This is a genomic window from Nocardia sp. NPDC004415, from assembly GCF_053602435.1.
In genome coordinates this window covers 57672-111048 of sequence record NZ_JBSGDP010000014.1, presented here as the reverse complement: position 1 = coordinate 111048, position 53377 = coordinate 57672, and the positions used below count along the sequence as shown (strand labels likewise).

At 70.7% G+C, this 53377-nt stretch carries 51 protein-coding genes and 1 pseudogene (1 of these 52 running past the window's edge); 34 read left to right on the top strand and 18 right to left on the bottom strand.

Annotated elements, in window-relative coordinates:
- Window positions 1–74 precede the first annotated feature (74 nt).
- Window positions 75–569: a hypothetical protein gene (locus tag ACWEMY_RS09845; RefSeq protein ID WP_452389665.1), complete on the bottom strand. Its 495-nt coding sequence runs from the start codon at window positions 567–569 to the stop codon at window positions 75–77.
- 43 nt (window positions 570–612) lie between these two features.
- Window positions 613–1542 (bottom strand): KPN_02809 family neutral zinc metallopeptidase, encoded by a 930-nt coding sequence (ypfJ, locus tag ACWEMY_RS09840; RefSeq protein ID WP_452389664.1) that lies wholly within the window; start codon window positions 1540–1542, stop codon window positions 613–615.
- Window positions 1543–1741: 199 nt separating this feature from the next.
- Between ypfJ and aspS the strand changes: the two genes are divergently transcribed.
- Window positions 1742–3553, top strand: a complete 1812-nt coding sequence (gene aspS, locus ACWEMY_RS09835; RefSeq protein ID WP_375928805.1) for an aspartate--tRNA ligase — start codon at window positions 1742–1744, stop codon at window positions 3551–3553.
- 57 nt (window positions 3554–3610) lie between these two features.
- Window positions 3611–4579, top strand: coding sequence for a DUF389 domain-containing protein (locus ACWEMY_RS09830; protein WP_452389663.1), 969 nt, complete (start codon window positions 3611–3613; stop codon window positions 4577–4579).
- A 3-nt stretch (window positions 4580–4582) separates the two neighbouring features.
- On the opposite strand, the gene ACWEMY_RS09825 is transcribed toward ACWEMY_RS09830, so the two are convergent.
- Window positions 4583–5602, bottom strand: a complete 1020-nt coding sequence (locus ACWEMY_RS09825) for a hypothetical protein (RefSeq protein ID WP_375928801.1) — start codon at window positions 5600–5602, stop codon at window positions 4583–4585.
- A 193-nt stretch (window positions 5603–5795) separates the two neighbouring features.
- On the opposite strand from ACWEMY_RS09825, the gene ACWEMY_RS09820 reads away from it, so the two are divergent.
- Entirely contained in the window at window positions 5796–6965 is a 1170-nt protein-coding gene (locus ACWEMY_RS09820; RefSeq protein WP_375928799.1) for a phosphotransferase family protein, read from the top strand.
- Between the two features lie 70 nt (window positions 6966–7035).
- A complete protein-coding gene (locus ACWEMY_RS09815) occupies window positions 7036–7857 on the top strand; it encodes a siderophore-interacting protein (protein WP_452389662.1) in 822 nt (273 codons plus the stop codon).
- Between the two features lie 9 nt (window positions 7858–7866).
- On the opposite strand, the gene ACWEMY_RS09810 is transcribed toward ACWEMY_RS09815, so the two are convergent.
- The 3 genes from ACWEMY_RS09810 to ACWEMY_RS09800 all read right to left on the bottom strand — a co-directional run bounded on the left by ACWEMY_RS09810 (window position 7867) and on the right by ACWEMY_RS09800 (window position 11245).
- The gene (locus ACWEMY_RS09810) at window positions 7867–9114 is read right to left on the bottom strand and encodes an RNA polymerase sigma factor (protein ID WP_452389661.1); all 1248 of its coding nucleotides are present in this window, start codon (window positions 9112–9114) and stop codon (window positions 7867–7869) included.
- A gap of 2 nt (window positions 9115–9116) precedes the next feature.
- Complete coding sequence (locus ACWEMY_RS09805) at window positions 9117–9464, bottom strand: YciI family protein (protein ID WP_375928793.1); 348 nt, start codon at window positions 9462–9464, stop codon at window positions 9117–9119.
- A gap of 116 nt (window positions 9465–9580) precedes the next feature.
- Complete coding sequence (locus ACWEMY_RS09800) at window positions 9581–11245, bottom strand: alkaline phosphatase D family protein (protein WP_452389660.1); 1665 nt, start codon at window positions 11243–11245, stop codon at window positions 9581–9583.
- 205 nt (window positions 11246–11450) lie between these two features.
- Here ACWEMY_RS09800 and ACWEMY_RS09795 point away from each other — a divergent pair, with 205 nt between their 5' ends.
- From ACWEMY_RS09795 to ACWEMY_RS09770, 6 genes are all read left to right on the top strand, one after another.
- On the top strand, window positions 11451–12734 hold the full coding sequence (locus ACWEMY_RS09795; RefSeq protein ID WP_452389669.1) for a replication-associated recombination protein A: 1284 nt from the start codon (window positions 11451–11453) through the stop codon (window positions 12732–12734).
- 75 nt (window positions 12735–12809) lie between these two features.
- Complete coding sequence (alaS, locus tag ACWEMY_RS09790; RefSeq protein ID WP_452389659.1) at window positions 12810–15476, top strand: alanine--tRNA ligase; 2667 nt, start codon at window positions 12810–12812, stop codon at window positions 15474–15476.
- Window positions 15476–16024, top strand: coding sequence for a Holliday junction resolvase RuvX (ruvX, locus tag ACWEMY_RS09785; RefSeq protein ID WP_452389658.1), 549 nt, complete (start codon window positions 15476–15478; stop codon window positions 16022–16024). The genes alaS and ruvX overlap by 1 nt, the downstream gene beginning before the upstream one ends.
- Window positions 16021–17598: an endolytic transglycosylase MltG gene (mltG, locus tag ACWEMY_RS09780; protein ID WP_375928785.1), complete on the top strand. Its 1578-nt coding sequence runs from the start codon at window positions 16021–16023 to the stop codon at window positions 17596–17598. The genes ruvX and mltG overlap by 4 nt, the downstream gene beginning before the upstream one ends.
- Window positions 17591–18418, top strand: a complete 828-nt coding sequence (locus ACWEMY_RS09775) for a shikimate dehydrogenase (RefSeq protein ID WP_452389657.1) — start codon at window positions 17591–17593, stop codon at window positions 18416–18418. Before mltG ends, ACWEMY_RS09775 begins: the two co-directional genes overlap by 8 nt.
- 36 nt (window positions 18419–18454) lie before the next feature.
- Window positions 18455–18904: a B-4DMT family transporter gene (locus ACWEMY_RS09770; RefSeq protein WP_452389656.1), complete on the top strand. Its 450-nt coding sequence runs from the start codon at window positions 18455–18457 to the stop codon at window positions 18902–18904.
- Between the two features lie 133 nt (window positions 18905–19037).
- On the opposite strand, the gene aroB is transcribed toward ACWEMY_RS09770, so the two are convergent.
- The 4 genes and pseudogenes from aroB to ACWEMY_RS09750 form a co-directional block, all read right to left on the bottom strand.
- On the bottom strand, window positions 19038–20153 hold the full coding sequence (aroB, locus tag ACWEMY_RS09765) for a 3-dehydroquinate synthase (RefSeq protein ID WP_452389655.1): 1116 nt from the start codon (window positions 20151–20153) through the stop codon (window positions 19038–19040).
- Between the two features lie 551 nt (window positions 20154–20704).
- Window positions 20705–21187 (bottom strand): annotated as a pseudogene (locus tag ACWEMY_RS09760) (shikimate kinase); the annotation flags it as partial.
- A 107-nt stretch (window positions 21188–21294) separates the two neighbouring features.
- Window positions 21295–22503, bottom strand: coding sequence for a chorismate synthase (gene aroC / locus ACWEMY_RS09755; RefSeq protein ID WP_452389668.1), 1209 nt, complete (start codon window positions 22501–22503; stop codon window positions 21295–21297).
- Window positions 22504–22691: 188 nt separating this feature from the next.
- Window positions 22692–23165 (bottom strand): prepilin peptidase, encoded by a 474-nt coding sequence (locus ACWEMY_RS09750; protein ID WP_452389654.1) that lies wholly within the window; start codon window positions 23163–23165, stop codon window positions 22692–22694.
- Between the two features lie 172 nt (window positions 23166–23337).
- Here ACWEMY_RS09750 and ACWEMY_RS09745 point away from each other — a divergent pair, with 172 nt between their 5' ends.
- The 4 genes from ACWEMY_RS09745 to ACWEMY_RS09730 are packed head-to-tail and all read left to right on the top strand — an operon-like array spanning window position 23338 to window position 25854.
- Window positions 23338–24459 carry an aminopeptidase P family protein gene (locus ACWEMY_RS09745; protein WP_375928776.1) on the top strand — a complete coding sequence of 374 codons (1122 nt, stop codon included), beginning with the start codon at window positions 23338–23340 and terminating at the stop codon, window positions 24457–24459.
- Between the two features lie 50 nt (window positions 24460–24509).
- Complete coding sequence (gene efp / locus ACWEMY_RS09740) at window positions 24510–25073, top strand: elongation factor P (RefSeq protein WP_375928774.1); 564 nt, start codon at window positions 24510–24512, stop codon at window positions 25071–25073.
- Window positions 25074–25075: 2 nt separating this feature from the next.
- Window positions 25076–25585, top strand: a complete 510-nt coding sequence (gene nusB, locus ACWEMY_RS09735; protein ID WP_452389653.1) for a transcription antitermination factor NusB — start codon at window positions 25076–25078, stop codon at window positions 25583–25585.
- 2 nt (window positions 25586–25587) lie between these two features.
- Window positions 25588–25854 carry a YciI family protein gene (locus tag ACWEMY_RS09730; protein ID WP_452389652.1) on the top strand — a complete coding sequence of 89 codons (267 nt, stop codon included), beginning with the start codon at window positions 25588–25590 and terminating at the stop codon, window positions 25852–25854.
- 58 nt (window positions 25855–25912) lie between these two features.
- Here the strand turns inward: ACWEMY_RS09730 and ACWEMY_RS09725 are convergent, their stop codons facing one another.
- From ACWEMY_RS09725 to ACWEMY_RS09710, 4 genes are all read right to left on the bottom strand, one after another.
- The gene (locus tag ACWEMY_RS09725) at window positions 25913–26542 is read right to left on the bottom strand and encodes a hypothetical protein (RefSeq protein ID WP_452389651.1); all 630 of its coding nucleotides are present in this window, start codon (window positions 26540–26542) and stop codon (window positions 25913–25915) included.
- A 180-nt stretch (window positions 26543–26722) separates the two neighbouring features.
- Window positions 26723–30001 carry an NERD domain-containing protein gene (locus ACWEMY_RS09720; protein WP_452389650.1) on the bottom strand — a complete coding sequence of 1093 codons (3279 nt, stop codon included), beginning with the start codon at window positions 29999–30001 and terminating at the stop codon, window positions 26723–26725.
- A 111-nt stretch (window positions 30002–30112) separates the two neighbouring features.
- Window positions 30113–31303 (bottom strand): serpin family protein, encoded by a 1191-nt coding sequence (locus ACWEMY_RS09715; protein ID WP_452389649.1) that lies wholly within the window; start codon window positions 31301–31303, stop codon window positions 30113–30115.
- An 87-nt stretch (window positions 31304–31390) separates the two neighbouring features.
- Window positions 31391–32356: a quinone oxidoreductase family protein gene (locus ACWEMY_RS09710; RefSeq protein ID WP_452389648.1), complete on the bottom strand. Its 966-nt coding sequence runs from the start codon at window positions 32354–32356 to the stop codon at window positions 31391–31393.
- A 105-nt stretch (window positions 32357–32461) separates the two neighbouring features.
- Here ACWEMY_RS09710 and ACWEMY_RS09705 point away from each other — a divergent pair, with 105 nt between their 5' ends.
- Window positions 32462–33034 (top strand): TetR/AcrR family transcriptional regulator, encoded by a 573-nt coding sequence (locus ACWEMY_RS09705; protein WP_375928759.1) that lies wholly within the window; start codon window positions 32462–32464, stop codon window positions 33032–33034.
- 2 nt (window positions 33035–33036) lie between these two features.
- Here the strand turns inward: ACWEMY_RS09705 and ACWEMY_RS09700 are convergent, their stop codons facing one another.
- Window positions 33037–33660, bottom strand: a complete 624-nt coding sequence (locus tag ACWEMY_RS09700) for an alpha-ketoglutarate-dependent dioxygenase AlkB (protein WP_452389647.1) — start codon at window positions 33658–33660, stop codon at window positions 33037–33039.
- Between the two features lie 40 nt (window positions 33661–33700).
- Window positions 33701–34585, bottom strand: coding sequence for an RNA polymerase sigma-70 factor (locus ACWEMY_RS09695; protein ID WP_452389646.1), 885 nt, complete (start codon window positions 34583–34585; stop codon window positions 33701–33703).
- Between the two features lie 165 nt (window positions 34586–34750).
- Between ACWEMY_RS09695 and ACWEMY_RS09690 the strand changes: the two genes are divergently transcribed.
- The 10 genes from ACWEMY_RS09690 to pyrF all read left to right on the top strand — a co-directional run bounded on the left by ACWEMY_RS09690 (window position 34751) and on the right by pyrF (window position 45703).
- The gene (locus tag ACWEMY_RS09690; protein WP_452389645.1) at window positions 34751–35236 is read left to right on the top strand and encodes a carboxymuconolactone decarboxylase family protein; all 486 of its coding nucleotides are present in this window, start codon (window positions 34751–34753) and stop codon (window positions 35234–35236) included.
- A gap of 81 nt (window positions 35237–35317) precedes the next feature.
- A complete protein-coding gene (locus ACWEMY_RS09685; RefSeq protein ID WP_452389644.1) occupies window positions 35318–35815 on the top strand; it encodes a VOC family protein in 498 nt (165 codons plus the stop codon).
- A gap of 29 nt (window positions 35816–35844) precedes the next feature.
- Window positions 35845–36639, top strand: a complete 795-nt coding sequence (locus ACWEMY_RS09680; protein ID WP_452389643.1) for a MerR family transcriptional regulator — start codon at window positions 35845–35847, stop codon at window positions 36637–36639.
- A 342-nt stretch (window positions 36640–36981) separates the two neighbouring features.
- Complete coding sequence (pyrR, locus tag ACWEMY_RS09675; RefSeq protein WP_375928751.1) at window positions 36982–37614, top strand: bifunctional pyr operon transcriptional regulator/uracil phosphoribosyltransferase PyrR; 633 nt, start codon at window positions 36982–36984, stop codon at window positions 37612–37614.
- The gene (locus tag ACWEMY_RS09670; RefSeq protein ID WP_452389642.1) at window positions 37611–38564 is read left to right on the top strand and encodes an aspartate carbamoyltransferase catalytic subunit; all 954 of its coding nucleotides are present in this window, start codon (window positions 37611–37613) and stop codon (window positions 38562–38564) included. The genes pyrR and ACWEMY_RS09670 overlap by 4 nt, the downstream gene beginning before the upstream one ends.
- Window positions 38561–39877: a dihydroorotase gene (locus tag ACWEMY_RS09665; RefSeq protein ID WP_452389641.1), complete on the top strand. Its 1317-nt coding sequence runs from the start codon at window positions 38561–38563 to the stop codon at window positions 39875–39877. The genes ACWEMY_RS09670 and ACWEMY_RS09665 overlap by 4 nt, the downstream gene beginning before the upstream one ends.
- Entirely contained in the window at window positions 39870–40376 is a 507-nt protein-coding gene (locus ACWEMY_RS09660; protein WP_452389640.1) for a PH-like domain-containing protein, read from the top strand. The genes ACWEMY_RS09665 and ACWEMY_RS09660 overlap by 8 nt, the downstream gene beginning before the upstream one ends.
- Window positions 40373–41488: a glutamine-hydrolyzing carbamoyl-phosphate synthase small subunit gene (carA, locus tag ACWEMY_RS09655; RefSeq protein ID WP_452389639.1), complete on the top strand. Its 1116-nt coding sequence runs from the start codon at window positions 40373–40375 to the stop codon at window positions 41486–41488. The genes ACWEMY_RS09660 and carA overlap by 4 nt, the downstream gene beginning before the upstream one ends.
- On the top strand, window positions 41488–44850 hold the full coding sequence (gene carB, locus ACWEMY_RS09650) for a carbamoyl-phosphate synthase large subunit (RefSeq protein WP_452389638.1): 3363 nt from the start codon (window positions 41488–41490) through the stop codon (window positions 44848–44850). The genes carA and carB overlap by 1 nt, the downstream gene beginning before the upstream one ends.
- Before the next feature lie 28 nt (window positions 44851–44878).
- Complete coding sequence (pyrF, locus tag ACWEMY_RS09645) at window positions 44879–45703, top strand: orotidine-5'-phosphate decarboxylase (protein ID WP_452389637.1); 825 nt, start codon at window positions 44879–44881, stop codon at window positions 45701–45703.
- Between the two features lie 89 nt (window positions 45704–45792).
- On the opposite strand, the gene ACWEMY_RS09640 is transcribed toward pyrF, so the two are convergent.
- Window positions 45793–46896, bottom strand: coding sequence for a serine hydrolase domain-containing protein (locus tag ACWEMY_RS09640; RefSeq protein WP_452389636.1), 1104 nt, complete (start codon window positions 46894–46896; stop codon window positions 45793–45795).
- Window positions 46897–47051: 155 nt separating this feature from the next.
- Here ACWEMY_RS09640 and ACWEMY_RS09635 point away from each other — a divergent pair, with 155 nt between their 5' ends.
- The 3 genes from ACWEMY_RS09635 to ACWEMY_RS09625 are packed head-to-tail and all read left to right on the top strand — an operon-like array spanning window position 47052 to window position 49467.
- Window positions 47052–47705, top strand: a complete 654-nt coding sequence (locus ACWEMY_RS09635) for a DedA family protein (RefSeq protein ID WP_452389635.1) — start codon at window positions 47052–47054, stop codon at window positions 47703–47705.
- Window positions 47705–48829, top strand: a complete 1125-nt coding sequence (locus ACWEMY_RS09630) for a histidine kinase (protein WP_452389634.1) — start codon at window positions 47705–47707, stop codon at window positions 48827–48829. The genes ACWEMY_RS09635 and ACWEMY_RS09630 overlap by 1 nt, the downstream gene beginning before the upstream one ends.
- Window positions 48820–49467, top strand: a complete 648-nt coding sequence (locus ACWEMY_RS09625) for a response regulator transcription factor (RefSeq protein WP_452389633.1) — start codon at window positions 48820–48822, stop codon at window positions 49465–49467. The genes ACWEMY_RS09630 and ACWEMY_RS09625 overlap by 10 nt, the downstream gene beginning before the upstream one ends.
- A 6-nt stretch (window positions 49468–49473) precedes the next feature.
- On the opposite strand, the gene ACWEMY_RS09620 is transcribed toward ACWEMY_RS09625, so the two are convergent.
- Window positions 49474–49794, bottom strand: a complete 321-nt coding sequence (locus ACWEMY_RS09620; RefSeq protein ID WP_452389632.1) for a DUF6463 family protein — start codon at window positions 49792–49794, stop codon at window positions 49474–49476.
- A 62-nt stretch (window positions 49795–49856) separates the two neighbouring features.
- On the opposite strand from ACWEMY_RS09620, the gene ACWEMY_RS09615 reads away from it, so the two are divergent.
- The 6 genes from ACWEMY_RS09615 to metK form a co-directional block, all read left to right on the top strand.
- Window positions 49857–50195 carry a hypothetical protein gene (locus ACWEMY_RS09615; protein WP_452389631.1) on the top strand — a complete coding sequence of 113 codons (339 nt, stop codon included), beginning with the start codon at window positions 49857–49859 and terminating at the stop codon, window positions 50193–50195.
- Between the two features lie 348 nt (window positions 50196–50543).
- On the top strand, window positions 50544–50864 hold the full coding sequence (gene mihF, locus ACWEMY_RS09610) for an integration host factor, actinobacterial type (RefSeq protein WP_030203531.1): 321 nt from the start codon (window positions 50544–50546) through the stop codon (window positions 50862–50864).
- Between the two features lie 5 nt (window positions 50865–50869).
- Window positions 50870–51454, top strand: coding sequence for a guanylate kinase (gmk, locus tag ACWEMY_RS09605; protein ID WP_278264252.1), 585 nt, complete (start codon window positions 50870–50872; stop codon window positions 51452–51454).
- Between the two features lie 28 nt (window positions 51455–51482).
- Window positions 51483–51761 (top strand): DNA-directed RNA polymerase subunit omega, encoded by a 279-nt coding sequence (gene rpoZ / locus ACWEMY_RS09600; protein ID WP_067493623.1) that lies wholly within the window; start codon window positions 51483–51485, stop codon window positions 51759–51761.
- Window positions 51762–51789: 28 nt separating this feature from the next.
- Window positions 51790–53007: a bifunctional phosphopantothenoylcysteine decarboxylase/phosphopantothenate--cysteine ligase CoaBC gene (coaBC, locus tag ACWEMY_RS09595; RefSeq protein WP_278264253.1), complete on the top strand. Its 1218-nt coding sequence runs from the start codon at window positions 51790–51792 to the stop codon at window positions 53005–53007.
- Window positions 53008–53180: 173 nt separating this feature from the next.
- Window positions 53181–53377, top strand: partial view of a methionine adenosyltransferase gene (metK, locus tag ACWEMY_RS09590; protein ID WP_452389630.1) — the 5' portion only. It continues 1015 nt past the right edge of the window; 197 of the gene's 1212 nt are visible here — the first part of the coding sequence; its start codon is at window positions 53181–53183; the stop codon falls past the right edge of the window.

Below are 53377 nucleotides of genomic sequence, written 5' to 3'. Positions count from 1 at the left end.
CGCGCCCCCCCCACCAACACCGGTCCTGCCCTGCGGTGGCGCCGCTCGACACCGCCACCCGCGCCACCGCGCACTCAGCTCTTGAAGGCGTCGACCAGCTTCTTGTAGAGATCGGTGAAGCGCTTGCGCGCGGCCTGCTGCTCGCCGGTGAGCCCGTCGCCGGAGGCGGGGGAGTAGACCACCAGGTGGACCTCGCCGGCCGGGTCGTCGGGCATCAGGTCGATGATCTGGCTGCCCTTGCCGTCACCGGCCGGGACCCCGAAATCGATCTCGGCCAGCGCGGCGATCTCGTCCTGCGCCGCCGCGAGCACCTCGGCGCCGACCGTGCCGGTCACCATCTTCGCCGCCGTCTCGGGCTTGCGGTCCTTGCTCACCGCGTCCGGGCTGTGCACGGCCTTGCCGTCGGCGAACACCTGCAGCACCGGGCGCAGGTCGGTGCGCTGCGACCAGCCGTCGGGAATCGTGGTCAAGCTGACCAGCGGTAGCGGCGTCGGCTCCGCGTGGGCCGCGGCGCTCAGGCCGGGCAGTGCGAGTGCGCAGACGAGCAGTCCGGTCATGGTCAGGCGCATGGGTTCCCCTCGAAAGACGATGTGTCGGTGTCGCGTTCGGGGGTCAGCGTAGCCCGGGCGGGTTGTTCAGGTCACCCGCGGAATAGGTGTCGCACGAGGACACCGCCCCGGTGCGGTAACCGGCCAGGAACCACTTCTGGCGCTGCTCGGAGGAACCGTGCGTCCAGGACTCGGGATTGACCCCGCGCCCGGCCGCGCGCTGGATCCGGTCGTCACCGACGGCATTGGCGGCCGAGAGCGCGTCGCGGATGTCGTTGTCGGTCAACGGCTTCAGGAACGGCTGGGTGGCGCCCGGCGCGGGCTGCTTGTCGGCGAAGTGCGCCCAGATGCCCGCGTAGCAGTCGGCCTGCAGCTCGGTGCGGACCGCACCCGACTGCGCGCCCTTCGGGTCGCGCTGGGCCCGGCCGATGTCGCCGAGCTGGTTCTGGATGTGGTGGCCCACCTCGTGCGCCACCACGTACTCCTGGGCCAGCGGGCCGCCGCTGGCACCGAAGCGATCGGTGAGCTCCTGGAAGAAGCTGGTGTCGAAGTAGGCGGTCTGGTCGGCGGGGCAGTAGAACGGGCCCACGTCACTGGTGGCGTTGCCGCAGCCGGTGTTCACCGCGCCGGAGAACAGCACCAGCTTCGGCTCCACATATCGGGTGCCCGTCTGCTTCGGCAGTTCCTGCGACCACACACCGTCGAGGCTCTGGGTGGTGGCGACGATCCGGCAGTCGACGTACCTGTTGGCGTCGGCGCCGGTCTTGCAGTGCGCGGGCGTGCCCGCGGTGGCCCCCTGGCCCGCCTGCTGTTCGGTCTGCGCGCCGGTGAAGTTGCCCAGCACCGAACCGGGGTCCCCGCCGAGCAGCAGGGTGATCACCAGCAGGATCAGGCCGCCCGCGCCGCCGCCGATGGCGAGTTTGCCGCCCATTCCGGGTCCACCGCCCGAGGATGCCCGTCCCGGATCGATCTGCATACCTTCGTTGAAGGTCATCGACGTACTCGCCTTCGCTCGGTTGTCCAGCTGTCCAACAGCATGATTCACCGTCGGCGGGCGTGGCGGACGGCGGGCATGTGTCACAAGCTTGACACGGTGACCCGGATATCGGTTTTCACTCCACGAACGTGTCTCACTACGATGGCAGTGCACCTGGTCTCCTCCGCCGGTGCGACCAGTCGTCGAAAGGAATACCGTGCTGCGCACCCACTTGGCTGGTTCGCTGCGAAGCGAGCACGCCGGTCAGACCGTCACCCTCACCGGCTGGGTGGCCCGGCGTCGTGACCACGGTGGCGTGATCTTCATCGATCTGCGCGACGCCTCCGGGGTGGCGCAGGCCGTGTTCCGCGAGGGTGCGGCGGCCGAACAGGCCCACAAGCTGCGCGCGGAGTACGTCGTGCAGATCACCGGTGTGGTGGAGCAGCGTCCCGACGGTAACGAGAACCCGGAGCTGCCGACCGGCGCGATCGAGATCGACGTCAAGGAACTGGTGGTGCTCAACGAGAGCGCGCCGCTGCCGTTCCAGCTCGACGAGACCCCCGGCGACGAGGCCCGCCTCAAGTACCGCTACCTCGACCTGCGCCGCGAGGGCCCCGCGCACGCCATCCGGCTGCGCTCCAAGGTCAACGCCGCCGCCCGCGAGGTGCTCGCCCGCCACGAGTTCGTCGAGGTGGAGACCCCCACCCTCACCCGCTCCACCCCCGAGGGCGCCCGCGACTTCCTGGTCCCCGCGCGCCTGCAGCCGGGCAGCTTCTACGCGCTGCCGCAGAGCCCGCAGCTGTTCAAGCAGCTGCTCATGGTCGGTGGCATCGAGCGCTACTTCCAGATCGCGCGCTGCTACCGCGACGAGGACTTCCGCGCCGACCGTCAGCCCGAGTTCACCCAGCTCGACATCGAGATGAGCTTCGTGCGCCAGGAGGACGTGATCCTGCTGGCCGAGGACGTGCTCACCGCGCTGTGGAGCCTGGTCGGCTACGAGATCCAGACCCCGATCCCGCACATGACCTACGCCGAGGCCATGCGCCGCTTCGGCTCGGACAAGCCCGACCTGCGCTTCGGCGTCGAGATCACCGAGTGCACCGAGTTCTTCGCCCAGACCCCGTTCCGGGTGTTCCAGGCGGAGTACGTGGGCGCGGTCGTGATGCCCGGTGGCGCGAGCCAGCCGCGCCGTCAGCTCGACGCCTGGCAGGAATGGGCCAAGCAGCGCGGCGCCAAGGGCCTGGCCTACATCCTGATCAACGAGGACGGCACCCTGGGCGGCCCGGTCGCCAAGAACCTGTCCGACGCCGAGCGTGAGGGCCTGGCCAAGCACGTCGGCGCCGAGCCCGGTGACTGCGTGTTCTTCGCCGCGGGCCCGACCAAGGCCCAGCGCGCGCTGCTGGGTGCCGCGCGCGGCGAGATCGCGCGCAAGTGCGACCTCATCGACCCGAACGCCTGGGCCTTCGTCTGGATCGTCGACGCCCCCATGTTCGAGCCGACCGCCGACGCCACCGCCAGCGGTGACGTGGCCCTGGGCTACTCGGCCTGGACCGCGGTGCACCACGCCTTCACCTCGCCCAAGCCGGAGTCGATGGACACCTTCGACACCGATCCGGGTTCGGCGCTGGCCTACGCCTACGACATCGTCTGCAACGGCAACGAGATCGGTGGCGGTTCCATCCGTATCCACCGCCGCGACGTGCAGGAACGCGTGTTCAAGGTGATGGGCATCGGCCACGACGAGGCGCAGGAGAAGTTCGGCTTCCTGCTCGACGCCTTCTCCTACGGCGCCCCGCCGCACGGCGGCATCGCCTTCGGCTGGGACCGCATCACCGCGCTGCTGGCCGGTGAGGACTCGATCCGCGAGGTCATCGCCTTCCCGAAGACCGGCGGCGGCGTCGACCCGCTCACCGACGCGCCCGCGCCGATCACCGCGCAGCAGCGCAAGGAGGCCGGGATCGACGCCAAGCCCGAACCCAAGGGCGAGGCCAAGGCCGCCGACGCGCCGAAGGCCGCCGACGCGAAGTAGCGCCACCGCCGCGGTGAGCCGGTACCTTCTGGTCAGTCCGTCCGACCAGGAGGCCCGGTGCTGCACCTGCGCGTCATCAGTCCGCCCGAGTACACCGACGCGCTGGTGCGCATGCTCGAAGCCGATCCCGGCGTCACCCATCTGACGGTGGCGCCCGGGATCGCCCTCGAACCGGCCGGTGATCTGGTCCAGGCCGATGTCGCGCGCGAGGGCGCGAACAAGGTGATCGCCGACGTCAAGAGCCTGGGCATCGTCGAACACGGCGGCATCACCCTCGGACCGGTCACCACCGTGCTCTCCGACGCCGCCGACCGCGCCGAGCGTGCCACGCCGGGCGACCCGACCGACACCGTGGTCTGGGAGCAGTTGCTGAAGGAGACCCACGAGGAGTCCACCCTCAACGTCACCTTCCTCGCCTTCCTGACCATCGCGTGCCTGCTGGCCGCCATCGGGGTCTCGACCAACTCCCCGGTGACCGTGGTCGGCGCCATGGTGGTCGGCCCGGAATTCGGGCCGCTGGCGGCACTGTCGGTGGCGCTGGTGCGCCGCAACTGGCGGCTGGCGCGACGTTCGGTGATCGCGCTGGCGATCGCCTTCCCCCTGGCCATGACGATCACCCTGGCCGCGACGCTGGTGTGGGAGCGGTTCGGCTGGATCACCACCGAGCGCGTCATCGACGCGCACAATGTCGACTTCATCTACCAGGTGGGCCCGTTCTCCCTGGTCGTCGCGCTGCTGGCCGGAGCGGCGGGGATGCTCTCCCTGGTGACGGCGAAATCGGCGGCGCTGATCGGGGTGTTCATCTCGGTCACCACCGTGCCCGCCGCGGGCTACGCGGTGGTGGCCGCCGCCATCGGGCAGTGGCACCGGGCGTTCGAGTCGGCCGGTCAGCTCGCGGTGAACCTGCTCGGCATCGTGGTGGCCGGGGTGGTCGTGCTCGAACTGCGCCCGCGCGCGGGCGAGGAGAGCGGCCCGGTGGGCCGGTTCCAGCGCGCGATCGGGATGCGCACGCCGTTCGACCGCTGAGCCTCAGATACGGGCCACCGGGCCCGCGGTGAGCATCCGGTAGGCGTAGGTCACCGCCATGGCGCACACCGGCCCCGCGACGAAGAGCCCGAGCCCGCACAGCGCCAGGCCGACCATGGTCACCAGCGCGATCGTCAGCGCCAGCAGCAGCGCGGCCCACAGGTTGGCGATCACCAGCTGCGCGCTCGCCTTGATCGCCTCCACCGGACCGTAGTCCTGGTCGATGACGAAGTGCATCGAGAACATGCACAGGAACCCGACGACCAGGCCGGGCAGCAGGCACAGCGACGAGGCGATGAGCGTCGCCGCGAAGGCCAGCAGCGAGGTCAGCAGGACATTGCCCGCGTTGACGAATCGGAAGAACGAGCCGAATGCCGGTGGATAACCGTCGATTTCGTAGAGCGCGCCGCGCACCATCACCGCCTGCAGCAGCCACAGCCCCACCAGCACGACCAGGAACAGCAGCAGCAGGGTGAACAGCGAGGTCGGCTCGAAGATCTGGACGACGGCGAGGAACGCGAGATAGATCAGCACCCCGACCCCGGTCACCCCCAGCCACGGGCCGGGATTGACGCGGAAGCGTTCCCATCCGTAACTCAGCGAGCGGCCGACATCGAGGGCTTGTGCTCCCGAATGGTAGTAACCCGGCGGCTGCCCGCCCGGCACCCCCGACACGCCGGACGCGGGGGCGGTGGCGAAGGTGGCGCTGTCCGGTTTCGGCTGCGGTGCGGGGTAACCGGGACCGGTGCCCGCGGGGCCGTACTGCGGTGCGGGCGCGCCCGTGCCGGCAATCGGGGGAGCGGGCTCGACCGGTTCGTTGCCGTACTGCGCGGCGCCGGGGCCCTCGAATTGCGGATAGCCTGCGCCACCGGCCATTCCGTGCCTGCTGTGGCCCGCGCCGGTGCCGGGCGAACCGCCCGGGCCGGACGGGGAATTCGGTGGGCCGGCGAACTGTCCGCCACCGCCGGGACCGGGCGACCCACCGGGGGAATCGCTCGATGCGGCGTACGGTGTGTCGGTCACTGTGATAGACCTTTCGACTCAACCGGTTTGCGGTGTGGCGCACAGCAGTTGACGATGAGAAAACCCGACAACCGTCGAGTGTGTCAAGCGAACAGGCACACTCGCGCAACCTCGGCGCCAACACGCCGGGTGACGCGGAAAGGTTGTGCAACCGCTCGCTAGAAGTGACCAGGTACGAGTAGCTTGAGAGGCGATGACCGCACTATTGGCCGAACGCGCCGCCGACGTCGTGTCCGCAGCACAACAGTTGCTCACAAAGCGAATGGGTGCTCCGGTGAAGCTGAGCGATCCGATGGAGCTCAGTGGCAGTGGTAGGACGACAGTCCTACGCGTGCGTGTTGCGGAGAACGCATTCTCGTTGCCGCGCACGCTGATCGTGAAACAGGTGCGCGGTACCGCGACGCAGCGGCGCACCGGGGGCATGGCTCCCGGCGTCGCCAGCATCGACGCGGCCTTCCTCCGGGAGGCGGTGTCCTACCAGTTCACCACTGCCTTGAGCCGCGAGCAGCGGCCCGGCGCCTTCCTGATCGCGCACAGCGTGCCCGACCGGTTGCTGGTGCTGTCCGACCTCGGCGACAACGCGCTGCTCACCTCGGTGCTGCGGGCCAGGGTCGAACCCGGCACCCGCAACGCGCTGATGGCCTTCGCGCAGGCGCTGGGCCGGATGCACGCCGCGACCGTCGGCCGCGAACCCGATTTCGTCGCGCTGATGCGCCGGGTCGATTCGGTGCACCGGGTCGACGGGATCGCCCAGCAGGCCCAGGCCGCCATCGCCGATGTCCCCGGGCTGCTGCGCGCCGAGCTCGGCATCGAGGTGCCCGGGGAGATCGCCGAGCGCATCGTGCACGGCAACCGCCTGTTCACCGGTGGCCGGCACCGCGCGTTCAGCCCGTCGGACCTGTGCCCGGACAACGTGATCATGAACGACGAGGGCGCGCGGTTCCTCGACTACGAGTGGGGCGGTTTCCGCGACGCCACCCTCGACATCGCCTACGCGCTGGTCTCCTTCCCCGGGTGCCTGTGCGATTTCGAGCTCTCGCGCAGCCGCGCCAAGGAGATGGTCGAGGCGTGGCGGTCGGCCGTGGTCGGAGTGTGGCCCTCGCTGGCCGACGACGCGGTGCTCGCCGAGCGGATCCTCGAGGCCCGGCTGATCTGGGTGTGGCTGTCGACCTACTGGTTCCTGCCCGCCGACCACACCCGCATCGCGACCGCCCGCGAGCACGGCCTGTCGGTGCCGCGCTCGGAAGCGCTGATCAACCGCTGGTCGGCGCTGGCCGAGGACGCGCGCGTCACCGGTGACGACGCCGTCGGCGACTTCGCCGAGCAGGTCTCGGCCATGCTCGAGGAGCGCTGGGCGGAATAGGAGCACCCCACTTTCCGGCGCGACGGGAGTAGCGTCGGAGGTCGGATCATCCGAGGAATGGGGAGCAGCTGTGCCGAAACCGGTCAGTGTCACCGTCGTCCGTAAGCAGTCGTTGACCCCGCACCTGGTCCGGGTGGTCGGCGTGGTGGAAGACGGGTTCACACCCAACGAATTCACCGACGCCTACGTGAAATTGATCTTCCCGGTGCCGGGCGTGGTGTATCCGGAACCGTTCGATCTGGACACCGTGCGGGCCACGCTGGGCCCGGAGAGTCAGCCGATCCTGCGCACCTACACCGTCCGGTCCTTCGACGCGGCGACCCGCGAGATCGCCATCGACTTCGTGGTGCACGGCGATGAGGGCGTCGCGGGGCCGTGGGCACGCGATGTCGAACCCGGGGAGCGGTTCCGGCTGTTCGGTCCGGGTGGGGCGTTCGCGCCCGATCCGGCGGCCGACTGGTACCTGTTCGCCGGTGACGAGTCCGCGCTGCCCGCCATCGCCGCCGGTGTCGCGGCCCTGCCCGCCGGCGCGCCCGCGCTGGTGTTCGTCGAGGTGGGCGGGCCCGAGGACGAGATCGCGCTGGACTCGCCCGCCGACCTGAGCGTGCGGTGGGTGCACCGCGGGGTGTCCTCGGATGCGGTGCCGAACGACCTCGCGGGGGCCAACGCGCCCCTGGTCGCCGCGGTGCGCGCGGCCGAATGGCTGCCGGGACAGGTGCACGCCTTCGTGCACGGCGAGGCCGAGGCCGTGATGCGCAATCTGCGTCCGTACCTGCGCAAGGAACGCGAGGTCGCGCCGGAGTGGCTGTCGATCTCGGGGTACTGGCGGCGCGGGCGCACCGAGGAGGGCTTCCGGGAGTGGAAGCGGGAACTGGCCGCCGAGGGCGCGTGAGGCCGGTCCTCAGCGTGTGAGCCCGGCCAGCTTGTCGGCCAGGTGCGCGCGTTCGACGGCGTTGTCGGTGAGCAGCAGCGCCGACTCGTAGGCGGCGATCGCCTCGTCGGTCCGGCCGAGTTCGGCGAGGAAGGCGGCGCGGGCGACGTCGAGGTAGCCGTAGGTCGCCAGCGCGGGTTCGGCACCGAGCGGCTCGAGCAGCGCCAGCGCCTGCCCGGGATTTCCGGACAGGCCCACCGCGACGGCGTGGTTCAGACGGGCGACCGGCGAGGGCGCCACGCGCAGCAGCAGCCGGTACAGCCCGATGATCTCGGGCCAGTCCGTCTGCGCCCAGGTGGGCGCCTCGTCGTGCACGGCGGCGATGGCCGCCTGCACGGTGTACCGATCCGTGTGTGGCAGGGCCTGTTTCACCAGTGCGATGCCCTCGGTGATCGCGGCGCGGTCCCAGCGGGTGCGGTCCTGGTGTTCGAGGGTGCACAGGGTGCCCGCGGCGTCCACGCGCGCGGCGCGGCGGGCGTCGGTGAGCAGGATCAGCGCCAGCAGGCCGGTGACCGACGGGTCGTCGGGGACCAGGGCACGCATCATCCTGGCCAGTTGCAGCGCCCGGTCGACCAGGTCGGCGCGGACCAGGACCTCACCGGCGGGAGCGGTGTGCCCCGTGGTGAACAGCAGGTGGATCACCGCGCAGATGGCGTCTAGCCGCTGCGGTAGCTCCCGCACCGACGGCACCCGGTACGGGATGCCTGCCACCGCGATCTTCTTCTTGGCGCGGGTGATCCGCGCGGCCATGGTCGCCTCGCTCACCAGGAACGCGCGGGCCACCTCGGCGGTGGTGACACCGCAGACCAGCCGCAGCGTCAGCGCCACCTGCGCCTGTGGGGCCAGCGCCGGGTGACAGCAGGTGCTGATCAGGCGCAGCCGGTCGTCGGGGATCGCCGGGCCGTCCAGCTCGGCCAGGGCGAGGTCGGCGGTGTCGTCGGCGGGCTCGTCGACGACGAGTTTCGGCAGCGCCCGCCGGAAGGTGCCCTCCCGGCGCAGCAGATCCAGGGCGCGGCGCCGGGCCACCGTGGTCAGCCAGGCGCCCGGCCGGGCGGGCGCGCCGTCGGCGGCCCAGGCGGTGAGCGCGGTGGCGTAGGCGTCCTGCACGCACTCCTCGGCCAGATCCAGATCGCGGGTCAGGCGCACCGTCGCGGCGAGCACGAATGCCCACTCGCGCCGGTGCGCCCGCTCGACGGCCGCGGCCGTATCGGTGACCATGCTCAGCGCGGGAAGACCTTGATCGGGCGCACTTCCACCCCACCGGTCGCGGGCACCTGCGCCGCCAGCGCGATGGCCGCGTCCAGATCGGGCGCCTCGAGCAGGTAGTAACCGCCAAGGGCCTCCTTGGCCTCGGCGAACGGGCCGTCGGTGATGACGGCGGTACCGTCGGCGTCGTGGCGGATCGTGGTGGCCGTCGCGGTCGGCTGCAAGGCGTTGCCGCCCAGGTTCGCGGCGCCCGCGATCTCCTGGAAGGCCCGGTGTTCGGCGAGCATGCCGCCGAGCTCGTCCGGCGACATGGCCGCGTGCACTGCTTCGTCGCCGTAGATCAGGACCAGGTACTGGCTCATGATGACGCTCCTTCGTGGACTCGGCGGCCCGCCGATCGGGCCGCTCTACTCCACCGACGAGCAGCCACCACCGAGATCGACAGCCGGTGCCGAGAATTCTCCTCCGCGCGGGCGCGTCAGGCGATCGGCGCACCGCGCTGTTCGAGACGTCCGCCGGCCGCGACGGCGAAGGACATGCCGTGGCGCACCCCGCTGCCCGGGTCGGTGACATCGAGGACGTAGAACCAGTCCATCTGCGTCTGCCCGGCCGTCACCTCCAGCACGCCGAAACCGTGCGAGTCCAGTTCGACGTAGCGCAGGTGGTGATTGGCCGCCCGGATGGCCTGCTCGGCGGGCACCGAGGCCGTGCGCGGCGGCATCTTCAGCAGATCGCCGACGCTGGACGAGGTCACCGACGGGACGACGAACTCCGTGCCCGCGGTCGGTCCGCCCGGATAGTTCGCGGCGTCCACCGGCAGGTCGGCGGCCCAGGAGGTGTGGATGTCGCCGGTGAGGAACACGACGTCGCTCACCTGGTTGCCGGTGATGGCCGAGAACAGGGTGTTGCGGTCGGCGGTGTAGCCGTCCCACTGGTCGCCGTTGACGGTGAGCCCGCCCTGCGGCAGCCCGAGCAGGGCGGTGACGGCTGCGGTGGTGGCCGGTTCCAGCGGCGGGAAGACCAGCGGCGCGATCATCACCGAGTTGCCCACCAGCTTCCAGCGGGTCGGCGAGGACACCAGGCCCGCGGTGAGCCACTGCATCTGGGTGCGGCCGGTGAGGGTGCGCGCCGGATCGTCGGCGACGCGCCAGCCCGCGCCCGGCCCGGCCTCCTCGTCGCGGTAGGTGCGCAGATCCAGCATGGACAGCTCGGCCAGGGTGCCGAAACGCAGCCGCCGGTAGATCTGTACCTGCCCGTCGGCGCGGGTCTCGCGCACCGGCATCCACTCCAGGTAGGCGCGGGTGGAGGCGGCCTTGCGGTCGGCCCAGGGTCCGGCGACGGCGGGGTCGTGGTTGTTCGAGCCCTCGCGCCAGGAGTTGTCGGCCGACTCGTGGTCGTCCCAGGTGCAGATGAACGGCAGCCGCGCGTGCAGGGCGGTCAGGTCGGGATCGGTCTTGTACTGGCCGTGCCGGATGCGGTAGTCGGCCAGGGTGAGGATCTCGTGGACCGGGTCGTGACCGCGCACCGCGCCGTCGCGGCCGGTGTACTCGCCGCGCGCGTACTCGTAGATGTAGTCGCCCAGGTGCACGATCGCGTCGAGGTCGGTGCGCGCGGCCAGGTGCCGGTAGGCGCCGAACCAGCCCGCTTCCCAGTTGGCGCAGGAGACCAGGCCCAGCCGCAACCGGTCGACCTCGCTGTCGGTGGCGGGCGCGGTGCGGGTGCGCCCGACCGGCGAGGTCCGGCCGAGGGCGGTGAAACGGTAGAAGTAGTCGGTACCCGCGCTCAGGCCGGTGGCGTCGACCTTGACGGTGTGGTCGGACCCGGCCGTCGCGGTGACGGTGCCCGAGGCGGCGATGCTGCCGAACTCGGCGTCGGTGGCGATCTCCCAGCGCACCCCGGTCGCCTCGCCGAGGCCGGACCCGGGGGTCGCGTCCTCGGCGACGGTCACCCGGGTCCACAAGACGACCGCGCCGGGCAGTGGGTCACCGGAGGCGACACCGTGGCGGAACACCGTGTCCGCCGCGTGCGCCGGGGCGGTGCCGAGGACCGCGACCGCCGCGACGGCCGTTCCGCCGGTGAACAGGGTGCGCCGGGCGAAGTGCCCGTGCGGCGCGGAAACGGCGGGAGATGTGTTGTCGGCCACGATCAGCGATCACAGCCGACCCGGCGCCCCGGCGCAAGTCGGCGGACCGAATATTGGTCAACTGTCCACTTCTGCGTCGTCCGCGCGTCGCGGCCGGGTCGGTCCGGCGGAGCTGTCCGACCCCGTCGGTACCCTGCTCGGTGTGAGCGAGAGTCTTTTCGACGTGCCCGGCGCGCACGCCGAGCCCGAGCCCGGCGCCGACGCGATGATCCGTCGCGATCCGGGCGCGCCGCTCGCCGTCCGCATGCGCCCGCGCACCCTCGACGAAGTGATCGGCCAGCAGCACCTGCTCGGCCCCGGCTCACCGCTGCGTCGCCTGGTGGAGGGTTCGGGCGCGGCCTCGGTGCTGCTCTACGGCCCGCCCGGCACCGGCAAGACCACCCTGGCCTCGCTGCTGTCGCAGGCCACCGGCCGCCGGTTCGAGGCGCTCTCGGCCCTCTCGGCGGGAGTCAAGGAGGTGCGCGGGGTGATCGACCTGGCGCGCAGGCGGCTCACGGCGGGCGAGCAGACCGTGCTGTTCATCGACGAGATCCACCGCTTCTCCAAGACCCAGCAGGACGCGCTGCTGGCCGCGGTGGAGAACCGGATCGTGCTGCTCGTCGGCGCGACCACCGAGAACCCGTCGTTCTCGGTGGTGGCCCCGCTGCTGTCGCGCTCGCTCATCCTGCAACTGCAATCGCTGACCCCCGACGACATCCGGGCCGTGCTGGAACGTGCCGTGGCCGACGAGCGGGGGCTGGCGGGGTCGGTCACCGTCACCGACGAGGCCTTCGACCACCTCGTGCGGATAGCGGGTGGCGACGCCCGCCGCGCACTGACCGCGCTGGAGGCCTCCGCCGAATCGGCCGCCGACGGCACGGTCGACCTGGAACTCGTCGAGGCCGCCGTCGACAAGGCCGCCGTGCGCTACGACCGCGCGGGCGACCAGCACTACGACGTGATCAGCGCGTTCATCAAATCCATCCGCGGCTCCGATGTCGACGCCGCCGTGCACTACCTGGCCCGCATGCTGGCGGCGGGGGAGGACCCGCGATTCATCGCTCGCCGCCTGATGATCCACGCCAGCGAGGACATCGGGATGGCCGATCCGACGGCCCTGCAGACCGCGACGGCCGCCGCCCAGGTGGTCCAGCAGGTCGGGCTGCCCGAGTGCAAACTCGCCCTGGCCCAGGCCACCATCCACCTGGCCACCGCGCCGAAATCCGGGGCGGTGACCTCGGCGATCGGCAAGGCGATGGCCGATATCACGGCGGGCAAAGCCGGCGCGGTACCGCCGTATCTGCGCGACGGGCACTACTCCGGCGCCGCCCGGCTCGGCAACGCCCAGGGCTACCGGTTCCCGCACGACGCGCGCGACGGTGTCGTCACCCAGCAGTACCCACCCGACGAACTCGTCGGCACCGACTACTACGAGCCCACCGACCACGGCTACGAACGCGAGGTCGGTCCGCGGGTGGCCCGGCTGCGCCGTATCGTGCGGGGTCGCTGAGGCGGCACGCCCAGTGGGACAGACCACCCCGGGCGATGAAAAACCACGTGCGCCGCACCGGTAGGCTGGGTATTTGTGCAGACCCACGAGATTCGCCGACGCTTCCTGGACCATTTCGTCCGCGCCGGACACACCGAGGTGCCCAGCGCCTCGCTGATCCTGGCCGACCCGAACCTGCTGTTCGTCAACGCGGGCATGGTCCAGTTCAAGCCGTATTTCCTGGGACAGGAAGCGCCGCCGTACGCGCGCGCGACCAGCGTGCAGAAGTGCGTGCGCACCGGCGACATCGACGAGGTCGGCGTGACCACCCGCCACAACACCTTCTTCCAGATGGCGGGCAATTTCTCCTTCGGCGACTACTTCAAGGAAGGCGCCATCACCCTGGCCTGGGAGCTGATCTCCAAGTCCCAGGAGGAGGGCGGCTTCGGTTTCGATCCCGAGCGCATCTGGGTCACCGCCTACGAGTCCGACCCGGAGGCCGCCGAGATCTGGCATCGCGTCGCCGGGATCCCGAAGGAGCGCATCCAGTTCCGCGACGGCAAGGACAACTACTGGGACATGGGCGTCCCCGGTCCCGGTGGTCCCTGTTCGGAGATCTACTACGACCGCGGCCCGGCCTACGGCAAGGAAGGCGGCCCCGTCGCCGACGAGGACCGCTACCTCGAGATCTGGAATCTCGTGTTCATGCAGGACATCCGCGGTGACCTGAGCCCCAAGCAGGGTCATCCGCCGATCGGCTCGCTGCCGCGCAAGAACATCGACACCGGCATGGGCGTCGAACGCGTCGCCATGCTGCTGCAGGGCGTGGAGAACGTCTACGAGACCGACCTGCTGCGCCCGATCATCGACAAGGCCGAGCAGCTCACCGGCCGCTCCTACGGCGTCGAGCACGCCGACGACGTGCGTTTCCGCGTGATCGCCGACCACGTCCGCAGCTCGGCCATGCTCATCGCCGACGGCGTGAACCCCGGCAACGACGGCCGCGGCTACGTGCTGCGCCGCCTGCTGCGCCGCATCGTGCGCTCGGCCCGCCTGCTCGGCGCCGAGCAGCCGGTGATGGCCGAGCTGATGAAGGTCGTCTCCGACCTGATGTCGCCGTCCTACCCCGAGCTGGCCACCGACTTCGCCCGCATCGAGACCGTCGCGGTCGGCGAGGAAACCGCCTTCCGCAAGACCCTCAACACCGGCGAGACCCTCTTCGACAACGCCGCGACCGCGGTGAAGTCCCACGGCGGCAAGCAGATCGCGGGCTCGGACGCCTTCGCGCTGCACGACACCTACGGCTTCCCGATCGACCTCACCCTCGAAATGGCCGCCGAGGCGGGCCTTTCGGTGGACGAGGAGAGCTTCCGCTCGCTCATGGCCGAGCAGCGCAAGCGCGCCAAGGACGACGCCCAGGCCCGCAAGCACGCCCACGCCGACCTGACCGTCTACAAGGAACTGGTCGACCGCGGCGCCACCGAGTTCACCGGCTTCGACGAGCTCACCTCCGAGGCGCACGTGCTGGCCCTGATCGCCGACGGCGTGCGGGTCCCGGTCGCGCAGGCGGGTTCCGATGTCGAGGTCATCCTCGACCGCAGCCCGATGTACGCCGAGTCCGGCGGCCAGATCGCCGACCGCGGCACCATCACCGCCAACGGCCTGAAGCTGCGCGTCAACGACGTGCAGAAGATCGCCAAGAAGCTGTGGGTGCACAAGGCCACCGTCGAGCAGGGCCAGCTCACCGAGGGCGATGTCGTGCTCGCCCAGGCCGATCCGGCCTGGCGCCGCGGCGCCACCCAGGGCCACTCCGGCACGCACATGGTGCACGCCGCGCTGCGTCAGGTGCTCGGCCCCAACGCCGTGCAGGCCGGTTCGCTGAACAAGCCCGGCTACCTGCGCTTCGACTTCAACTGGCAGGGCGCGCTGAGCGAGCAGCAGAAGGCCGACATCGAGGCCGTCTCCAACGACGCCGTCGGTGCCGACTTCCCGGTGAACACCTTCGTCACCGATCTGCCCAAGGCCAAGGAAATGGGCGCCATGGCGCTGTTCGGCGAGAACTACGGCGACGAGGTGCGCGTCGTGGAGATCGGCGGCCCGTTCTCGATGGAGCTGTGCGGTGGCACCCACGTCGAGCACTCCTCGCAGATCGGCCCGATCACCGTGCTCGGTGAGTCCTCGGTCGGCTCGGGCGTGCGCCGCGTGGAGGCCTTCGTCGGTCTGGACTCCTACAAGTACCTGGCCAAGGAGCGCGCGCTGCTGGCCGGTGTCGCGTCCTCGCTGAAGGTGCCCTCCGAGGAGGTGCCCGGCCGGGTCGAGCAGCTCGTGGAGCGGCTCAAGGTGGCCGAGAAGGAACTCGAGCGCACCAAGATCGCCGCGGTGCTGTCCTCGGCGGGGACCTTCGCCGAGCAGGCCGAGCGGGTCGGCGCGGTCCGCCTGGTCGCCGCCGCCGCGCCCACCGGTGTCGCGGCGGGCGACCTGCGCACGCTGGCCACCGATATCCGCGGCCGCCTCGGCAGCGATCCGGCGGTGGTCGTGCTGCTCGGTGACGTCGACGGCAAGGCGCCGTTCGTGGTGACCGTCAACAAGGCCGCCCAGGACCTGGGTTTCAAGGCGGGCGATCTGGTCGGCGCCTTCGGCCCGAGCATCGCCGGTCGCGGCGGCGGCAAGCCGGAGATGGCGCAGGGCTCCGGCTCCGATCCCGCCGGCATTCCCGCGGGTCTGACCGCGGTCCGCGCACGGGTGGCCGAACTCGCCGGCTGATGACCACCCCCGGTTCAGCCGACGACACCGCCGCTGATCGACCGGATCCGGCGACCGACCCCGGCCGCGGCCGCCGCATCGCCATCGATGTCGGCAGCGTCCGCATCGGGGTCGCCTCCAGCGATCCCGACGGCATCCTCGCCACGCCGGTGGAGACCGTCCCGCGCGCCAAGTCCGGCCGCGCGGGCGGTCCACCCGCCGACATCGCGAGAATTGCCGAGATTGTGCGGGAGTACGAAGCGGTCGAGGTGATCATCGGCCTGCCACGCACGTTGCGCGGGGAGAACGGCACGGCGGCGGGGATCGCGCGCAGGTTTGCCAAGCAGTTGCGCCGGGTGATCGACCCGATTCCGATACGCCTTTCCGACGAACGTTTGACTACGGTGTCTGCTGCACGTGCGCTGCGCGACAGTGGAGTTCGCGCACGTGGCCAGCGGCAGATGATCGACCAGGCGGCAGCCGTGTCGATCCTGCAAGGATGGTTGGACGAGCGGAGTTCGGTGTTGAAGGACGCAGAGACGACGAATGCGGTCGGAGATGATGCATGACCGACCGATGGGCCAGGGCCGAGGAACGCTACCGGGCAAGGGAAGCTGATCGGCGCTACCCCCGGCGCGACGACTGGGGCCTGGACGCCCGCACCGCGCGCACGGAGGAGGAGCCGCCGTCGGGCCCGCCCGGCTGGGACGACGAGGACGGCACCGACGTCATCCCGCGCTACGAGGACGAGCCCTACGACGAGCCCGAGCCCGAACCCGAACCGGTGGCCCCACCGCGCCGGGTGCGCGAGCGCGCCGCCCCCGCCCGCACGCCGCGCGCGGGTGGGCGCGACGGTGCGCGGCCGAAGCCGCGTGACGGTGCCCGCGACGGCGCTCGGGCGAAGTCGCGCGAGGGCGAACGCGAGGGCAAGCGCGCCCGGCCCGCCGCGGGCCGCAAACGGTCGCGGATCGCCTCGCGCAAGGCGGCCGAACGCAAGCGCCGCCGCCGCAACATGTGGCTGATCACGGGCGTGTTCATGGTGCTCGTGGTGGCCGGGGCCGGTTTCGCCGGCTACAAACTGATCGGCAGCCTCACTCCGGCCGCCGATTTCGCGGGCCCGCCCGGCGCGCAGGTCATCGTCCAGGTGCATCAGGGCGATACCGCGACACAGATCGCCGCGGCCATGCACGACAAGGGTGTGGTCGCCAGCCGCGAGGCCTTCTATCAAGCGGCCGTGCGCAACTCGGGCATGAACAGTGTGCAGCCCGGCTTCTACGCGATCGGGGTGAACAGCCCGGCCGCCGACGCGGTGGCCACGCTGGTGGGTGGAAAGGCCCGCGTCGGCAATGTGATCGTCTCCGAGGGCCGGTTGCTGCACGACAAGCACGATGTGAGTACCGGGGGCCGCTACGACGGCATCTATCGCAAGATCGCGCAGGCCAGCTGCTATGGCGCCGACCAGAAGTGCGTCACCTACGAGCAGCTCGACGCCGCGGGCGCGAGCCTGGACCTGGCCAAGCTCGGCGTGCCGGAATGGGCGATGCAGGGCGTGCGCGACTGCCCGGACCGGGCGCGTCAGCTGGAAGGGCTGATCGCGGCGGGCACCTGGGACTTCGACCCGAGCGGCACCCCCGAGCAGATCCTGCGTCAGCTGGTGTCCTCGAGCGTGCAGCGCTACGAGGCCACCGGGCTGCTGCAGTCGGGAGCCACCACGGGCCTGAAGCCGTACGAGACCCTGGTGGCCGCGTCGCTGGTGGAGCGGGAGGCCAAGCCGCAGGACATGAGCAAGGTCGCCCGGGTGATCGTGAACCGGTTGAAGGTCGACCAGATGCTGCAGTTCGACTCGACGGTGAACTACACCCTCGACACCACCGAGGTCGCGACCACCAATGCCGACCGCGCCACCGAGACCGCGTGGAACACCTACGCGATGCACGGCCTGCCCATGACCCCGATCGCGGCCCCCTCGCTGGGCGCGCTCGAGGCGATGGAGAACCCGGAACCGGGGAACTGGCTGTACTTCGTCACCGTCGACAAGGAGGGCACGACGCTGTTCACCGACGACTACTCCGAGCACCTGCGCCTGGTCACCCAGGCCCAGCGCAGCGGCATCCTCGACAGCTCCCGGCCCTACGGTGGCTGAGCCGCGCAAGGCGGCGGTGCTCGGTAAGCCCATCGCGCACTCGCGCTCGCCCCAGCTGCACCTGGCCGCCTACCGGGCCCTCGGGCTGGACTGGAGCTACGAGCGCGTCGAGTGCACGGCCGAGCAACTGCCAGGTCTGGTCGACGGGCTCGGCCCGGAATGGGTCGGGCTCTCGGTGACCATGCCGGGCAAGGAAGCCGCCCTGGCCCACGCCGACGTGCGCACCGACCGCGCCGTGCTGGTCGGTTCGGCCAATACCCTGGTGCGCACCGAGGCGGGCTGGCTGGCCGACTGCACCGATGTGGACGGGGTGCTCGGCGCGCTGCGCGGCGGCGGGGTCGGCACGCTGGAGGAGGCCGTGGTGCTGGGTGCCGGTGGCACCGCACGGCCCGCCCTGCTGGCGCTGTCGGAACTGGGTTCCCGGTCGGTGACCGTGATCGCCCGGGACGCCGGGCGGGCGCGTAGCGCGGTGGAACTCGCCGAGCGTCTCGGTATGGCGGTGTCGACGATCGGTTTCGACGACGCCGGGCTCGCCGCGGTCTGCGCGCGGGCGGGCGCGGTGGTCAGCACGATCCCGTCGAGCGCGGCGGCCGCGGTCGCGGAGTCGGTGGCCGGGGCGCCGGTGGTTCTCGACGCGATCTACAACCCCTGGCCGACCCCCCTGGCCGAGGCCGTGGCCGCCGCCGGGCACACCGTCGTCAGTGGTTTGCAGATGCTGCTGAACCAGGCGTACGGGCAGGTCGAGCTGTTCACCGGGCAGCCCGCGCCGCGCGCGGCCATGGCGGCGGCCCTCGACGAGCTCGCCGATACCCAGAATTGATACCGGTTCTAGTTTTGGCCCGCTAAGGTGTTGCCCATGAGCGCTTGGGTGTTACGAGCCGTCGGTCTCGGCGCGTTGGTCGTCGCCTTGCGGGTCCTGCTGGGATTCGCGATGGCGACGCTGCCGACCTACGGCCTGCTGTGGCGGGTGGCCTGCCTGGTCGTGCTCGTCGGCACGGCCGTGGTGTGGGGCCTGCGCGACAGGCGCTCCGGCGGGACCGACCTCACGGTGCGCTGGCTGGCCGCCGGATTCGGTGCCGGGCTGAGCAGCAGCGCGGTGTGCTGGGCGCTGGATCAGCTCCCGCGCGTGGAACTCGGCGACAGCGGTGTGCTGTTCGAGCTCACCTCGGCCGCCTCGTTCATCATGCTGCTGATCTTCCTGCCCGCGATGGTGGGCGTCGCCGTCGCGGGCGTGCGCGCGCGACGCGCCCGCGACGCCGCCGAAACCGCCGAGATCACCGGCGAACCGGAACTCGCCACCGCCTGATCGCTGCGCCACTCGCTCGCGGTGCGGCACCGCTTCCAGTCGCGCATGGCCCGGTTCGCCGTCTCGGGCGAGGCTCGGTCGTGGTCGGCGAATCCGGTGCCCACCGCCGGGAGTGGCGGTGGGCGTTCCCGGCTCAGAGCAGGATCGCGCCGCCCGGCTTGTCCTCGCGGGCGATCGCCGAGTAGGCGGCCGCCAGCAGGCTCGGGTCCGGGCCCTCGAGGCGGCCGGGCTTGGCCAGGCCGTCGAGCACCACGAACCGCAGCACACCGGAGCGGGTCTTCTTGTCGGTCTGCATCGCGTCCATCAGCTGCGGCAGCGCGTCGGCGTCGTAGCTCACCGGCAGGCCGACACTCTCCAGGATGGTGCGGTGCCGGTCGGCGGTGGCGTCGTCGAGACGTCCCGCGAGCCTGCCCAGTTCGGCCGCGAACATCAGCCCGACCGACACGGCGGCACCGTGGCGCCAGCGGTAGCGCTCGCGGCGCTCCACGGCGTGGCCCAGGGTGTGGCCATAGTTCAGGATCTCGCGCAGGCTCGATTCCTTGAGATCGGCGGCGACCACATCGGCCTTGACCTGGATGGCGCGCCGGATCAGTTCGGGCAGCACCGTGCCGGTGGGGTCGAGGGCGGCCTCGGGATCGGCTTCGATCAGGTCCAGGATCACCGGGTCGGCGATGAAACCGGCCTTGATGATCTCGGCCATGCCCGCGACGATCTCGTTGCGCGGCACCGTCTCCAGCGTCACCAGGTCGACCAGCACGGCGCCGGGCTCGTGGAAACTGCCGACGAGGTTCTTGCCCGCCTCGGTGTTGATGCCGGTCTTGCCGCCGACCGCCGCGTCGACCATCGCCAGCAGCGTGGTCGGCACGTGCACGATGCGCACGCCGCGCATCCAGGTGGCGGCCACGAAGCCGGCCAGGTCGGTGGCCGCGCCGCCGCCCAGGCTCACGACGGCGTCGTTGCGGGTCAGCCCGATCCGGCCGAGCACCTCCCAGCAGAACCCGGCCACGGCCAGGTCCTTACCGTCCTCGGCGTCGGGGATCTCGATGCGGTGCGCGTCGACACCGGTCTCGGCCAGCGCCGTGCGCACCGCCTCGGCGGTCTCGGCCAGCGGCGGCTGATGGAAGATCGCCACGGTCCGCACGGCATTGCCTGCGGTGACGGCCTCGACGAGGTCGCCGAGCAGTCCGCGACCGATGATCACCGGGTACGGGTCGGCGGTGCGGACCTGGATGGTGGTCGGCTCTGTCACGTGCGCTGCTCCGATTCTTTCTGGTCGTTGGTGGTGCGTCTGCCGCGGCGCCGCGGTGTGCCGCGCCGGGCGCGATCCGCGCGCTCGGGGGTGCCGGGCTGTCCCGACCCGGCCCGCGTGCCCGTGGATTCCGTTGTGCCGGTACGGGTTCCGGTCTCGTTCGGGGTGCCGCGCTCGCCCGTGGCGGTGCGCGCGGCGGCGTCGCGGTTGGCCGCGGCCGTCCGGATACGCGCGCCGCCACGGCGTGATCTGGTCCGCCGGGACCGGCGGGTGCCTGCGGTGCGCTCGCCCGCGCCGGACCGGCCCGCGGTGCCGGTCTCGGATTCGGATCGTGGTGCGGCCGAACGGTTCCGGCCGGTGTCGGCGGAACCGATCGGATCGGCGGTGCCCGGCTGCTCCGCGCGCCGCGCGGCCGCGGCCCGTGCCCTGGCCCGCCGCCGCGCCCTGGACCGGTTGCTGCCGATTCCCGGCCTGCTCGTCGAACTCGCCGGGGGAGTGGCGTTGGCGGCCTTGCGCTCGGCATCGAGGTCGGTGCGCACCGATTCCAGGCCGAGCTTGGCCAGGATCATCCGCACCACCCGGCCCGGGCTGCGTCCGTCGGTGCGTACGCGCACCGTGGCCACCTCGCGGTAGATCGGCCGCCGGATGTTCATCAGCTCACGGTATTTCGCGGCCGGGTCGGCGCCGTTGAGCAGCGGCCGGGCATTGCTCGACCCGGTCCGCCGCAGCCCCTCGCCGATACTGATCTCAAGGTACACCACGGTGGCCCCGCGCAGCACCGCACGGGTGCGCTCGGAGAGCACCGAGCCACCACCGAGCGAGACCACGCCCTCGTGTTCGAGCACGGCGCGGCGCACGACCTGTTCCTCGATCCGCCGGAACTCCGGTTCGCCGTCGGTGGCGAAGATCTCCGGAATGCTGCGGCCGGTGTCGGCCTCGATCCCGGCATCGGTGTCGTAGAGCTCGACACCCAGTTCCCTGGCCAGCTTGCGCCCGATCGTGGACTTCCCCGATCCGGGCGGACCGACCAGCACGACCCGCGCGCGCGGCGTACTCTCCGCCTCGGCGGGGGGAGCCGGCTCGGGCTCGACAGACGTGGGGCCCGCGTCGTTCTCCGCGGCCCCCTGCTGCCCCAGCCCGGTCACGACGTACGGCTGTCCGCGGGCACGTGCGGGCGGTTGCCGATCCGCTTGACGTAACTGGTGATGTTGTCGACGGTCTCGGCCAGCGAATCGCCACCGAACTTCTCCAGCGCGGCCTGTGCCACGACCAGCGCCACCATCGACTCCGCGACCACACCGGCCGCGGGCACCGCGCACACATCCGAGCGCTGGTGGATGGCGACGGCTTCCTCGCCGCTGGACATGTCCACGGTCGACAGCGCGCGCGGCACCGTCGAGATCGGCTTCATCGCCGCGCGCACGCGCAGCGCCTCACCGTTGGTCATGCCGCCTTCCAGACCGCCCGCGCGGTTGGTCGAGCGCAGCACGCCGTCGGGGCCGGGACGCATCTCGTCGTGGGCCTGGCTGCCGCGGCGGCGCGCGGTCTCGAAACCGTCGCCCACCTCGACACCCTTGATCGCCTGGATGCCCATGAGGGCGGCCGCCAGGCGCGAGTCCAGCCGCTGTTCGCCGCTGATGAACGAACCGAGCCCGATGGGCAGGCCGGAAACGATGACCTCCACGACGCCACCGAGGGTGTCGCCGTCCTTCTTCGCGGCCTCGATCTCGGCGATCATGGCCGCCTCGGCCTCGGCGTCGAACGCGCGCACCGGGCTGGCGTCGATGGCGTCGAGATCGCCCGCACCCGGGATGACACCGCTGGTGTCGGCGGCGGTGCCGATCGACACCACGTGCGAGATGACCTCCACACCGAAGGCCTGGCGCAGGAAGTTACGGGCCACGGTGCCCGCGGCCACGCGCGCCGCGGTCTCACGCGCACTGGCGCGCTCGAGCACCGGACGGGCGTCGTCGAAGCCGTACTTGAGCATGCCGGAGTAGTCGGCGTGCCCGGGACGCGGCCGGGTCAGCGGCGCGTTGCGCGCCATCCCGGCGAGTTCGGCTTCGTCGACCGGGTCGGGCGACATCACCTCGGTCCACTTGGGCCACTCGGAGTTGGCGACCTCGATGGCGACCGGGCCACCCATGGTGCGGCCGTGGCGCACACCACCGATCAGGGTGACCTTGTCGGCCTCGAACTTCATGCGGGCGCCGCGCCCGTAGCCGAGCCTGCGGCGCGCGAGCTGAGCGGAGACATCCTCCGACGTCACCTCGACTCCGGCGACCATCCCTTCCAGGAGGGCGACGAGAGCGGGACCATGGGATTCTCCGGCAGTTATCCAGCGCAACACGCCGACCATCTTCCCACGTCGACACGCGTAGGTGGTGACGTGGTCCGACGTGACGAGCGGCACGTCCGCGCCGGGCCGGGCCGCGCGATGCCGCCCGGCGCCACGGCTGTGCTGCGGCGGACCGGTCCCGGGCATCCTCGCAGCGACCCGATCCGGCCCCCGATCGGCGCCGTACGCCGTGTCGGCGATCACGTCAGCGCCATCGCCGACACGGTGGCCAGGCACATGGCAGGCCCGTGGGGCACCAGTTCCCGGTGGCCGATCGCGCGCGTGCGGTCGACGGCGTGTCGCACCCGCGTCCTGACCCATCGACTGCCCAGCATCGCGGCCGCGGCGAGGCCGGTGAGCACCGGTGCGGCGACCGCGGCCCAGGCCCAGGCGGGTGACCCGGCCAGCGCCGCGGCGCCACCCAGCGCCACCGCCAGCTTCACATCGCCCGCGCCGAGCGTGGCGGGGGATACCAGATGGACGACCAGGTACGGCATGGTCAGCAGTGCGGCGCCGATCACCGCGGTGGCGAGCTGGCCGGTGCATCCGGCATAGAGGAAGACGGCGGCGGCGCCGAGGCCGGTCAGCGCGTTGGGCAACCGGCGGGCGTGGACATCGATGACACCCAGCAGCAAGCACCAGGCGACGAGCAGGCAATACGCGGCAGTGGTCATGGTTCGATCGTGCGGGCCCGAACGCGCCCGATCGAGCCCCTCCCCGCCGATTGTGGACAAAGTCGTCGGTTGTGAACAGGCCGATCTCCAGTTGCATGGCCGCCCGCGCTGCGCCGCGACGAGTCCCGCATTCGGTGCCGACGTGTCGCGAGCGGGGCGGTAGCGTTGTCCCATGTGTGCTGACAACCCGGGTCCCGACCACGCGGCACGGCGTGGCGCCCTGCGGAGCCTGCTGGTGGAGAACGGCGTCGACGCGCTGCTGGTGACCGATCTGGTCAACATCCGCTATCTCACCGGCTTCACCGGATCCAACGCCGTCCTGCTGGTGCACTCGTGGGACATGCGCGGTGCCGAGGACCACACCGTGATCGGCACCGACGGCCGCTATTCCGCGCAGGTGGCCGCCCAGGTGCCCGATCTGCGCGCCGAGATCGCCCGCGCGACGGCCCGGCGCATCCTCGAACTGGCCGGGGAATGGCAGCTGGGCCGGATGGGATTCGAGAGTCACATCGTCACCGTCGACGAGCACAAGTCCTTCCAGGAGCAGCGCACCGGGCTGCAACTCGTGCCGACCTCGGGCCTGGTCGAACAGCTGCGCATGGTCAAGGACGACTACGAGATCACCCAGCTGCGCGCGGCCTGCGCGGCCGCCGACGCGGCCCTGGCCACCCTGCTCGACCGGGGCCTGATCCGGCCCGGCCGCACCGAACGCCAGGTCGCCCGCGACCTCGAGTGGGCCATGTTCGACCACGGAGCCGAGGCCATCTCGTTCGAGACGATCGTCGCCGCGGGCGCCAACTCCGCCATTCCGCACCACCGGCCCACCGGTGCCGTGCTGGCCGCGGGCGATTTCGTGAAGTTCGACTTCGGTGCGGTGGTCGACGGCTACCACTCCGACATGACCCGCACCCTGGTGCTCGGCGAGCCCGCGGACTGGCAGCGCGAGATCTACGACCTGGTCGCCCGGTCCCAGCGGGCCGGTCGCGAGGCGCTGAAACCGGGGGCCGAGACCCGTGAGGTGGACGCCGCGGCCCGGGTCGTCATCCACGACGCCGGGTACGGCCCCCAGTTCGTGCACGGTCTCGGGCACGGGGTCGGGTTGCAGATCCACGAAGCGCCGGGAGTGGCCAAAACCAGTACCGGTACACTTCTTGCTGGCGTGGCGGTGACCGTCGAACCTGGTGTGTACCTTCCCGGCCGCGGCGGGGTCCGGATCGAGGACACGCTCGTGGTGCGTGAAGGGGGCCCGGAACTGCTCACCCTCACCACCAAGGACCTGACCGTCGTCGACTGACGCCGGTCGCACCCAGACCCGCAGTAAACGAACGAGGAGATCCGAGGACAGTGGCGGACACCAGCGACTTCAAGAACGGCCTTGTGCTGAAGATCGACGGTCAGCTCCAGCAGATCGTCGAATTCCAGCACGTGAAGCCGGGCAAAGGCCCCGCCTTCGTGCGGACCAAGCTGAAGAACGTCGTGTCCGGCAAGGTCGTCGACAAGACCTTCAACGCCGGCGTCAAGGTCGAGACCGCGACCGTCGACCGTCGCGACATGACCTACCTGTACCACGACGGCACCGACTACATCTTCATGGACGGTGACACCTTCGACCAGATCTCCATCGCGGAGGCCACCATCGGCGACGGTGCCCGCTTCCTGCTGGAGAACATGGGCGTGCAGGTCGCCGTGCACGAGGACGCGCCGCTGTTCGTGGAGCTCCCCGTCACCATCGAGCTGGTCGTGCAGCACACCGACATCGGCCTGCAGGGTGACCGCTCCACCGGTGGCACCAAGCCCGCCACCCTGGAGACCGGCGCCGAGGTCCAGGTCCCGCTGTTCATCAACACCGGTGACAAGCTGAAGATCGACTCGCGCGACGGCAGCTACCTCGGCCGCGTCAACGCCTGATCGTGGCGGACTCCCCGGCAGACAAGAAGGGCTCGTACAAGAAGCTCGGCGCGCGCCACAAGGCACGCCGCCGGGCCGTCGACCTGCTGTTCGAGGCTGAGGCGCGTGACGTCGACGTCTCCGATCTGCTCGCCGAACGCGCCGAGCTCGCGACCAGCGATCAGAGCGTCGCCCCGGTCCACGCCTACACCGGCACCCTGGTGGAGGGCGTCGCCGACGATCTCGATCGCGTCGACGGCACCATCGAGTCGTACCTGCAGGACTGGACGCTGTCGCGGCTGCCCGCCGTCGACCGGGCGATCCTGCGCATCGCGGTCTGGGAGCTGTTCCACGCCACCGATGTGCCGCCGGTCGTGGCGGTCGACGAGGCCGTGGAGCTGGCCAAGGAACTGTCCACCGACGACTCGCCGTCGTTCGTGAACGGTGTGCTCGGTCAGGTCGTGCAGGTCGCGCCGCAGGTGCGGGCCGCCGCGGCCGCCACCCGGGCTCCGCGTCCGGAATCCGAGGACTGACCGTGGCGAACAAGTACCTGGTGATGGTCATGCGCACGCCGCACTTCGACGCCTCTGTGATCGAACCGCACCGCGTGTTCCTGCAGGAGCTGATCGCCAAGGGGCAGCTCCAGGAGAGCGGCAAGTTCACCGACGGCAGCGGCGGCGCCTACGTCATCCTGGCCGAAAGCCTCGATGCCGCAACGGCGATCGCGCACACCGATCCGGTGCACACCACCGGTGCCTCGGAGCTGACGATCTACGAATGGGAGATCACCGCCTCGGCGTGATCCTCGTTCTCCGACAGCCGTAGATCTTCCGGGATCTGCGGCTGTCGCCGTCTCGGCCTCAGATCTGGTGCAGGCAGTACGAGACCGGAGGCCGCGCGTGGACGACCGCCTCGGTCACCGCGAACTTCTTCGACGACGCCGCGCAGACCTGCGGATCATTGGCCGCGACCCGGGTGTCGACCATGAACGTTCCCGCTGTGCAGGGCACTTTGCGCAGGCGATTCAGCCAGGCGTTCTGGTTCTTCGGATCGTTGACGCATTCCCCGACAGCGACATTGAGTTGCAGGCACCAGCTCTTGCGCCGACCGGACTTACCGAAGGCGCCGTCGCCGACCGCGCACTTCTGCTTGCTCGGCGCCTGTGTCACGATCAGGACTGCCTCGGGATGGTCACAGGGGCGACGTTCGAATGTATCGCGGCCGCCGGGCGGCTGGGCGAAGAACCCGCAGTCCCCGGTGGCGACCTTGCGGAAGTCCGATTGCGCGAAACCGACGACGGCGAACGTGCTCACGGCGACGGCAACGGCGGCGAGCACCCCGATCCACACCCATTTCCGGCGTCCGCCGAAGAAGCGAGCATTGCGGGCCTGCTGCTCGCGGTGGCCGGGTCGTTTGCGTCGACCGGCGGGTGGCCGCCATGGCTCGGCGGTCTGTCCCGGTGAGTTCTGCGGTCCATTCGGTGGTTCCACCCGGCCAGCTTGCCAGAGCCGCAAGGTAACTCGGCCGGGTGGGCGTGTTCCCGACGGCCTCCGCCGGTGGGTGTACGTGGCCCGGCGGAGGCGCGACCGGCGCCGGGTGGCGCGGTGTCGGGATGTGCGCGAGGCACACGGTGATCCTGCAACCTCGAGTGGACTCGAGGTCAAGGCGGGTCAGCGGTCGGGGTGGACGACCGGGGTGAGGAAACCGGTGACCTGGGCGGCCGAGGGTTGGCCGAGGCGCCGTCCGAGGAAGTCGGGGGCATCGGCGGCGGCGCGGCAGCGGTCCGGGTCGGTGTTCGCCGGATCGGCGGAGTAGCGGTCGCCGAACATGATGGCCCTGGCCACCTCCCGACCCGTCCGCAGCTCGTAGACCACCACCTCGTAGCTGGCCCGGAACAGGTTGACGGTGCGGCCGATCGGCTCGCCCGGCTCCGGTGCGTACTGGCAGGTCTGCACGAGTTCGCGCAGCTCGAGCTGCTTCATGCAGGCGATGAGCTGCGCCGTGCCCGGATCGGTCGGCCGCCAGGCACGTGCGTCGTCACGGGTGACCATGCTGCCGAGATCGCCGGAGAGATAGATCGGGCTCGGCCCGTCCCGGTCGTACTCCGCCGCGTTCGGGAACGGCGTGCGGTTCTCGCCGCACATCCGGTCGTAGTCCGACATCACGAACCGGCTCGCCTGCACGGCCGTGATCGCGAAGAATCCCGCCCCGAACAGCGCGATGAACAGCACCAGCGCCACCCCGGGCCCGATCCGCACCCGGCGCAGCGCCGACTGCCGCCGCTCCCGAACCGGGCGGTTACGCCACCGCTCGAGCCACGAACCACCCACCGGGCGGCGCGCCTGCGAGGCCGACTGCCGGGCCGAGTGGTCCCGCTCGACCCAGTCGCTCCAGTGCTCGGTGTTCCCTTGCGGCGCAGAGTATTCCGAGGACTCCCGCCGCCGCGCGGTACCCGCGGCCGCCGCCGCCGCCCCCGCCCCGACCGCGGCGAATCCGGCCGCCGGCCCGATCCCCGCACTCCGCGAGCTCGCCGCAGCGTCGCCGGACCGTGGCGCATCGTCGCCCTGGTGCCATGAGTCGGACTGCGGCGCATCGTCGTCCGGGTGCCATGAGTCGGACCGTGGCGTCTCATCGTCGCCCTGGTGCCATGAGCCAGATCGTGGCGCCTCATCGTCCCCGCGCCACGAGCCGGACCGCGGCCCATCATCGTCCTCGTACCCGTCCCAGTCATCATCGTCGTCCCAGCGGTCTCCGCCACGGGACTCGGAGAATTGCTCGCCCGGCCTCAACGACCTGTCCGCGAACCGGCCGTCCGCCTCGTCCTCACCGGGCGACGAGCCATCGGCATCGGCGAACTGCTCGCCGACACCCGCCGACCGGTTCTCGAACCGGTCGTTCGCCGAGTCGTCCCGCCCCTCCGCGTCGTCGGTATCCGGCAATCGCTCGCCGGCAGCTGCCGACACGTTCGCGGCCCGCTCGTCTCCCAGGCTCGCGGATTTGACCAGCGAAACCGCACCCGCCGACGCAGCCATCGGCGAACCCACGGCCGGACGAACGGGCGAGGAACCCTCACCGCTGTCCGCCCCCAGCGCCATTGGTGACGCCTCCGCCCCGGATGACGTGGGAGGCGTCGTCGCCGCTGACGTGGGTGGTGCCTCGGCCTCGGATGCCGTGATTGGCCCGTCGGTCTCCGAGGGCGCGGGTGGTGCCTCGGCCCCGGTTGACGTGGATGACCCCTCGGCCCCGATCGGCGCCGGTGCCACCTCGCCCCTGGACGGCGCGGGCACCGCCTTGGCCCCAGCTGACGCGGGGGGTGCCTCCGCTCTCGATGACGTGGATGACTCGTCGGTCTCGGGGGTCGCCGCGGGTGGCACCTCGGCCCTGGACGGCGCGGGCAGCGCCTCGGTCCCAGCTGAGGCGGGTGGTGCCTCCGCCCTCGAAGACGCGGATGGCCCGTCGGTCTCGGAGGTCGCGGGTGGCACCTCGGCCCTGGACATCGCGGGTGGTGCCTCGGTCTCAGATGACGCGGGTGCGGCCTCCACCGTGGATGACGCGGGTGACCCCTCGGCCTCGGACGGCGCCGGTGGTGCCTCGGTCCCGGTTGACGTGGGTGGTGCCTCGGCCCTGGACGGCGCGGATGATCCCTCGGCCGCAGACGACGGTGGTGGTGCCTCCGCCCTCGATGACGTGGATGACTCATCGGTCTCGGATGGCGCGGGTGGTGCCTCGGCCCTCGACGACGCGGGAGGCGCTACGGCCTCAGATGAAGTGGGTGGGGCTTCCGCCCTGGAGGACGCGGATGAACCCTCGGCCCTGGACGGCGCCGGTGGTGCCTCGGCCCCGGATGACGCGGACGACGCCCCGCCCCCCGACGACGCGCTGCGAATCGGAGTCGTATCGCTGTCATCGCCGGAAACTGCCACAGCAGAGCTGGATTCGCGGGTCCCACTGCTGCCTATCGCGGTCCCGGCGGTGGACTTCTCAGCGCTCGCGGTGTCGTCCTCGACGGTCGTCTCCTCACGCTTCGCGCCCACGGCGGCGTATTCCGGGCGATCCGGCGCGTCAGCAGACTCCTCACGTTCCCGACCTCGGTCGCGCGGATTCGCCTCGCGCGCAGACGGCTGCACGGCCTCCGCATCCGCACGCTGTGGCCGGTGGGCGAGACGGTCGATCGCGGCGAGGAAGGCCGGAGTCGCCGACTGGCCGATCCGCGAGGTCATGGGTGGTGGGCCGCTCGGCTCGCGAACGGGCTCGGCGGGGGGTTCGGGGAGTTCGACCGGGGGCGGGGTGACCGGGCGGCTGGTGGTCGTGGCGTCGAGATCGGTGGGGAACCCCTGGCCTGTCAGGGCGTCGGGTGCGGGCAGCAGATGGTGCAGGTTCAGCGCGGTGAACACGCGGGCGACATCGTGGACGCTGAGCCGGACCGTGCGGCCGGTCTCGGCGTGGAAGTAGTCGTGCAGGGGAGTGGGATCGTCGCGGTCGACCAGGACGGCGCGGTAGCCGTCGGCGATGCGGGTCTCCTCGAGGGTGATGGCCGAGCCGGGCTGCGGGACCAGCGCGATCACCGCGTTCACCCAGCCGAAGATGCCCGCCTGCTGCAGCAGGTTCTTGACCGCGAAGACCTGGCGGCGCACCTGCACGAACGGATTCGGGACGCGCGTGGCGTGATACAGCGCGGCCGGTTCGTCGTCGATGGTCCACGGCCCGTTCGGCGGGGTCGCCAGAATGCCCGCCTGGCGTTCGGTGAATCCCTTCACCTCCACGACGGTGACACCCTGCGGCGTGCACACCAGCGCGTCGACCTCGACGGACCCGCCCCGGCTCTCGGCCACATGGCAGCGGAAGACAGCGACCCCACCGGCCTCGGACACCCAGTCACGGATCGCCGTGCCGACGATCTGCTCTGCGCCTTCGAGTTCGGTTTCGTCCGCGACGACGACGATCACCACGACCCCCTGTGCAACCTTGTGCGGACTCCTACCAGGATACGACCTCCGCTAGCCGTGTCGAAACCGAATCCTGTTGCTGAACAACGTGATCGACAAGAACAATTACCGGACTCACCCCATCACATCCGGCATTCCGCCGGGACCGTCGATTCCGGCCGGGCTCGTCCACTCCCGCGGCGGCCGCGTGACCTGGCCCGCGACCAGCACCAGCCCGCTCGGACGGTCCACCGCCAGGAAACCGAACGGGCGATCGATCTCCACCGAGGTGATGGTCGACATCTCCTGCCGCGGAACACCGCCCGGCGCCATCGCCACCGCGCTGACGGCCGCCGCCTCGAACCCGGCGGCATCGAACCGCGCGACCACCTCCTGGGCGGCCGCGTCGAGTGCGACCGGCTGCACCGCGAGACCCGGGAAATGACCCTGGGACGCGTCCTGCGCGGCCGTGAGGCCGAACAGTGCCGCCTGCTCGAACAAGTCGTGCTTCGCCCGTACCTCGAAAGGCGGGAGCGTGAGACAGACGGCGTCGCCGCCGAAGGATTCACGTCGCTGCACGGTGAGACAGGGCGCGACGATACCCGGGACGAGTTCGGTGCGCACCGCGACCTCGCCGTCCAGCGCCGCGAGACCGGCCGCGATCGCGCGGTCCGGGCTCTCGTCGCCGATCAGCAGGTGCACATCCAGCTCGCCGCGCCCGCGGATCACCACGCGCGTGACCGTGTCGTCGAGGATCGACACCGATCCGTCCGGGCGGCTCCCGCGGAACAGCCCGGGGCCGCGATGTCCTTGCCACGGACCGGTTTCCGGCGTGAACGGCACGTCGAGAAACGGAACGACCCATCGGGTCCGCGCCAGCAACGCGGTGGCCAGGGCGAACACCGTGTCTTCGGTGATGGGCACCGGGAACTTCGTGATCAACCCGTCGGTGTGCTCCCGCGCCCACGCGTCCAGCCGTGCCGGGTCATCCAGCGCGCCCACGGTGCCCGCGGGCATGCCGCGCACCCACTCCTCGCGCAGGGTCAGCCGCGGCCGCACCCACGCGCCGATCGCGGTGGTGACCTCCTGCGACGCATCGAGCGTCTTCAGTAACTCCAGCCCGGCCGCGTGGGCGTATTCGGCCGGAACATCCGCTGCCTCGGCCAGTTCCGTGCGCGCCCGCCCCTGCGCGCATCCGGCCAGGATGGCGAGCAACGGCCAGACCCCCGCCGCCGACACCACCGTGTCGTCGCCCCCGAACCTCGCGCACCATCGCGCCGTCAACCGATTGGCCGACCGGACGTGCGGCATCAATGGACTCCCCATGCCCCGGATCCTACGGCCAGCCACCGACATCCGGCCTGTCGTGGCCTGCCCGGCCCGGCCCGCGCGGGGCCGGATCGGGTGCGGACGTCAGGGCCGCAACAGCACCGCCCCCAGTGCGAGGCGATCTTCCAGCCTGCGGTGCGCTTCGGCGGCCTCGGTCAGCGGGAACACGGTGTCCACGACCGGAACCAGGCTCCCGTCGGCGACAGCGGCCAGCGCGGCAGGCCGCTGGGCGGCGACCTCGTCGAGCCAGGCGGTCCCGGCGCAGCCGGTGAGGGTCAGGCCGCGCAGGATCAGGTCGGTCGCGGTGAGCTGGGCGGGTGCGCCGGTGAGCCAGCCGTAGCTGAGGATGCGGCCGCGCAGCGGAGTGATCACGTCGAGCAGCGGGGTCAGCGAATCGCCACCGAGGGAATCGAAGACGACGTCGATCGTGCCGCCCGCGAGCGACGCGGTGAGCTGGTCGGTCCAGTCGGGAGCGGAGTGATCGATCACCGCGTGTGCGCCGTGTTCGCGTGCGAGACGGGCCTTCTCCGGGCCGCCCGCCGTGCCGATCACCCGCGCGCCCGCGGCAGCGCAGAGCCGGGTGAGGTAGCTGCCGATGCCGGTCGCGGCCGCCTCGACGAGGACGGTCTCGCCGGGGCCCACCCGGGCCGCGTCCAGCAGCGCCAGCGTCACCGAGCCCGGCATGAGGGCGGCGGCCGCCTGCTCGGTGCTCAGGCCGTCCGGGATGACGGTCACCGCATCGGCCTCGACGGCGACATATTCGGCGTAGGCACCGAAACCGCTGGTCGAGGCCACCACGCGAGCCCCGCCCAGGGACGGATCGACACCGTCGCCGAGTTCTACGACGACGCCCGCCGCCTGGAATCCGAACACCGCGGGCAGCGGCGCGGGGAAGGGGAACGCGCCCGAGCGCACCTTGGTCTCGGGGAACAGCACCGGAATCGCCTCGGCGCGCACGAGCACCTGCCCCGCGCCGGGACGCGGCCGGTCGGCCTCCCTGGCGACCAGGACCTCGGGTCCGCCGGTCTCGGTCATTACGATTGCCTGCATCGAGAACTCCATAAGTTGACTGCCGGTCCAGATATTGTCACGACGACGATATGGACCGGCGGTCAACTTGTCAACGGATCGGCGGCTGCCGGGAAAGCGGGTGCGATGACCGGGCGACCCACCGAACGTGCCGATGCCGCGCGCAACCGGCGCGCGATCCTCGACGCCACCGCGGCACTGCTGGCCGAACACGGTGCCGCCGGAGTGACGATGGATCGCGTCGCCGCCGCCGCGGGCGTCGGCAAGGGCACGATCTTCCACCGGTTCGGCAGCCGCTCCGGCCTGCTCTACGAACTCGTCGCGGAAGGCGCGATCGCCCTGATGAGCGCGGTCACCGAGGGGCCGCCGCCACTGGGGCCCGGCGCGCCCGCGGACGAGCGGCTGCTCGCGTTCTTCGACGCGATCACCCGGTTGTTCACCGACGACGTGGAGTTGATCGCCGCCTATCAGGCCATGCCGCCCCACCCGCGCAGCGCCGAGTTCCACGCCTTCTGGGCCGAACACATCGCCACGCTGCTGCGTGCGGTGCGCCCGGATGTCGACGCGGAGGTCGTCGGCGCGCTGCTGCTGTCGGCCGTCGGCGGGGAGGCCGGTCAGCGGCTGGCCAGGGCGGGGGAGGCCGACCGCCTGCGTGCGGGCGTGCGCGACCTGGTCGCCTCGGTACTGCGGACCGGCTGAGCTCAGCGCACGTCGCGCGGCCGGAACTGGATACTGATGCGCGGACCCACCGGGCGTGTGGTCTTGGGGACTGCGTGCTCCCAGGTGCGCTGACACGCGCCATCCATCACCAGCAGATCGCCGTGTCCGGCGGTGAAACGCACGCTGGCACCGCCGCCGCGCGGACGCAGCAGCAATGAGCGCGCGGCGCCGACCGACACGATCGCCACCATGGTGTCGGTGGTGGCGCCGCGCCCGATGGTGTCGCCGTGCCAGGCCACGCTGTCGCGGCCGTCGCGGTAGAAGCACAGGCCCGCGGTGCGGAACGGCTCGCCCAGCTCCGAGGCGTAGTGGGTGCTCAGCGCGCTGCGCGCGGCCACCAGGATGCGGTCGGGCAGGGGATCGTGCTCGCCGTAGAACGAGACGAGCCGGGGGACGTCGACGACCCGGTCGTACATCGGCCTGCGTTCGGCATGCCACGGCACCCGCTCGGCCAGTCGCTCGAACAGCGTGCTCGCGCCGCCGAGCCAGCCGGGCAGCACGTCGACCCAGGCGGTGGCGTCGAGCGGGGTGCGCCGGATCGCCTCGATCGGACCCAGCGCCACCGCGTCACCGTCGAACAGTGAACCTTGCAGGGGCAGCGACATGGGGACAGTCTAGCGCGTGTTCGAACATATGTTCGGATGCTCAGCGGGCGACGGTGACGGCGTCGTCGAGATGGGCGAGTTTGTCCGGATTGCGCACGAGGTAGAGGCCGGTGATCGCACCGTCGTCCAGGCGCAGCGCGGCGACGATGTCGAGCACGCCGTCGACGCGGACCAGGACGGCAGGCCCGCCGTTGACCTGCACGAACTCGGTGGTGACGGTCCCCGGGATCCGCGGGATGCCCCGCGACAGCAGCCGCGCCACCCGATCCGCGCCGACCACCGGCCGCACCACCGCCTTGACCACCCCGCCGCCGTCGGCGAGCAACACGACATCCGGCGCGAGCAGATCGAGCAGCCCCTGCAGGTCACCGGTCCGCACCGCGCGTCCGAACGCCTCGACGGCCTCGCGGCTCTCGGTGGTGCTCACCGGGCCGCGCGGTCTGCGGGCGGCGACGTGTGCCCGCGCGCGATGCGCGATCTGGCGGACCGCGTCCTGGGATCTACCGACGGCCTCGGCGATCTCGTCGTAGCCCAGATCGAACACCTCGCGCAGCACGAACACGGCGCGCTCGACCGGCGCGAGGGTCTCCAGAACCAGCAGCATGGCCATCGAGACGCTGTCGGCCAGCGCCACGTCCTCGGCGATATCGGGCGTGGTCAACAGCGGTTCCGGCAGCCATGGCCCGACGTAGGTCTCCTTGCGCCGGCCCAGGGTGCGCAGCCGGGTCAGCGACTGGCGGGTGGTGATGCGCACCAGGTAGGCGCGCGCGTCCCGCACGGTCGCGTGGTCGACGTCGACCCAGCGCAGCCAGGTCTCCTGCAGCACGTCCTCGGCGTCGGCGGCGGAACCGAGCATCTCGTAGGCGACGGTGAAGAGCAGGTTGCGGTGGGCGACGAACGCCTCGGTGGCCGGGTCCGTGCTCATGAGGTCTTCCTGTCTGTCGCGCGAGTGGTCGTCCACCAGACGCCGCCACCCGGGGTTCTGTGACAGCTGATTCCGGTGATACACGTCACGCCCACGATCTGTCACGGGCCCACCGCCGCGGGCGTCTTGTGGTCATCCCTTCCGGCACCACGAAACGAGGACATCATGACCGCCCGATTCGACATGTTCGGCAATGCCGTCGCCACCCGCTTCGCCAAGCGCTTCGCCGCGGCCGCGCAGATCCTGGACCAGTCGCCGCTGCCCGTGACCACGAAGGAACTGGTCAACCTGCGGGCCAGCCAGATCAACGGCTGTGGCTTCTGCACCGACATGCACACCAAGGACGCCACGGCGGCCGGGGAGTCGGCGCAGCGGCTGCATCTGGTCGCGGCCTGGCGCGAGACCACCGTGTTCACCGACGCCGAGCGGGCCGCGCTGGCGCTCACCGAGGAGGCGACCCGCCTCGCCGACCATCACCGCGGAGTCTCCGACGAGACCTGGGCGGCGGTGCGCGCGCACTTCACCGACGACGAGATCGCCGCGCTGATCGCGCTGATCGGCCTGATCAACGCCGCCAACCGGATGAACGTCATCGTCCGGATGCCCGCCGGCTCCTATGAGCCGGGCATGTTCGAGGCCTTCGCCGGCTGATCTCCGGCGTGCGGCGTCGCCGTGGACCCGCGGCGACGCCGGCCTTGACCCTGACGCGACGTCAGGGGCGACGATCACCCCATGACAGAAACCTTCCCTGCCTTCGACATCAGCCCCGTCCCCGCGCCGGGGCCCGACACCGTCGCGCCGGAGCTCTTCCGCGGCATCTACGGCATGCCGATGTTCGTCACCGTGCCGACACCCGACCTCGCCGCCTCACTAGATTTCTGGTCGCGCGGCCTGGGCTTCTTCGATCTGTTCTCGGTCCCCGATCAGGTGACGCACCTGCGCCGCTGGGTATTCCAGGACGTGCTGCTCGTACCGGGAGAACCGCAGGCAGGCAGCGAACTGACGGTCAGCTTCTCCTGTGTGCTCGGCGAGATCGACACCATCGCCACGGCGTGTGAAGCCCTGGTTCCCGGGTGCACGGCGGGCCCGCGATCCATGCTGTGGGGTTCGCTGGAACTCGAGGTCCGGACCCCGGAGAACACGCGGGTGATCATGACCGCGGCCCGTCCCTACGATCCGGCCGGTCCGGCGGCCGCGCACCTGCGGTCGATCGGCATCGACGCGCTGTGACCGGGTCCGGGCACGGCAGACTGGTCGGCGTGCCCGTCTCCGATCACCGCACGGTGGGCGCCGCGGCCGGACTGCTCGGCGTCACCACCCGCACCCTGCACCACTGGGACGCGGTCGGCCTGGTCTGCCCGTCCGACCGCTCCGCCGTCGGCTACCGCCTCTACACCACCGCCGACCTGGCCCGGGCCCAGCGCGTGCTCGTCTACCGCGAACTCGGCGTGCCGCTCGACGAGATCGCCGCGCTGCTCGACGCCACCGCCGACGAGGGACTGGCCGCGCTGCGGGCCCAGCGCGCGCAACTCGGCACCCGCATCGACCGCCTCCAGCGGATGGCCGACGCCGTCGACCGGATGATCGAGGCCAGACAGTCCGGCATCTCGCTCACCGACGAGGAACAGCTCGCCCTGTTCGGCCCGCACTGGCGGCCCACCTGGGTCGACCAGGCTCGCTACCGCTGGGGCGAGACCGAGCAGTGGGCCCAGTACGCCGAACGCGCCGCGGGCCGAACCCACGCCGAGTGGGAACGCCTCACCGCCGACACCGAAACCCTGCACGCCGACCTCGCCACCGCCTGCCGCTCCGGCCTGCGCCCCGGCACCTCCGCGGCGAACGCCCTGGCCGAACGGCACCGCGCCTCCCTCACCCCCTACTTCGACTGCACGCACGCCATGCACGTCTGCCTCGCCCGCAGCTTCCTCACCGACCCCGGCTACACCGAGTTCTACGACTCCCTCGCCTCGGGTCTCACCACCTGGCTGTACGACATCATCGCCGCCAACGCCCAGGTCAACGGCGTGGATCCCGCGACAGCCACCTGGGTATGACACCGAGCGAACAAGGTCGACCGCGAAGGGATGCGGTCGGCCGGACACCAACGCCCGGTGTTCGTTCCCGCCGTCGAGACCGTCCCTGTTCGTGAATGTGGTCACCCGCTCGGGCGTGCCACAGCCGCCATCCCGGCGCTCGGCGACCGGAAATTCCCGCGCTCGCAGGGCTTTCGGGACGTGGCGTGACCGCAGCCGCACGACCGTGCCCCCGACCGGCCGGGGTGGCGGCGCTCACAGGCGCCATCACCTGGTCAAAGTGCCCTCCCGGCGCTGATAAGCTGACGGGCGAGTTAGGCATCCTTTAACGGACCGTCCGGTGAGGCGGGGAAGGAGGTCGGCATGGCTGTGCCCGAACGGGCGGCCAGATCCGGCGCGGGCGAAACATCGCAGCGGCACACCCCCGAGTGGGTGGCAGGCGGCCGCGAACTGCTGTCGCCGTCGGATGTTCATCGCACCATCGCGCGCATCGCGCACCAGATCATCGAGAAGACCGCCCTGGATTCCGGCGACGCCGACGCGCCACGGGTGGTTCTCATGGGAATCCCGACCCGCGGCACCACCCTGGCCAACCGGCTGGCGGACCGGATCGAGGAATTCTCCGGCGTGCGGCCCGCGCTGGGCTCGCTCGACATCACCCTCTACCGCGACGACCTGCGCAGCCGTCCGCACCGCCCGCTCGAGCGCACCTCCGTGCCCGACGGCGGCATCGAGAACGCGCTGGTCGTGCTCGTCGACGACGTGCTGTTCTCCGGCCGCACCGTCCGCTCGGCCCTCGACGGCCTGCGCGACCTCGGCCGCCCCCGCGCCGTGCAGCTGGCCGTGCTCATCGACCGCGGACACCGCGAACTACCGATCCGCGCCGACTACGTGGGCAAGAACGTGCCCACCTCGCGCGCCGAGGACATCTCGGTGCTGCTGAGCGAACACGACGGCCACGACGGTGTGTACCTGCATCAGGAGGCCCAGGCGTGAAGCATCTGTTGACGGTCGCCGATCTCGATCGCGGCGCCGCCACCGAACTCCTCGACGAGGCCGAGCGCTTCGAACAGGCCCTGCTGGGCCGCGAGGTGAAGAAGCTGCCGACTCTGCGCGGCCGCACCGTGATGACCGTGTTCTACGAGAACTCCACCCGCACCCGCGTGTCCTTCGAGGTCGCGGGCAAGTGGATGAGCGCCGACGTGATCAATGTGAGCGCGTCGAGTTCCTCGGTCTCCAAGGGCGAATCGCTGCGCGACACCGCGCTCACCCTGCACGCCGCCGGTGCCGACGCGCTGATCGTGCGCCACCCCGCCTCCGGCGCCGCGCATCAGATCGCGCGCTGGATGGAACAGTGGGCACGCGAGGAGAACCGCGCGGCCCCCTCGATCATCAACGCCGGTGACGGCACCCACCAGCACCCCACCCAGGCGCTGCTCGACGCGTTGACCCTGCGTCAGCGGCTCGGTGACATCGAGGGCAAGCGGATCGTGCTGGTCGGTGACATCCTGCACAGCCGGGTCGCCCGCTCGAATGTGGTGCTGCTCGACACCCTCGGCGCCGAGGTGGTGCTGGTCGCCCCGCGCACCCTGTTGCCGGTGGGCGTGGAGTCCTGGCCGTGCCGGATCGCCACCTCGCTGGACGCGGAGCTGCCCGGCGCCGACGCGGTGATGATGCTGCGCGTGCAGGCCGAGCGGATGAACGGCGGCTTCTTCCCGTCGGCGCGCGAATACTCGATCAACTACGGACTGTCCGAGCGCAGGCTGGCCCTGCTCGGTGACGACGCCGTGGTGCTGCACCCCGGTCCGATGCTGCGCGGGATGGAGATCGCCTCGGCGGTCGCCGATTCGCCGAAGGCGGCGGTGCTGCAGCAGGTCTCGAACGGAGTGCACATGCGGATGGCCGTGTTGTTCCGGCTGCTCGTCGGCCAGGAGGAAACGGTATGAGTGAGCTGCTGATCAAGAACGTCCGCCCCTACGGCGAGGGCGAGCCGGTCGACGTGCTGGTGCGCGACGGCGTGATCGCCGAGATCGGCCCCGGCCTCGACGCCGCGGACGCCGAGGTCGTCGAGGGCGCGGGCCAGATCCTGCTGCCCGGCTTCGTCGACCTGCACACCCACCTGCGCGAGCCCGGCCGCGAAGACACCGAGACCATCGAAACCGGTTCCGCCGCCGCGGCACTGGGCGGCTACACCGCGGTGTTCGCGATGGCCAACACCAGCCCGGTCGCCGACTCGCACGTCATCACCGATCACGTGTGGCGCCGCGGCCAGGAGGTCGGCCTGGTCGACGTGTTCCCGGTCGGCGCGGTCACCGTGGGTCTGAAAGGCAAGCAGCTCGCGGAGATGGGCACCATGGCCGCCGGTGTCGGCCAGGTGCGGATGTTCTCCGACGACGGCCACTGCGTCTACGACCCGCTGATCATGCGTCGCGCCCTCGAATACGCGAACTCCCTGGGCGTGCTCATCGCCCAGCACGCGGAGGAGCCGCGCCTGACCGAGGGCGCCGTGGCGCACGAGGGCCCCAATGCCGCCCGCCTGGGCCTGGCCGGCTGGCCGCGCGCCGCCGAGGAGTCGATCGTGGCACGCGACGCGCTGCTGGCCCGCGACGCCGGTGCCCGCGTGCACATCTGCCACGCCTCCACCGCGGGCACCGTCGAACTGGTGAAATGGGCCAAGTCCCAGGGCATCTCGATCACCGCCGAGGTCACCCCGCACCACCTGCTGCTCGACGACTCGCGCCTGGAGACCTACGACGCGGTCAACAAGGTGAACCCGCCGCTGCGCGAGTCCGCCGACGTGGCCGCGCTGCGGCAGGCGCTGGCCGAGGGCGTCATCGACTGTGTCGCCACCGACCACGCCCCGCACGCCGAGCAGGACAAGTGCTGCGAGTTCGCCGCCGCCCGCCCCGGCATGCTCGGTCTGGAGACCGCGCTGTCGATCATCGTGCAGACGATGGTGACGCCGGGCCTGTTGGACTGGCGCGGGGTCGCCCGGGTGATGAGCGAGCAGCCCGCCGCCATCGTCGGTCTCGACGACCACGGCCGCCCGATCGCCGTCGGCGAACCGGCCAACCTCACGCTGATCGACCCCGACGCCGAGTGGACGGTGCGCGGCGCCGAACTCGCGAGCATCTCGAACAACACCCCGTTCGAGGACATGACGTTCCCGGCCCAGGTGTCAGCCACCGTGCTGCGCGGCCGGGTGACTGCCCGCGAGGGCAAGGCGGTCGGGATCCGAGGAGGCCAGGAACGTGGATAGAACTCTGTGGGTGGTGGGCTGCCTTGCCCTGTTCCTGCTGTGCCTGTGGCTGATGTACCGGGCCTGGAACAAGAAGGCCGCCCGGCAGCGCGACCGCATCGGCGAACTGCCCTCGGTGCCCGCCGAACTGGGTGCGCAGCTGCTCGAGCCGACCACCGGCCTCTACCTGGGCAGCACCATCGCGCCCAGCTGGCAGGACCGGATCGCGGTCGGTGACCTGGGCTTCCGGGCGACCGCCGAACTGACGCGGTTCGAGCGCGGCATCCTGCTCGAGCGCGACGGGGCCACGCCGATCTGGATTCCGCAGGAATCGGTGACGGCCGTGCGCACCGAGCGCGGCCACGCGGGCAAGGTGATGACGAACAACGGTGTGCTGGTGATTCGCTGGACACTGCCGAGCGGAACCGAGATCGATACCGGTTTCCGCGGCGACGACAAGACGGTGTACCCGGCATGGACCGCGGATGCGACCAGGGTGACGACGGGAGACGATGAATGAGCAAGACCAAAGCGGCTCTGGTGCTGGAGGACGGCCGCGTGTTCCGCGGTACCGCCTTCGGCGCCGAGGGGCAGACGCTCGGTGAGGCCGTGTTCTGCACGGCGATGACCGGCTACCAGGAAACCCTGACCGACCCCAGCTACGACCGCCAGATCGTGGTGGCCACGGCCCCGCAGATCGGCAACACGGGCTGGAACGACGAGGACGACGAGTCCGCCAAGATCTGGGTCGCCGGCTACGCCGTGCGCGACCCCTCGCGCGTGTCCTCCAACTGGCGTGCCAACGGCACCCTGCAGGACGAGCTCGACCGCCAGAACGTGGTCGGTATCGCAGGCATCGACACCCGCGCGGTGGTGCGCCATCTGCGCACCCGCGGTTCGATGAAGGCGGGCATCTTCTCCGGTGCCGCCCTGGCCGGTGACGAGGAGCTGCTGGCCCGGGTCAACGGCCAGGCCTCGATGCTCGGCGCCGACCTGGCCGAAGAGGTCAGCACCGACGGCATGTACACGATCGAACCGGTGGGCGAGCACCGCTTCACCGTCGTCGCGGTCGACCTGGGCATCAAGACCAACACCCCGCGCATGTTCGCCGAGCGTGGCGTGCGCACCCACGTGGTGCCGTCGAACACCTCCCTCGACGACATCCTCGCGCTGAACCCCAACGGCGTGTTCCTGTCCAACGGCCCCGGTGACCCGGCCACCCAGACCGGCGCCGTCGCGCTGACCCAGGGTGTCCTGGAACGCGGCATCCCGCTGTTCGGCATCTGCTTCGGCAACCAGATCCTGGGTCGCGCGCTGGGCCGTAATACCTACAAGATGAAGTTCGGCCACCGCGGCATCAACATCCCGGTCGTCGAAGAGGGCACCGGCCGCATCTCCATCACCGCCCAGAACCACGGCTTCGCCCTCGAGGGCGAGAAGGGCGAGGTGTTCGACACCCCCTTCGGCAAGGCCGAGGTCTCCCACATCTGCGCCAACGACGGCACCGTCGAGGGTGTGCGACTGATCGACGGTCGCGCCTTCTCGGTGCAGTACCACCCCGAGGCCGCCGCAGGCCCGCACGACGCCGCATACCTGTTCGACCGTTTCGCCGGTCTCATGGAAGGAGCCTGATGCCTCGCCGCGAGGATCTGAAGCACATCCTGGTGATCGGCTCTGGCCCGATCGTCATCGGCCAGGCGTGCGAATTCGACTACTCCGGCACCCAGGCGTGCCGGGTGCTGCGGTCCGAGGGACTGCGCGTATCGCTGGTGAACTCCAACCCGGCGACCATCATGACCGACCCCGAGTTCGCCGACTCCACCTACGTCGAGCCGATCACCCCGGAGTTCGTCGAGAAGGTCATCGACAAGGAGCGTCCCGACGCCATCCTGGCCACCCTCGGCGGGCAGACCGCGCTCAACACCGCGGTCGCGCTGCACGAGCGCGGGGTGCTGGAGAAGTACAACGTCGAGCTGATCGGCGCCGACTTCGACGCCATCCAGCGCGGTGAGGACCGCCAGAAGTTCAAGGACATCGTCGCCAAGGTCGGCGGCGAGTCCGCGCGCTCCAAGGTCTGTTACACCATGGCCGAGGTCCGCGAGACCGTCGCCGAGCTCGGTTTCCCCGTGGTCGTGCGCCCGTCGTTCACCATGGGTGGCCTCGGCTCCGGCATGGCCTACAACGACGAGGACCTCGACCGCATCGCCGGTGGCGGCCTGGCCGCCTCGCCGACCGCGAACGTCCTGATCGAGGAGTCCATCCTCGGCTGGAAGGAATACGAGCTCGAGCTCATGCGCGACGGCCGCGACAACGTGGTCATCGTCTGCTCCATCGAGAACGTCGACCCGATGGGCGTGCACACCGGCGACTCGATGACCGTGGCCCCGGCCATGACCCTCACCGACCGCGAATACCAGAAGATGCGCGATCTGGGCATCGCCATCCTGCGCGAGGTCGGCGTCGACACCGGCGGCTGCAACATCCAGTTCGCGGTGGACCCCGCCGACGGTCGCCTGATCGTCATCGAGATGAACCCCCGCGTCTCGCGTTCCTCGGCGCTGGCGTCCAAGGCCACCGGCTTCCCGATCGCCAAGATCGCCGCCAAGCTGGCCATCGGCTACACCCTCGACGAGATCGTCAACGACATCACCGGCGAGACCCCGGCCTGCTTCGAGCCGACCCTGGACTACGTCGTGGTCAAGGCCCCGCGCTTCGCCTTCGAGAAGTTCCCCGGCGCCGACGACACCCTCACCACCACCATGAAGTCGGTGGGCGAGGCCATGTCGATGGGCCGCAACTTCACCGAGGCCCTGGGCAAGGTGCTGCGCTCGCTCGAGACCAAGGCCACCAGCTTCTGGACCCTCGACGACGGGCAGTGGTCGCCGAAGGATCCCAGCGACCCGGCGTCGGTGCGCGCGGCCATCGAGGCCATCCTCGCCGACCTGCGCGTGCCCACCGAAGGCCGCATCTACCAGGTCGAGCGCGCGCTGCGCTATGGCGCGAGCATCGAGGAGACCGCGTTGGCCTCCGGCGTCGACCCGTGGTTCGTCGCCGAGGTCGCCGGGCTGGTCGAGCTGCGCCAGGAGATCCTGGACGCCCCGGTCCTCGACGAGGAACTGCTGCGCCGCGCCAAGCACTACGGCCTGTCCGACCGTCAGCTCGCCGCCCTGCGGCCCGAGCTGGCCGGTGAGTCCGGCGTGCGTGCCCTGCGGCACCGGCTCGGGGTGCGCCCGGTCTACAAGACCGTCGACACCTGCGCCGCCGAGTTCGAGGCCAAGACGCCGTACCACTACAGCGCCTACGAGCTCGATCCCGGCGCCGAGTCCGAGGTCGCGCCGCAGCGTGAGCGCGACAAGGTGATCATCCTGGGCTCGGGTCCCAACCGCATCGGCCAGGGCATCGAGTTCGACTACTCGTGTGTGCACGCCGCGCAGACGCTGTCGGCCGCGGGCTACGAGACCGTCATGGTCAACTGCAACCCCGAGACCGTCTCCACCGACTACGACACCGCCGATCGCCTCTACTTCGAGCCGCTCACCTTCGAGGACGTGCTCGAGGTGTACCACGCCGAAGCCGAGTCGGGCACCGTCGCCGGTGTCATCGTGCAGCTCGGCGGCCAGACCCCGCTGAGCCTGGCGCAGCGGCTCACCGACGCGGGCGTGCCCGTGGTCGGCACCTCCGCGGCCGCCATCGACCTGGCCGAGGACCGCGGCGAATTCGGTGACGTGCTCGTCGCGGCCGGACTGCCCGCGCCCAAGTACGGCACCGCCACCACGGTCGAGCAGGCCAAGAAGATCGCCGCCGAGATCGGCTACCCGGTGCTGGTGCGCCCGTCCTACGTGCTGGGCGGTCGCGGCATGGAGATCGTCTACGACGAGAAGTCCCTCGAGGGCTACATCTCCCGCGCCACCGAACTCAACCCCGAGCACCCGGTGCTGGTCGACCGCTTCCTGGAAGACGCCATCGAGATCGACGTCGACGCCCTGTGCGACGGCGAGGAGGTCTACCTCGGCGGCGTGATGGAGCACATCGAGGAAGCCGGCATCCACTCCGGTGACTCCGCCTGCGCGCTGCCCCCGATCACCCTGGGCCGCAGCGATATCGAGGCCGTGCGCCGCTCCACCATCGCGCTGGCCAAGGGCATCGGCGTCAAGGGCCTGCTCAACGTGCAGTACGCCCTCAAGGACGACGTGCTCTACGTGCTCGAGGCCAATCCCCGGGCGAGCCGGACGGTTCCGTTCGTCTCCAAGGCCACCGCGGTGCCGCTGGCCAAGGCCTGCGCGCGTGTCATGCTCGGCGCCACCATCGCCGACCTGCGCAAGGAAGGCATGCTGCCGCCCGAGGGCGACGGCGGCCACGTGCCGCTCGACGCGCCGGTCGCGGTGAAGGAAGCCGTGCTGCCCTTCCACCGGTTCCGTCGCGCCGACGGCTCCGGCGTGGACTCGCTGCTGTCGCCGGAGATGAAGTCCACCGGCGAGGTCATGGGCATCGACGCCGACTTCGGCACCGCCTTCGCCAAGAGCCAGGCCGCTGCCTACGGCTCGCTGCCCACCGAGGGCACGGTGTTCGTCTCGATCGCCAACCGCGACAAGCGTGCCATGGTGTTCCCGATCAAGCGCCTGCACGACCTGGGCTTCCGCATCCTCGCCACCGAGGGCACCGCGGAAACCCTGCGCCGCAACGGCATTCCGTGCGAGCAGGTGCGCAAGCACTCCGACCCGGACACCGTCGACCCCGAGACCGGCACCCCGCTGGCCTCGATCGTCGAGCAGATCCGCGACGGCGAGATCGACATCGTGTTCAACACCCCCTACGGCAACTCGGGCCCCCGCGTGGACGGCTACGAGATCCGCACCGCCGCGGTGGGCGCGAACATCCCGTGCATCACCACCGTGCAGGGCGCGGCCGCGGCCGTGCAGGGCATCGAGGCGAGCATCAACGGCGGTATCGGCGTGCGCTCGCTGCAGGAACTGCACTCGGTGCTGCGTGGCTGATCGGCACGAAGACGAAGGAGCGGGATCGATGAAGACATTCGGCAGCCGGTTGCAGCACGCCATGCGGCAGTTCGGTCCGGTCTGTGTCGGCATCGATCCGCATCCGGGTCTGCTGCGCGCCTGGGGCCTGTCCGAGGATGTCGACGGGCTCGAGGCGTTCGCCGAGATCTGCGTCGAGGCCTTCGATGGCCGCGTCGCCCTGGTCAAGCCGCAGGTCGCGTTCTTCGAGCCCTACGGTTCCGGCGGCATCGCGGTCCTGGAACGCGCCATCTCGGTGCTGCGCGCCTCGGGCACCCTGGTGCTGGCCGACGCCAAGCGCGGCGACATCGGCTCCACCATGGACGCCTACGCCCAGGCCTGGCTCGGTGACGGGCCGTTGGGTTCGGACGCGGTGACGGTCTCGCCCTACCTCGGTTTCGGTTCCCTCGACCCGGCCCTGAGCCTGGCCCAGGCCAACCACCGCGGCGTGTTCGTCCTCTCGGCGACCTCGAATCCCGAAGGGGCGCAACTGCAACGGATCACCGCGCCGGACGGCCGCACCATCGCGCAGACGATGGTCGACGAGGCCGCGGCCCGCAATGCCGGGCCCGGCTTCGGTTCGGTCGGCGTGGTCGTCGGCGCCACCCTCACCGAGGCACCGGACCTGTCGGCGCTCAACGGCCCCATCCTGATGCCGGGTGTCGGCGCGCAGGGTGGGGGAGCGGACTCGATCCGCGCCCTGGTCTCCGAGGCCAACTACGCGGCCGCCATTCCCGCGGTGTCGCGCGAGCTCCTCGGCGTCGGCCCGTCGGTGACGGCGCTGTGCGACAAGATGGCTCAGCTGCAGGAGGAATTCGCCTTCCTGCAGAACTGACACCGAGACGAGGCCGGGGGAGCGAGACGCTTCCCCGGCCTCGTTGTCTGTCGCGCCGGTGCTCGGCGGGCCTGGGCTGTCGGCACCTTTCAGGCGAGACAAAAGGTCGCGGTCGCTGTGGCGAACAGGGTGAGTGCATCCGACGAGGCTGCCGAGCCGACGACCATGGTCAGCGCACGACCGTCGGTGGACCGGAACGCGGAGGTCACGTAGCCGAGCAGCTCACCGCCGTGCCCCCACAGTTCGGCGCCGCACGGCGGGTCGAAGCGTTGCAGGCCGAGGCCGTAGTGGAAGCCCATTCCCATCGGCACCGTTTGCTGCATCTGTGCGAGGGACGATGGGCTGGTCAGCCGCCCACCCAGGAGCGCGGCGAAGAAGGCGTCGAGATCGGTGATCGTGGAGATCATCTCGCCCGCCGCCCAGTCCAGCGAGGGATTCATCTCGGTCACCTCCACCCGGCCCACGCCGTCGATGTCGCGGTGCGCGGTGAGTGCGGGCGTCGGGACGCGCGGATCGTCGCCGGGAACCGACGTCGCGGTCAGCCGGAGTGGGGTGAGGATTCTCTCGCGGATCTCGTCGCTGTATCGCTGCCCCGTCACGTGCTCGATCAGCAGGCCGAGCACGATGTAGTTGGTGTTCGAGTAGCGGAAGCGCTCGCCCGGTGCGAAGTACGGCGCGTGACTCACCGCGGCGGCGAGCAGATCGCGGGGCTCGTGGTGGGCGAATCGGTCGGCGCCGCGCCACCGGTTCGTCGACAGGCCGGGCTCCTTCATGTAGTCGTAGAGCCCGCTGGTGTGATTCATCAGCTGTCGCACCGTCATTCGATCACCGCCGGGGATCGCGTCGGGCAACTGCGCCGCGATGGGGGCGTCGAGGGTGATCCTGCCCTCGTCCACCAACTGCAGCACCACCGTGGCGACGAAGGTCTTGGTGACACTGCCGATCCGGAACCGGCTCAGCGGGCCCGGCGCGGACGCCTGCTCGGCCGCGCCCGCGCCGTGGTACCAGTCGCGGTGCCGCTCCCCGTCGGAGACCCGCAGCACGACGTCGGCGTCCGCCCATCGCGCGGACGCCTCGACCACACCGCCCACCACCTGCCATCGTGCCGTCACGAGGACGGTGGCGGCCACCAGGACGGCAACCAGCACGGTCCCTGTGACCACCACGGTGAACCGAAACATCTTCTGTCGCATGCATTTCGACGCTAGGCGCCCCTCCCGCTGCCCACGGGGATGCACGCCCCGCGACCGGGGTGCGGAAAACCCCACCCCGACACTGCGGTGACCCGGCACCGCCCGGGTGGCTGACGCTACCGATCCTCGGCGCCCGGATTCCTAGCGTCGAAACCATGGATACGACAGCGAATTCGACCGAACTCACCGGCATCGCGGGCTGGGCGGTCGAGCTGATGGAACGACTCGGCGGCCTCGGCGCGGGCATCGCCATCGCACTGGAGAACCTCTTTCCACCACTGCCCAGCGAGGTGATCCTGCCGCTGGCTGGATTCACCGCCAGCCGCGGCCGGTTCAGCCTGGCCGAGGTCCTGCTGTGGACCACCCTGGGCTCGGTCGTCGGCGCGCTGGCGCTCTACGGCTTCGGCGTCGCGCTCGGCCGGGACCGACTGCGCCGCATCGTCGACCGGCTGCCGCTGGTGCGCCTGTCCGACCTGGACCGCACCGAGGCTTGGTTCGCCCGCCACGGCGACAAGGCGGTCTTCTTCGGCCGGATGATCCCGATCTTCCGCAGCCTCATCTCCATTCCGGCCGGTGTCGAACGCATGCCACTGGGCCGATTCACCCTGCTCACCACCGCGGGCAGTCTGCTCTGGAACACAGTGTTCGTGCTCGCCGGCTACTTCCTCGGCGAGAACTGGCACCGCGTCGAGGACTACGCGGGTGTACTGCAAAAACTCGTGATCGTCGGCGTACTGGCCGGCGTCACGGTGTGGCTCGTGCTGCGGCTGCGTCAGCTGCGCGGTGAGCGACGAGCGAGAATCGGATGATGAGCCCCGGACCGTCGCCGCGCCGAACCGCACCGCGGGCCGTCGTCGGCTACCTGCTCGGTGTGGTCACCGTGCCGCTGGACTTGCTCGGTGTCCTGCTCGCCCCGTTCGCGATCGGACCGACCGACCGGATCGCCGATCTCGAACGGCGGCGGCTCACCGGGCTGCTCGGCGTGCGCGACACCGGCGCGCCGCACGGTCCGCGCGCGGCGGGCTATCTGGCGGCCCGCGCGCTCGTCGGGGTGCTCGCGGCGCTGGTCCTGGCCTTGTCCGGGCTCGGTGTCGTGGTGGCGGTGGCCCTGGTCTACGGCGCGACGACCGGCGCGGCGGTGCCGATCGTCGACGCGACCGAACCGGGGCAGGTCAGCTGGGGGACCGTCGTGGCCCTGGCGCTGCCGGGCGCGGTGCTGTGCTTCCTGGCCGTCCACGGCTTGCTCGGGGTGGTGCGCGCCGACGCCTGGTGCCTCCGGCGGAGCACGCGACCGGGACCGGAGGAACTGGCGCAGCGGGTCGCCCAGCTCACCACCACGCGCGCGGAGGTGGTCGAGGTGATCGACGACGAACGCCGCCGCATCGAACGCGACCTGCACGACGGTGTTCAGCAGCGGGTGGTCGCCCTGTCGATTCTGCTCGGCCGGGTCGAGCGCGAAGCCGACCCGGACCGCCGCGCCGACCTGCATCGCCGCGCGATCACCGAGACCGGGCACATCCTCGACGAACTGCGCGAGGTGTCCTGGCGCATCTATCCGGCCATGCTCGCCCGCGACGGCCTGCTCGCAGCGCTAGAAGCACTCGCCGACCGGACCCCGGTGTCCACCCGTCTCGACTACGCCCTCGACGACCGCGCACCCCGTCCGGTCGAATCGACCTGCTACTTCACCGCCAGCGAGGCGATCACCAACGCCATCAAGCACTCCGGCGCCACCGCGATCGCGGTCGAGGTCGCTCGTGATGGACCACTGGTGCGGCTGCGCGTCACCGACGACGGCCGTGGCGGCGCCGACCCGGCCGGACACGGGCTCACCGGCATCGCCACCCGCGTCACCGCGCTGGACGGCACGATGGCGGTGGACAGCCCGCCGGGCGGTCCGACGATCATCACCGTGGAGGTTCCGTGCGGATAACCCTGGCCGAGGACTCGGCGCTGCTGCGCGAGAGCCTGGCCCAGCTGCTCACCGCCGAGGGGCACGAGATCGTCGACTCCGTCGGCACCGCCGTCGAACTGCTCGCCGCGGTCCGGGTGCGGCCGCCCGACCTCGTCATCGCCGATGTCCGGATGCCGCCCGACCATGTCGACGAGGGGATCAGGGCCGCGCTCGAGATCCGCCGCGAACAGCCCGGCATCGCCGTGCTGGTGCTGTCGCAGTACGTCGAGCGCAGGCACGCTGCGGAATTCCTGACCGGCACCGGCGGGATCGGCTACCTGCTCAAGGACCGCGTCGCCGCGATCGGTGCCTTTCTCGACGCGGTCGAGCGCGTCGGCACCGGCGGCACCGCCTTCGACCCGGAGGTGGTGCGCCAGCTCCTGCTGCGCAATCGCGCCGATTCTCCACTGCACCGGCTGACCGAGCGCGAACGTCAAGTGCTCGAACTCATGGCGCAGGGACTGAGCAACGCCGCCATCTGCGCCCAGCTGTTCGTCACCCGCAGTGCCGTCGAGAAGTACATCAACGCCATCTTCACCAAGCTGGACCTGCCGGTCGGCGAGGCGCACAACCGCCGTGTGCTCGCGATCCTGCAGCACCTGCGGGCGGGTGTGTGAGGTCGCTCAGGCCGCCGTCGCCTGCCGATTCCGCGCTCGCCACCAACCGAGCGCGCCGAAGCCGAGCGGAACCAGCAGCGTGACGAAACCGGACACCGGTTCGAAGACGAGACCGAAGACGACGGTCACGGCGAGCACGACCAGGACCGGCCCCGGCACGAACCCGCGGGCGCGTTCCAGTTCGATCATCGCCAGCCCCAGACCGATCCCGACCACTCCGAACGCGGTGAACCAGAACGACAGCTCGGTGTCCTGATCACTCGCCGCGAGCAGGACCACGCCCATGATCGTGTGCACGGTGGCGATGAACACCATAAACCCTGCCACTACGTTTCCACGAGGGCTTCGTCACCGCGCTCACCGGGCCCGCGCCGCTGCTCGCCGCCGCGGTGTTCCTGCCGCGCTACTGCCGCGAGCATCCGACCGAGGCCAGGGCGATGAAGATGTTCCATCACGACGAACTGCTCGAGGTCGGTCCCGACGAGCTGCGCGCCGCGATCGCGACGGTGAACGACGGCATGCAGGCCGCCCTGTTCACCGCGGTAGGCGTCGAATTCGGGACCGCCGACGCGCGGTCGATCGCCGTGGCCGAGGCCGCGGTGAAGGCGATTCCGTACGGCCTGGTGCGCGACTACATCGCCAGGGCCGCCCCGATTCCGGCCTGGATCGACGAGGTCACCGTCACCGCCTCGGGCGCGGTTCTGGACCGCTTTCGTTCCCGATCGTGACGACACGCGGTACGAAATCGCGCGACACGCGGGGATTTTCGGGAAACCCCCTGGTCGCGCGGTGCCGAGTTTGCCGGGGGGCCGACACCCTGGGTCGCTATCCAGTGGCTAACATCGCCCAATTCGGTATCACCGCAGGTAGATGCCTGTTTTGCCGATCGGTCGGTAGGATCGGGGCAGTGGAATCCGGTGTCACCGCATCTGGTCCGCGCGTCCCATACGGCATCCGTATTCCTGCCCTGACCTGGGGGTCGGGTTCGCAATCGGCGCGCACCGTGGGTACGGTCGCACAGACCGTTCGGGTAACCGGCGGTAGATCTAGCAATGAACGATGAGACGGAGGAACCCGTGGCCCTTCCCCAGCTGACTGACGAGCAGCGCGCCGCTGCTCTGGAGAAGGCGGCTGCCGCTCGCCGCGCTCGGGCAGAGCTCAAGGAGCGCCTGAAGCGTGGTGGCACCAACCTGAAGCAGGTCCTCACCGATGCCGAGTCCGATGAGATTCTCGGCAAGATGAAGGTGTCGGCGCTGCTCGAGGCTCTGCCGAAGGTGGGCAAGGTCAAGGCTGCCGAGATCATGACCGAGCTGGAGATCGCCCCCACCCGGCGTCTCCGTGGCCTGGGCGACCGTCAGCGCAAGGCGCTGCTGGCTCGCTTCGACTTCGACTCCTGATCCAGGTGGTCGAACACACGCGGAAGGGTCGACTGGTCGTACTGGTCGGCCCCTCGGCCGTGGGTAAGTCCACGGTCGTGCGGTGCGTGCGGGAACGCCTGCCCGAACTGGTCTTCAGTGTGTCGGCGACGACCCGGGCCCCCCGGCCCGGGGAAGTCGACGGCCGCGACTACCGCTTCGTGTCCCGAGCCGAGTTCGACGCCATGATCGAGGCGGACGAACTGCTCGAATGGGCAGACATCCACGGGGGGTTGCAGCGTTCGGGCACCCCCGCGGCCCCGGTGCGGGAAGCACTGGCGGCCGGACATCACGTCCTGCTCGAAGTCGATCTGGAGGGCGCCCGGTCGGTGCGTCGGGCGATGCCCGAGGCCCTGCTGGTGTTCCTCGCCCCGCCGAGCTGGGACGAACTGGTCGCGCGGCTGCGCTCGCGCGGCACCGAGACCCCCGAGGTGATCGAGCGCAGGCTCGAGACCGCCCGGGTCGAATTGGCGGCCTGTGACGAGTTCGACACGGTGATCGTGAACGCCGAGGTGACGACGGCCTGCGAGCAGTTGGTATCGTTATTCGTTAGCACAAATTCGAGTTCTTGACCCACTAACCACCCAGGAGCCTCCCCTAGTGAGCACGGACATCACCGCAGCGCCCGCGTACGACACCCCGATCGGCCTCACCAACCCGCCGATCGACGAACTGCTCGAGCGCACCTCGTCCAAGTACGCCCTGGTGATCTACGCGGCCAAGCGCGCGCGTCAGATCAACGACTACTACAACCAGCTCGGCGACGGCATCCTCGAGTACGTCGGCCCGCTGGTCGAGCCCGGCCTGCAGGAGAAGCCGCTGTCGGTCGCCATGCGCGAAATCCACTCCGACCTGCTCGAGCACACCGAGGGCGAGTGACAATCTCTTTTCCGGAGGCGTAGAGACCATGCGGATCGTCGTCGGGGTCGGCGGGGGCATCGCCGCGTACAAGGCGTGTGCCCTCGTTCGCCGGTTCACCGAGACCGGCCACCAGGTGCGGGTCATCCCCACCGAGTCGGCCCTGCAGTTCGTCGGTAAGGCGACCTTCGAGGCACTGTCCGGTCAGCCGGTGCACACCGGCGTGTTCGCCGACGTGCCCGAGGTGCCGCATGTCCGCATCGGCCAGGAGGCCGACCTCGTCGTCATCGCTCCCGCCACCGCGGATCTGATGGCCCGCGCGGCCCAGGGCCGCGCCGACGACCTACTCACCGCCACGTTGCTGACGGCCCGATGTCCGGTGTTGTTCGCGCCCGCGATGCACACCGAGATGTGGGAGCATCCGGCGACGGTGGCCAATGTCGCGACCCTGCGCGCGCACGGCGCCAATGTCATGGAACCCGCGTCGGGCCGGCTCACCGGCACCGATACGGGTCCGGGACGGCTGCCGGAGCCCGAGGAGATCTTCGGCCTCGCCTCGCTGCTGCTCGAACGCGCCGACGCGCTGCCCCGCGACCTGACCGGCCGCCGGGTGGTGATCACCGCCGGAGGGACGAGAGAACCCCTCGACCCGGTGCGCTTCCTCGGCAACCGCAGCTCCGGTAAGCAGGGCTACGCCCTGGCCAGGGTGGCCGCCCAGCGTGGCGCCCAGGTGACGCTGATCGCGGGCAACACCATCGAGCTCGCGCCGCCCGCCGCGGTCGATCTGGTCCACATCACCACCGCCGACCAGCTGAAGATCGCGGTCGACAAGCACGCGCTCGGCGCCGACGCGGTCATCATGGCCGCCGCCGTCGCCGATTTCCGGCCCACCCACGTCGCCGCCGCCAAGATCAAGAAGGGCGCCGACGAACCCGACGTGATCCCGCTGACCAAGAACGAGGACATCCTCGCCGGACTGGTCGACGCGCGCACCGAGGGCAAGCTGGCCGGGACCGCGATCGTCGGTTTCGCCGCCGAGACCGGCGACGACAACGGTGACGTGCTCACCCACGCGCGCGCCAAGCTGGCCCGCAAGGGCTGCGATCTGCTCGTGGTCAACGCGGTCGGTGAGGGCAAGGCGTTCGAGGTCGACACCAACGACGGCTGGCTGCTCGGCGCCGACGGCACCGAACAGGCCCTCGATCACGGATCGAAGGCGCTGCTGGCCAGCCGGGTGCTCGACGCGCTCGTCCCGCTGCTGCGCTGACCGGGCGTATCCATCGATTTCACACGAAAACCGTTGCGCGCCAACGAAGGTCGCGCAGTGTACCGCCGGGACAGGTGATCGCGGCGTGGCTTGGTATGAACTGGCCACCGCGTCGGCGGTTTGGAATAGTCTTGAAGAGAACGAAGTAACCCGTTGAGGGAGAGGGAATAACTGTGCGTACGACAGGTAGTCGGCTATTCACCAGTGAGTCCGTGACCGAGGGGCATCCGGACAAGATCTGTGACGCGATCAGCGATTCCATCCTCGATGCGTTGCTCACCGAGGATCCGGGCAGCCGTGTGGCGGTGGAAACCCTGGTCACGACCGGTCAGGTCCATGTCGCGGGCGAGGTCACCACCTCCGCCTACGC

Coding starts and splice junctions, on each gene's coding strand:
- ACWEMY_RS09845 (WP_452389665.1), bottom strand. CDS start 569: ATGCGCCTGACCATGACCGGACTGCTCGTCTGCGCACTCGCACTGCCC.
- ypfJ (WP_452389664.1), bottom strand. CDS start 1,542: ATGACCTTCAACGAAGGTATGCAGATCGATCCGGGACGGGCATCCTCG.
- ACWEMY_RS09820 (WP_375928799.1), top strand. CDS start 5,796: ATGACCGCACTATTGGCCGAACGCGCCGCCGACGTCGTGTCCGCAGCA.
- ACWEMY_RS09810 (WP_452389661.1), bottom strand. CDS start 9,114: ATGGTCACCGATACGGCCGCGGCCGTCGAGCGGGCGCACCGGCGCGAG.
- ACWEMY_RS09805 (WP_375928793.1), bottom strand. CDS start 9,464: ATGAGCCAGTACCTGGTCCTGATCTACGGCGACGAAGCAGTGCACGCG.
- ACWEMY_RS09795 (WP_452389669.1), top strand. CDS start 11,451: ATGATCCGTCGCGATCCGGGCGCGCCGCTCGCCGTCCGCATGCGCCCG.
- ruvX (WP_452389658.1), top strand. CDS start 15,476: ATGACCACCCCCGGTTCAGCCGACGACACCGCCGCTGATCGACCGGAT.
- mltG (WP_375928785.1), top strand. CDS start 16,021: ATGACCGACCGATGGGCCAGGGCCGAGGAACGCTACCGGGCAAGGGAA.
- ACWEMY_RS09770 (WP_452389656.1), top strand. CDS start 18,455: ATGAGCGCTTGGGTGTTACGAGCCGTCGGTCTCGGCGCGTTGGTCGTC.
- ACWEMY_RS09750 (WP_452389654.1), bottom strand. CDS start 23,165: ATGACCACTGCCGCGTATTGCCTGCTCGTCGCCTGGTGCTTGCTGCTG.
- ACWEMY_RS09745 (WP_375928776.1), top strand. CDS start 23,338: ATGTGTGCTGACAACCCGGGTCCCGACCACGCGGCACGGCGTGGCGCC.
- ACWEMY_RS09715 (WP_452389649.1), bottom strand. CDS start 31,303: ATGGGGAGTCCATTGATGCCGCACGTCCGGTCGGCCAATCGGTTGACG.
- ACWEMY_RS09710 (WP_452389648.1), bottom strand. CDS start 32,356: ATGCAGGCAATCGTAATGACCGAGACCGGCGGACCCGAGGTCCTGGTC.
- ACWEMY_RS09705 (WP_375928759.1), top strand. CDS start 32,462: ATGACCGGGCGACCCACCGAACGTGCCGATGCCGCGCGCAACCGGCGC.
- ACWEMY_RS09700 (WP_452389647.1), bottom strand. CDS start 33,660: ATGTCGCTGCCCCTGCAAGGTTCACTGTTCGACGGTGACGCGGTGGCG.
- ACWEMY_RS09695 (WP_452389646.1), bottom strand. CDS start 34,585: ATGAGCACGGACCCGGCCACCGAGGCGTTCGTCGCCCACCGCAACCTG.
- ACWEMY_RS09690 (WP_452389645.1), top strand. CDS start 34,751: ATGACCGCCCGATTCGACATGTTCGGCAATGCCGTCGCCACCCGCTTC.
- ACWEMY_RS09685 (WP_452389644.1), top strand. CDS start 35,318: ATGACAGAAACCTTCCCTGCCTTCGACATCAGCCCCGTCCCCGCGCCG.
- pyrR (WP_375928751.1), top strand. CDS start 36,982: ATGGCTGTGCCCGAACGGGCGGCCAGATCCGGCGCGGGCGAAACATCG.
- ACWEMY_RS09665 (WP_452389641.1), top strand. CDS start 38,561: ATGAGTGAGCTGCTGATCAAGAACGTCCGCCCCTACGGCGAGGGCGAG.
- carA (WP_452389639.1), top strand. CDS start 40,373: ATGAGCAAGACCAAAGCGGCTCTGGTGCTGGAGGACGGCCGCGTGTTC.
- carB (WP_452389638.1), top strand. CDS start 41,488: ATGCCTCGCCGCGAGGATCTGAAGCACATCCTGGTGATCGGCTCTGGC.
- pyrF (WP_452389637.1), top strand. CDS start 44,879: ATGAAGACATTCGGCAGCCGGTTGCAGCACGCCATGCGGCAGTTCGGT.
- ACWEMY_RS09640 (WP_452389636.1), bottom strand. CDS start 46,896: ATGCGACAGAAGATGTTTCGGTTCACCGTGGTGGTCACAGGGACCGTG.
- ACWEMY_RS09635 (WP_452389635.1), top strand. CDS start 47,052: ATGGATACGACAGCGAATTCGACCGAACTCACCGGCATCGCGGGCTGG.
- ACWEMY_RS09630 (WP_452389634.1), top strand. CDS start 47,705: ATGAGCCCCGGACCGTCGCCGCGCCGAACCGCACCGCGGGCCGTCGTC.
- coaBC (WP_278264253.1), top strand. CDS start 51,790: ATGCGGATCGTCGTCGGGGTCGGCGGGGGCATCGCCGCGTACAAGGCG.